This window comes from Candidatus Thiothrix sulfatifontis, from assembly GCA_022828425.1.
Classification (GTDB): domain Bacteria; phylum Pseudomonadota; class Gammaproteobacteria; order Thiotrichales; family Thiotrichaceae; genus Thiothrix; species Thiothrix sulfatifontis.
In genome coordinates this window covers 1-56,666 of record CP094685.1, presented here as the reverse complement: position 1 = coordinate 56,666, position 56,666 = coordinate 1, and the positions used below count along the sequence as shown (strand labels likewise).

Below are 56,666 nucleotides of genomic sequence, written 5' to 3'. Positions count from 1 at the left end.
GCCAATGAGCGGTTCACCATTGACACCGCAACGTGTACGAATGTGCCAACCGTGACATACAGACCAGTCACATACAAACCGTGCGGCGCGTATTTCAGTAAGCGTCTGCCCAATTCCACCACACTGAATTCTGCAAATTTGCCAGAGAAGGCATAGAAGCTACCGCTGGAAATGAATTCCGACACCGCAAAGCCGACCACAACCGCCAATACCAGTTTGCCCAACGTTGCCAGCGTTTCGCCTTGCCAAGCAGAAGCCAACCAACGCCCTGCCACAAATAGCGCACCATAGGCGGGAACGAGCGCCACATACGCCCGCGACACACAGAAATCGCTGACACCAAACTGGGTGATGGCAACGTAATCAATCACCACAGCCACTGCCATGAATACCCCGAACGCCATCAAATTCCGCAAGTAAAATCCCGCAAGGAAAAATACCGCTTTCGACGCATCCAGCAAGTGATCCGTGACATGAGCGCGGGTAACAAGCATTGCCAGCAGCAATACGCCACCGACCAGCCATTGGTTTTTGGTTGAAAGTGTAAACATCGTTCTATCTCCTTAACATTATTTCGGTGCGTATTTAACCGTCACCAGACCATTAACACCGTCTTGATTATAGCCGTTGTTGGTTTGGTAATCTTTGTTCAATACGTTGCTGAGTTTTACCCCGACCGTCCAGCTTTTCGCCAGTTGGTAATCGGCGCGTAAGTCGAGCGTGCCGTAACCCGCCAGCTTTTTACTCTCGGTGTTAGCGGTATCGGTGTAACGCTGGCTTTCGCCACGAACTGTTGCACCCACACGGAATTTGCCAAGGTCACGGTCAATATCGACGCTGGCAAGCCGTTCGGGGCGGAGTGTCAAGTTTTTACCCGCATCTGCACCACTGCGGTTTTCGGGTTTCTGGAGGGTAAGATTGGTATTCACCTCCCAGCCTGCCAATTGCGTCCCCGCACTCAGTTCCATGCCTTGAATCCGTGCTTTTTCGGTTTGGCTGACCTTGTAAGTTGGCGGCGGGTAGCTGATCAAGTTGTCGATGTTATTGCTGAAAGCATTCGCCGACCAACGCACCTTGTCACCGGCGGCTTTGCCGGAAACACCGAGTTCAGTGTTTTGCGATTCTTCCGGTTGCAAGCTGGCATCGCCACTGTTGGGGAAATACAAATTATTGAAGGTGGGGGCTTTAAACGCTGTGCCATACGCCGCCGTTACGCGCATTCCATTGGGTAAATCACGCCCGACCGCCACGCCGCCGGTGGTGTGGTTGCCAAACTGTTCGTTATCATCCTGACGCGCCGATATATCGAGTTGTGTCGCGCCGAGCGTGGTTTGGTAATTGCCAAATAGCCCAGTATTAGCGCGGCTGGCAATGGCGTAGGTCGTGCTGCTATTGACCTTGTCCTGTTGCTGCTCAATGCCGACGGTCAGCGAATCGTTGGCACGCACCGCCACATCAGCTTGCAAGGATACGGTGTCGCGGGTGGTGTTAAAGCGGCTTTTGAATGCGCCATCCTTGAAATTATCGCTCTCATCCTTGGCTTGCCCAAGCTGCGCGGTCAGCACCGCTTTATCACCGATGCTGTGGCGCACTTTGCCACTGAGCGCTTGCTGCACGAACTCGCCTTGATTGCCGAAAGCTCCGTCATAATCATTGTTGCCTTGCGCTTGCAACAAGGCAACGTCTACATCCGTGCCATTGGCAAAGCGATGTCCGGCACGCAGGGAAACGCTGTCGCGGGCGTAACCGTCGGCATCTGGCTCTTTATTATTGGCGGTGGCGTTGAAACCGTCGGTTTTTTCCGTGCCAGCATTCACGTTGTACCAAGTCGTCGTATCACCGCCCGCCAGATTCACGTTGGCTTTTTGGGTATTGTTACTGCCTGCACTGATGCTGATTTCCGGCTGGAAACCTTTACCGCCTTTGCGGGTAAAAATTTGGATGACACCACCAATTGCTTCCGACCCGTACAAGCTGGAACGCGGGCCGCGCACCACTTCGATACGTTCTACCTGATCCAGTGGCAGGTCTTCAAATGCCACCGTACCCGTGGTTGCTGAACCCATTTTAATGCCGTCAATCAGCACCAAGACGTGGCTGGAATTCGTACCACGGATGAATACCGAGGTCGCTTTGCCCACGCCACCGCTGTTGCTCAGGGTAATACCGGGCAAACGCCGCAACACTTCCGGCACACTGGTCGCCTGATATTGCTCAATGTCTTTACGGGTAATAATGCTCACAGGAGCAAGGGTTGCATCCACTGTGCGTGCTTTGCGGTCAGCAGTCACAACGATGTCATCGAGGGGAGTGGCGTCTTCTGCCAACACCAGCGGGGATGTCAATAGGTAAATAGCAGCAGTGCCAAACACGGCGGCAAGAGGGGATAATTTCATGGGGTATGGATTTCCGTAACGCTGCGCCCATCGCGCACGTGTGTGAAGACGACTCGCTAGAGTCGCGCCTTGTCAGGCCGGTGTCGGACTTGTCAGGTTGAGTGAACCTGCTTACCGTTGCGAGGGCAGTGTGGGGCTTGCACCCACTTCCCGTTTAACGTTGTGTTGACCACAATGCACCTGAACAGCGCGGCAATCTACGGGATTATTCCGGCAGAGTCAAATCATGCGTGGTTATGCACGACTGACAACAGACTCATCATGTTCATGAAACATTTCTTGTCTATGCTAATGGATAGCAGTCAGCCCGATTATTCCACGCATAGGAGTGCGTTTCATGAACACAATGACCATCGACATTCCACTACGCATCACCGTTTCTCTCGGTACGCCAACCACACCCGCCGCCCCCGCTGAAGTGACGGTATTACAGCCGCCAGCGCCCGCCCCGCTGGAGACCGCAGCAGAGCTGGAGGTGGAACGCATCACCGACCGTGATTACCGCAATCGCAGCGGGTATTCCCCCGATTTTTTGGAGGCAAATGTCCCCGTGCCGTTGCCGATTCTGACCGATGCGCAACGCAGCAATGCGGCTAAAAACAATCAGACTGCGTCGCAAGCCGACGATACGGTGTTGCCGTATCACCATTTTTCCATCGTTATGAACCGTAGTCGCCAACTGGCTTACTACACCGTGGTGAATATTGATGGTGAACGCATCCGTGATGTGCCGCGTTCACGTGACAAATGGGCGTATGACCCGCGCATTGCCGAATCTGAGCAAATTGGCGAAGATTTGTATGCGCGTAACGCCTTGGATCGCGGGCATTTGGTGCGGCGGCGTGACCCGGTGTGGGGCGCAGAGAGCGAGGCGCGTAATGCCAATGCAGACACCTTTCATTTCACCAATTGTTCGCCGCAACACGAACGCTTTAATCAAAACAGCGAAACTTGGTTGGGCATCGAAGATTACTTATTGAATAGCGCTGTCAGCGAACGTAAGCGCTTGAGTGTGTTTACCGGGCCCGTGTTTGAGGAGGAAGACCCGTTGTACCGTGGGGTGCGTTTGCCGTTGCGCTTTCTGGAAAATCGCGGTACACGTCAAGGCGGATGGGAGTCTTGCGGTATCGGCGTATTTGCTGGAGCAGCAAAGCGTTCTCGGTGATTTGCAAGCGTTGGCGCGTTTCAATGCGCGGGTGTTTCAAGTCACGGTAGAAGAAATTAGCCAACGCACCACGTTAGATTTTTCCTACCTCAGCAGCTTTCAAGTGGATTTGAATACTGGCACGGGCTTGGAACGGGCGGGTGCATTCCCACGGCGGCGCGTGGCTGAGCTTACTGACATCGTGCTGTAAAAGGGTAAAGGGGCTGAACGGAATCAGCCCCTTTACTTCAGCGTGCAAGCTTACCAGCGTTGCGACCAGAAATTCCCATTGTGGAAGTAATGCACGTAATCGCCAATCATCACGCTGCGGTCATTCTGCGGGTACATCCAATATTCCTCGCGCCCGCGTTCAGTAATCAGCGGGGGTAACTGGCGGATTTTCTTGGTCGCCTTGTCCACCTCAAACCGATACAGCCCAGTCTGAGTGTGGTCGTAATAATCGGACGGTTGACCCTGCATCCCTTGCTGCGGGGTGTCATGCAATTTGATCGGCAACGCCACCCGCAAATCCGTACCCACGGGCAATACGCTGACAGCATGGTGATCGTGCAGCGCCGCAGAGTCAGTGCCGCGTTTGCCGAGAATCAGTTTATCCACTTCTTTCATCTCACCGGGTTTGCTGGTGTCGAACAGGGAGAGTTTCATACCCTGATACCATGCGCCCCGGAAATCGCCGTTCGTGTCAGCAAGCGCATCTTTGCCAATGCCCAGCAGCAAGTGTTTGCCGACGGGGTGCAGGTAGTCGGAAAAGCCCGGTATTTGCAATTCGCCCGCGATGTACGGGTCTTGCGGGTTGGTCAAATCCAGCACATACAGCGGGTCGGTGCTGCGGAAGGTGACTAAATACGCCTGATCACCGACAAAGCGGGAGGCGTAAAGCTGTTCTTCGGGTTTGCCAATGTGTTGCGGGCGCTTGCGGTTGGGCAATTGTGATACCAGTTGCAGACCGTCTTTGCCGCCTTCCTTGAGGATGCTGAGGATGCCGGGGGATTTGCCGTAAGGCGCGGTAATCGCCATCGATGGGTCGCTGAATTGGTCGTTTTCGGTAATGACGCGCAGATAGCCATCTTGTTCGCTGAAACGGAATGCGGATTCTTGCCCGCTCAAATGCCCCGGTACGGAGCCGCTGCCACGGTAGGCAATGTCAGTGCCGGTGAAGGCAAATTTGTGGATACCAGTGTTGCTGCGCGAGCCTTGCGCTGGGTTGTATTGGTAGTCAGTGGTGGCAAGGTAAAGCGCTTGCGGCGAGGCGTACAGGGTTTCGGTATTGCCCACGTAGCAACGGCTTTTGAAGCTGAAGTCGGCGGCATTCAAATCCACCGCCACTACGCTGATAATGTTGTTGCTGTAATAGCCGGAATCCGCGTCTGCTGTTTTCGATGGACGGTTGACGTAGCAATTATCGGCAGTGACCAATGGCGCGGTCTTGCCATCTGCGGTGCGATAGGTTGGCAGAAAATCTTGCGCGGTGAGCTTATCCAGCCCGCTATTCATGTTGATTTGTGGGTAACTTTGCAATACCAGATACAGCGTATCACCCACCCGGCGGCTGGCGTTGAGGTCGCCACCCAATTGCACTTTTAGGGTGGACGCGGCTTTTTCAGGCTGGCGCACGTCGATGTAGTTCAATTCGGTTTGTTGCGGGCGCGGCATGATGTAAGGTGGCGGCATCATGGCGGCTGTTCCGGCGGGCATTGGCACGGGAACAGGCATGGCTTGATACGCATTGCCCAGCGTTACCAGAGCGGCGCTGTTTTCCGGCGAGGTAGAGATTTTGCAGGCTGCTGCCTTCGGGTAATGTCAGGCGTTTGACTTCTTGTAGGTTTTTACCGCCGTCGTTAATCTGCATAATGCGCAGGGTGTTGTCTTGGTAGTGCTGGTTATTGGGTGCACCGATGGCGTAGACGTGGCGACCGTCGGTCTTGATGAGATCAGCTTCATCGACCCCGCGTTCTTGCAGATTGGTGGTGGAAAAGGCAGGCGCTCTGGCGGCAACGGATGTGGCAGCCGGTGCAGGCGCTGCCATCGCGACAGGCGCACCCATTGCCGGGGAATATTGCGGTTGTTGATACGATTTAAGCAGGTAATCGCGTAATTCTGCGGCGCTGGTTTTCTTCAGTCCGCCGGTTTCGTTATCAACCGGCGCGTCTAAGGAGGCGCAGGAAACTAGCCAAGGCACACACAGTACGGGTAAAAAGCGGGCGAATGTTAGCGTTTTCATGGAGATTCCCTCGTTTGCATTTTATCTCGCTTATGATCATATTCTAGTCCAACAGTTCCAGTGTGAAGGTGATATACCGCATGACTCCCGTGTTTTGGCGTTGTCCGCTATGTAATGAAGCGCTGACTTTGGTCGAGCGCACTTGGGTGTGTGCCAACCGCCACAGTTTCGATCGTGCGAAAGAAGGTTATGTGAACCTGTTGTTGGTTAACCGCAAGCATTCTGCTGATCCCGGCGACAACAAGGCGATGTTGGACAGCCGTCGCTATTTCTTGCAACAGGGGTTTTACGCGCCGTTGGCAATGGCATTGGGGGCGGCGATTCGTGAACATTTCCCTGATGCTGAGCAAGCGCTGACGCTGTTGGATGCCGGTTGTGGCGAAGGCTATTACCTTAATCAACTGGTGCAAATGCTCGGTGCTAATGTGCAAGGCTATGGCACGGATATTTCGCGGGCGGCAATGCGACTGGCGGCGAAACAGTACCCGGCGTTGTCGTTTGCGGTGGCTTCCAGCTTTGCTGTGCCGTTGCCGGATGCGTCGGTGGATGTGTTGGTGCGCGTGTTTGCGCCTGCCTCTGAATCCGAGATTGTGCGCGTGTTGAAACCGGGCGGGTTGTATTTGTGGGCATACCCTGCCGCCCAGCATTTGTTCGAGTTGCGCCAGTTGATTTATGACGCGCCGCAACCGCATACGGTGGAAGAGTTACCGCCGCTGGATGGGATGCAGGAATGCTCGCCACTAGCGGTGAGTTACCCCGTTACCTTGCCGGATCAGGCAAGTATTGCGGCATTGCTGCACATGACCCCGTATTACTGGTCAGCGAGTGCCGAAAAACAAGCCGATTGCCACCACTTGGCGTCATTGGATTTGACGGTGGATTTTGCAGTGCGGATGATGCGCAAAATGATTAATTGAAGGGATGTAGCCAATGACAGTGATTCACGAGGTGATCGACACCGTAAAACGCCGTAATCCACACGAGCCAGAATTCCATCAGGCGGTGCATGAAGTGCTGACGTCGCTGGAGCCGGTGCTGGATAAGCGCCCGGATTTGCGCGATGCAGGTATTTTGCAACGCATGGTCGAGCCGGAACGCCAAATTTTGTTCCGTGTGCCTTGGGTGGATGATGCGGGGCAGGTGCAGGTGAACCGTGGATTTCGCATTCAATTCAATAGCGCGATTGGTCCGTACAAAGGCGGCTTGCGCATTCACCCTAGCGTGAATGCCAGTATTTTGAAGTTTTTGGGCTTTGAGCAAGTGTTTAAAAATGCGCTGACCACTTTGCCAATGGGCGGGGGCAAAGGCGGCGCGGATTTTGACCCCAAAGGCAAATCGGATGCGGAAGTGATGCGTTTTTGCCAGTCGTTCATGACCGAATTGCAGCGGCATATTGGTGCGGATACCGATGTGCCTGCCGGTGATATTGGCGTGGGGGCGCGTGAAATCGGCTTTTTGTTTGGGCAATACCGCCGGATTCGCAATGAGTTTACCGGCGTATTAACCGGCAAAGGGGTGGGCTGGGGTGGCTCGCTGATTCGCCCGGAAGCCACGGGTTACGGGGTGGTGTATTTTGCCCAAGCCATGCTGCAAACCCGTCATGAGGCGCTAGAAGGCAAGGTGTGTACCGTTTCTGGTTCTGGCAATGTGGCGCAACACGCGGTAGCAAAGCTGCATGAACAAGGCGCGAAAGTGATCAGCTTGTCGGATTCGGATGGCACGATTTATGACCCAGCGGGCATTGATGTGGAAAAGCTGGCGTGGGTGATGGAACTCAAGAATGTACGGCGCGGGCGTATTAGCGAATACGCTGAGCAGTTTTCCGCTGAGTATTTGCCCGGTCAGCGCCCGTGGGGATTGCCGTGTGATTGCGCGTTCCCGTGCGCGACCCAGAATGAAATTACGTCAGCAGATGCACAAACCTTATTGGCAAATGGCTGCACGCTGGTGTGTGAAGGCGCGAATATGCCGAGTACTTTGGAGGCGATAGCACGCTTTCAGGCGGCACGGATTTTGTTTGCACCGAGTAAGGCGGCGAATGCGGGTGGGGTAGCAACGTCGGGGTTGGAGATGAGTCAAAATGCGCTGCGCATGAGTTGGACACGCGGTGAAGTGGATGCCAAATTGCATTCGATTATGTTGAACATTCACCAGCAATGCGTGGATACCGCAGCGGCTTACGGGCAGGCGGGTAATTACGTGGCAGGTGCAAATATTGCGGGTTTTGTGAAAGTAGCCGATGCGATGTTGGCGCAAGGCGTTATTTGATCAGGTTGCGCGGCAAACCTCGTCCTTCAGGGCGGGGAGGATAGCGCGGGTGGCGAAGCCGCCCTATGTTCGGAGTAATTAATGTGGTATTTGCTGCTGCTCGATGTACTGGCGAATGACTGAACTGTACCGCCCCTCCCATTCCGTTTGTCGGCTGAAACCCGCGTTTACGGTAGATTCAGGCACACGAAGTAGGGATTTTAGTCTACCCTTAGCACCATGCAACGACTACAAGCCTTCAAATACGAACTAAAGCCAGACGGTGGACAACAGCGCAATCTGCGCCGTTACGCGGGTTCGTGCCGCTTCGTCTACAACAAAGCATTAGCGTTGCAGCAAGCCAATCATGAAGCGGGTGAAAAGTTCATCGGTTATGTGGCAATGGCAAAACACCTAACGGCATGGCGCAATGGAGAAGAAACGCCGTGGCTGAAAGATGCCCCTGTCCATCCCTTGCAGCACGCGCTAAAGGACTTGGAAAAAGCCTACCAAAACTTCTTTGCTAAGCGTGCCGACCCTGCGGCTACGCTCAGGGCAGGTTTCCCCCGCTTCAAACGCAAAGGCGGCTGCGACAGTTTCCGCTATCCCGACTCCAAACAAATTAAGCTCGATCAGCGCAACAACCGCGTTTTCCTGCCAAAATTGGGTTGGATACGTTACCGCAACAGCCGCGATGTGTTGGGGGAATTGCGCAATGTTACGGTGTCCGGCAAAAACGGCAAGTGGTACATCAGTATCCAAACCCAGCGGGAAGTGGAGCAATCCATATCTGCCACCACCACGAGTATCGGTATCGACTTAGGCATAGCGCGTTTTGCCACGTTCTCGGATAGCAGCTACATCGCCCCGCTCAACAGCTTTAAAATCCAACAAGCCAAGCTCGCCAAATACCAACGGCGCATGGCGCATAAGCAGAAATTCAGTAACAACTGGAAAAAGGCGAAAGCCAAAGTTCAAAAACTCCACACACAAATCGCCAATACCCGCCGCGATTTCCTGCACAAAGCGACGACAACCATCAGCCAAAACCACGCGGTGGTGTTCGTCGAAGATTTGCAGGTAAGCAATATGAGCCTATCAGCGGCAGGCACAGCAGAAAATCCCGGCAAGAACGTGGCGGCAAAGTCTGGCTTAAACAAAGCCATTCTCGACCAAGGTTGGGGTGAATTTCGGCGGCAACTCGACTATAAAATGGCATGGAATGGCGGCATGTTGTTCGCCGTGCCTGCGCATTACACCAGTCAAGAATGCCCCGAATGTCATCACGTATCAGCGGATAACCGCCAAACACAAGCGAAGTTTGTGTGCGTGAAATGTCACTATGAAAATCATGCCGATCATGTCGGCGCGATCAATGTTGAAGAGCGGGGACACCGCTTGTTAGCCTGTGGAGATGCGGCATTAAGTCGCTCGATGAAGCAGGAACTCACCGAAGTAAGTCAGCTATCTAGCTGAATGCAGTAGGAATCCCCTTCCTTCAGGGAGGGGAGGATGTCAACATGCTCCAGAGTTCCATCCCGATCACGATGACCCACAACAGAATGGACACGCCAACCGCTGCGGCGGCGATGTCTTTGATCACTTTGATTTTTTCATTGTGGCGTTCTTCCACAAAGTCACAGAGTGCTTCAATCGCACTGTTGAACAGTTCCGCCATGAGTACCAAGGTGGTTGCCACCAATACCATCAGAAAATCCACCCAGCCTCGGAAGGCGAAGGCCACGATCAATATGATCACTGACAGCACGAGTTTGTAAGTGACACTAAAATCGTATTTGACCGCGTAACTCAGCCCGGATAACACGGTGCGGAATTTCCGCAAGGGGTGATAACCCGCATCCCCGGTACCGAGAAATTTATTCTTCATGCGTAAACCTTTGGCAAAAACACCACACGTAACAACACGGCACAGGCACTCCCTAGCAGTGCGCCGACCAGCACATCACTCGGCCAATGCACTTGCAAATACAGCCTAGACATCATCACCGCGATCACCACACCCGCGAGGACAATGCCCCCGCCGACCCGCAGCGCAGGCGGTAACAAAAACCACAGTGCCACAAAAAACGCGGCGGCTTGTGCCGAATGCGCACTGGGAAATGCTGAATCGACCGGGATCGCGGTCAAGGTTTCAAACAACGCCGGGCGTGGACGTTCAAACCACGCCTTGAGCGTAAAAGCTGCCGCACTTGCCAGCAGCAACGCGGCAGGCAAATACGTGCTGTGTAACGATAGCACGGGGGCATATCCCAAGCGCCATACCACCAAGATACCCAACGCACTCAGGGGTACTAACAACCACAGCGACCCTAACCAGGTAACGGATGCAAAAAAATGATCCAGATACGGGGTGCGCAAACCGTGGAAAATGCCCAAAATCTGGCTATCCAAGACGTTTAGCATGTCATTTTTCCTGCACCATGTCGCGGTAAGCGTGCCAACTCGCATGGGCAATCAAGGGCATTGTGTTGGACGGGGTAACTTTTGAATAATTGTTCGGCGTGAGGAGCACTGGAAACCCCAGCCGATTTACTTGCAATCTGTGCCATGGTAAACCTCCTTATAAGAACACTGTCGTTGTTAATACCCTAATGTTTTACTAGGGATTGGAATCAATGTAGTGTGAAAAATTCTCAACGACAACAAACCCTTATCAAAATACGGAAAATTTATGTCTAAAAAACGCGCTATTCCTGTCTTCGAGCACCCCATCATCGAAACCCATTGCCATCTGGATTATCTGGATGGCGATGCGCTGGATGCTGCCTTGCAAGCTGCTCGTGAGGTGAATGTTGAACGCATTATCACCATTGCGGTTTCCCCCGATAATCTGGAAAAGGTGATGGCACTGGCGCAGCGCTACCCGCAAGTGTGGGGGACGCAGGGCATTCACCCGCACGATGCCAACGATTACAGCGATGCAGTGGATGCGCAGATTCGCGCCAATGCCTTGCACGCGAAAATATTGGCGATTGGCGAGATTGGGCTGGATTACCACTACGATTATTCGGATCGCGCCAAACAGCGTGAGGCGTTTGAGCGGCAGTTACAGATGGCGATTGATCTGAGCTTGCCGATTGTGGTGCATACCCGCGAGGCGGATGAGGATATGGCGGCGATTTTGCGTAATTTCGTGGGGCAAATGCCGCAGCGCGGGGTGATTCATAGCTTCACGTCGGGGCAAGCGTTGGCGGAATATTGCCTTGGCGAAGGTTTCTGTTTGGGCTTTAACGGTATTAGCACGTTTAAAGCGGCGGAAAATGTGCGTGAGATCATCAGCATTACGCCTGTCGAACAGATTTTGTTTGAAACCGATGCGCCTTATTTAACACCGATTCCTTACCGTGGGCATAAAAATGAGCCGAAGTATTTGCCGTTTATTGCCGAACATGTGGCAGCGGTGAAAGGTGTGCCGTTGGAAACGTTGTTGCCGCAGGTGTGGAAGAACAGTGTGGAAGTGTTTTTTGGTGGGGTGTGATACACAGTTTACTGCGCCGATAGCCGTGATATAGATATCTTGGGTTTCCGCGCTCGTGTTGTTAAGCTGAACGAAAGAATCTAACCCAAAGCAGTACTACATGGATTACAAGCAAGAGTTCCGCGCAAAATTAGCCACGTTCGTTAGCAATATCCAGCAGTACGTCAGCACGGAAGATGGGCAGTGGACGGTCAAGGGATTTATCGACGTATTCCAGAATGTCTACACCATTTCATCCGACACCAAGATCGTTTCCAAGATATTGGAAATTCACTTGTTCCCGAAAATCCTCCAGTTTGCGCAGGACAACGGCTATCGCGTGGTGTTGGCTGATCATCAGAACTACTACCCGGATATTTCTTTCGTCAAAGCGGATGATGAAAGCGTCAAATTTGCTGTTGATTTCAAGACAACTTACCGCAATCCCAAAAAGCCGCATTTGTGCAACGGTTTCACATTGGGTTCGCACGGTACATATTTCGAGAACCGCCAAAGCACCAAAAATATCCAGTTTCCCTATGGCTCATACACGGGGCATTTCTGCCTTGGCATCATCTACGACAGGGCAGAAGGAGCAACGATAGACGAAACCCGTTCCCATCGGCTGGATGAATTGCAGTCCATTGCTTCGGTAGTCAAAAATTTCCAGTTTTTCGTGGTGGAAAAATGGCAAATCGCCAGTGACAAGGGCGGCAGCGGCAATACCGCCAACATCGGCAGCATCAACAATATCGACGACATTATTAACGGACGCGGCATGTTTTCCCGTTTGGGAGAAAGTTGGTTCGACGATTATTGGATGAATTTTTGCAAAATCATTGTGCAAGACGAGCAAGGTGTTACCAATAAAATTTCGACACTGAAAGCCTTTGTTGCCTATCGCGGTGGTGATGTTTCATTAGTGGTCGACAAACAGAATAACGGGGAATGATACCAATGAAAGTCAGCGTTCCCCCAATCAAATCTCAAGGCATTAAAACCAAACTTGTGCCGTGGATCAAAAACATTATTCCCGCTAATTTTGATGGGAGATGGGTTGAGCCATTCATGGGGACTGGCGTTGTGGCTTTTAACCTTGCCCCGCAACAGGCATTGCTGTGCGATACCAATCCGCATTTGGTTCACTTTTATTCCTGCCTTGCCAAAGGTGTGATTACGCCTGAAAGTGTCCGCGCTTATTTGAATAGAGAAGGGGCTTTACTGCTGGAAAAGGGTGAAGTGCATTACTACGAAATCCGTGAGCGATTTAATAAATACCATGCACCCTTGGATTTTTTGTTTCTGAACCGCGCCGGATTTAACGGCATGATTCGTTTCAATCGGAAGGGTGGATTTAATATCCCATTTTGTCGTAAACCGCAGCGGTTTGCTCAGGCTTATGTAACCAAAATCGTGAATCAGGTCGATGCCGTCGCAAAAATCCTGCACACCAAGCAGTTTGAGTTTAAATGTCAGGATTTTACCAAAACACTTCAGGAAATTTCGGCGGATGACATTGTGTATTGTGACCCGCCGTATATTGATCGCCATGTGGATTATTACAACGGTTGGGATGAGCTTCAGGAGCATCGTCTTCATGCTGCGCTGGAAAAGTTGGATTGCAAATTCATCCTTTCCACTTGGCATCACAATGATTTTCGGGAAAATACCTACATCAAGTCACTGTGGGGCAAGTTTAACGTGCTGACACGAGAGCATTTCTACCATGTTGGCGCGAGTGAAGATAACCGCAATCCGATGGTTGAGGCACTGGTGACAAACTTCGATCTGTCCGCTGATGAGAAAAAGGTAGAGGCATTCCAGCAATTTGCGTTGTTGGCTTAAACCTTGACGCTCTGCAACCACATCTCCAGCGCTGCCATGTGCCACAGCTTACTCCCCTGAATCCGAGTCAAATGCGCTTCCGGCTGGGCAATCACACTATCCGGCACTAGCCCCCCGCGCAATCTGTTTCAGCACATACTTGCCACCATCGCGTAGTTTCAATTCGGTGGGCATTTGCGCTGCCAGTTCCACCAGCTTGTGATCGAGGAACGGCACTCGTGCTTCCAAGCCCCACGCCATCGTCATATTGTTCATGCGCTTGAACGGATCATCGACGATGAAAGTAGTTACGTCGGCACACAACACGCATCCAGCGCTTCTTCCGCATCCGCTGATTCCGGCAATTTGCGTACCAATTCGCCTGTGTAATCAAGGGGCTAGAGCGGGGTTTGCAGCATTCCGCCATCTCGCGGTGTCACGGTCAAAATAATACGGTGCGAAGATGCCTGTACCTCCTTGTTGGTATGGGGTGGGCTACGGATACATTGAGGGTAACACACCAACCATAGAATTTGCGATCTATCGGGACTTGACAGTTAGTCATTAATGTATATTATTGGTTATAATTCGATCATCTAGGTGGGTTTCTCCACCATTGAAGAAAGAGTTAGGGCTTTATTTTATAACCGAGGTACATCCATGAGCAATATTAATATTTATTTGCGCGATAATTTAAGTTTAGTTTCTAAAAAGAATATTTCTGTAGCACCAAATATTGACGAAAAGAAGCTTAATAACGCCATTAAGTCATTTGGCTATCAAGGAAGTCCTAGTAATATCGTGGCATTGTTTGATACTACCTTGTTTGGCAGTGGTAAAGATGGTTTATTATTTACGGGTGAGCAAGTTATTTATAGAGCCGCTTTTTCAGAGCCAGTCAGTGTTTTTTATGAATCTATTGTCAATGCAGTATATGTAGAAAATTTGGTTGGTGATAAAAAAGATAAACTAGAAGTCTCCATAGAAATTGCCAGAGTAGATAAAAATAATTTGATTTTAAAAAATTTATTGGATTGTGATTATAAAAAGCTTGCAGATATTTTACAAAGTGTTGCTTGTGAATTTGATGATTACAAAGAAGAAAAACAGCTTATTTCAATTGATGAGATGAGTGAGTCATTGAAGATATCATATGTTAAATCAATTATTAATATGGCATATGATAATGATGGCATTATTGATGAAAAAGAGTTTGCCGAAATATTATTATTGATGACTCGACTTGATCTGAGTGCAGATTCTAGATTTGATTTACGTGCTTATATGGCTTCACCAGAAAATATTGTTTCTCTTGAAGTATTGGTTGCTGAAATCAATGCGGAATGTCCAGAGGGGCAAATTAAATCGTTGCATATTTCTTTGGTAAAGGATTTTATTAATTTATATTTTTGTACAGGTGACTCATCTATTGATGAGTTCAGTTATTTGCAAAAGAATCGATACATTTTACAGGTAACTGATGGTGATGTTGAACTTGCTGTAATGGCAATTACAAATGATCATAATAGACATTATCTATAAAAAAACTGAAATATATAGATAATAATTATAAATGGCAAAATGCACATCCAGAGCGTAAATTCCTAACAGTAATAACAGCCTAGAGTAGGGACTAACGGCATGGCGGAGTACAGCTTTAACGCATTGAAATCCAATGAAAAGGCATTTGTTGCCATGACCAGTCTCAACGTCAAGGAGTTTTTGGGTTTGCTCGAACTGTTCAGCGCAGCTTACCAAACTGACCTACACGCACGGGGCAAACGTGTTGATGAGACGCGGGGTCGTTCTGATGGGAAACTGGCATTAATAGAAGACAAACTGTTTTTCATTCTGTTTTACCTGAAGACCTATCCTTTACAAGAAGTGCTGGCGCATTCATTTGATCTTCCCCAAAGTGTGGCAAACCACTGGATACACCGCTTATGCCCGGTATTACAAAGTGCATTGGATAAGATGGGACATAAGCCCATTCGACTATGCTCAGAATTAATGGGACGGCTAGCAGAAGAAGGGCAACAGGAATTGGTTATTGACGGAACAGAGCGGAGAATCCAGCGCCCCGTGGATAATGATGTCCAGCGTGAATACTATAGTGGTAAAAAAAATCCCATACGGTTAAAAACAATGTCATCGTTGGCTGTGCTGACAGACATATCAAATACTTAGGGAATACCCACTCAGGCAAGAAGCATGACAAGAAAATTGCCGATGAGGAGCAGACCCGATTACCGGAGGGTTCTGTGATTTTACGTGATTTAGGCTTCAAGGGGGCTGACATGGGAAAAGGTGTCACCGTCATTGAGCCAAAAAAGAAGCCACGGAATAAATGCCTGACCCCGCAAGAAAAAGAAGAAAACCGTCAAATTTCTGCCCGCAGGGTAGTCGTTGAACATATCATCAGTGGTATTAAACGCTGCCGATGCCTGAAAGATGTGTACCGTAATTTAAAAGATGACTTTGATGACCAGATTATGGAAATTGCTTGCGGACTACACAACCTGAGAAACTCCATGAGAAATCCCATCTATTGAAAGTTTTAAAAACTTTTAGATAAAAATTATTTATAGATAATGTCTAATATGTTAAAAGACGATTTTACTGATGATCAGGTCGTTACCGCATTGAAGGTTTTAACGGCAAAAGCTGCTGCTGTTGGTACACCTCTCGCAGCAGTTTATCTATCTGGTTCAGTTGTTGGTATGTCGGCTGCTGGTCTAACTTCAGGTCTTGCTACTTTGGGTATGGGTGGGGTTTTAGGTTTATCTAGTATGGCTACAGGAATTGGTGTCGCCGTATTAATTGGTGTCGGTACTTATGCGGGAGTTCGTAAGCTTACAGGCGCTAATGAGTTAACACGCTCTAAGCGACGTGAACTTATGTTGAATGAAGTAATCAAACAGACTCAGAATACAATTTCATTACTTATTCAGGATGTGAATTTCATTACTCTGAAGATTAATGAATATATGCTAACTCATACGACACAAGATGCCCAAATCAAAAAACTTATGAGCCTGATGACCCAAATGACCGGAGCGGGTGCAGTCTTAACTAATAAATCCAGTTTGGCTCAGAGTAATGCTACGAAGTTACGTTGTGCTCAGTATTTAGATGAAAATAAACTAAAAATATTGACCCGTGAACCAACCAAGATGGAACTTTTTGATTATATTCATGGTTTTTACGAAGAAAGAGTATTTACTAGTGACAAAGATGGAGTGTCTCAGGAAATAATCAAGTTGGTAGTGAAAAAAGGATTCTCAACGAATGAATTGGAAAATTTGGCAAAAGCATTTGAAGCGATCGGTTATTTTAATGTCAGTGATGTTCTGAAAAGTAATGTGACTGACGCAGCTACTAAAGCTAAAGATAAGCTTGCTGGATTCTTTTCATGAGCAAAGACAAGTTTAAAGATCAGGCGATTAGCTTAGTTGTGCAAAAGCATCAACTTAATACGGCTCAATCTCAGATTACATCTTTAGATAGTATGCTTGAGAAAATTAGTGCGGAGAAACTTCATAATCAAGAATTTTTGGATAATCTTCTGATGGAGGCTGGTTCATTCCTGGAAGATAGTGAAGTTTTTTTTGAAGTTGATGAAGATGATGCAATTTCTAATTGAAAAGACTCTTCATGTCAACGCAAGTGAAGTTCATATTAATTACCAAGAAATTAAGACTATTGATTATATTGAAATTAATGAAAGTACTCAGTGGGATGAGTATCTTGATAGTGTTGAAACCTATGTACAATCTAACCAAGTCAATGTTGGAGTTGATCCATTTGAAGCATTGATGAGTGTAAGCCAGCGTATTGCACTTGAGAAACGTATTAAAGAAGATTTTTCTTTGAAAAACGCTCAATGTGATAAGTATGATTATATGATTGCAGGTACGTGTGGTGTTATTGGTGGCTTAATTGATGTGTTTTTTGTTGGTTTGCCAGGGCAAGGTGAACTGACAAAGCTTACTGATTCTTTTACAGATAATGCCGTTCAGAGGTTTGCTAAATTTAATGGCTGGAATGGTGCTAAAGAAGGGAAAGATCCGACTGCCAGTGCAATTGGTTTTCTAGAGAAAAACTTTAAAGTTAATTATGATCATCGACATGGTGGTGACGTTGATAGGCTTTTTAATATGAGCACCAAAAATCATCATATTAAAAATCTTGCTCATTCTCCAGACTTGGTTGGTCTTTTCTTTTCGATTTTGGATCAGTTCAATAGTACGGCACATTTTGTTGATAATGGACGTATAATTAGCGTCGATACCAAGACGTTTGAATTAAAAGGAACAAATTTTGTTTCTAAGTTTTTTTCTGGTTTTGTTAATTGGTTTGGACATCTTTTTTCAGATGTTGCAGGTTCGAGTGGAGCTGCTGGACGAGGCTCAGGTATTCCTATCCCTTTCTATTCTTTATTGCAATTTGTAAATGTAGGTGAGTTTGGTCAACATAAACAAACTTTTGCAAAGATTTCAGTTCAGGTGTTTGAACAGGGATATGATTTCAGACATGGGATGGCACTTGCTATACCTGTGTTGGTGAGTGAACTACTAACTCGAATTACGTGGGTAATTAAACAGCGGTTCTATCATAAGCAATTGTGGACTGAGTGTATTCCATCAGCGAATAACCCGGAGTTACGCAGAATGTTGTTGGTGGCTCATGGTTCATTATGTCTGATCGATACCACAGATGCAGCTTTGCGTTCAAATGGGAATATGATTCAATTTATGTTGAGAAGTAATCTTATTGCTTGGACTCGTTTCAGTATGCTCGCACTAAAAGAACTTAAAGCTTTTTATCGAGAAGGAAGCATGGATGTTGATTCAGTAGATGATTATTTGGATGCAGAATATAGACGTTTATTGTGATTTTAATTTTAGACAGAAAGAATGCTTATGAATAATTCAGTTGCAAAAGATTTGACAAGAAGTTTGAAAATGGATGGTATTAATCTTGGTGGTGATATTGGTGAGGCTTTTATTGATACTGTGATGAGTGAAGGGGTTTTAAAAGAAGTGCCAATCGTCAAATCACTAATGGCTGTTTATAGTGCGGGAGTTTCTATACAAAAGCGCAGATATATAAAAAATCTGCTTATATTTTTAAGAGAATGTGAAAGTTTCGATCTTCAGAGAAGAAATGAGGCACTAGAGCAATATTTATCTACTGAGGAAAAACGTGAACAGTTTGGTGAAACTATGCTCTTGTTAATAGAGAGGGCAGATGAAAACAGTAAGCCTGAGTTATATGCCAAACTCATTGAACTTTGGATTAGAGGTGAGTGTGATTATGCTGATGCAATTAGATGTTGTAAGATTGTAGATAAAAGTTTTTATGAAGATTTGATGGATTTATCTACTTTTAGTCACTTTGACTCTGATCGTGGATATGTGGTTGATGAGTTGTACAAAAATGGACTTTTAGCTTTTGATGGTATTGATGGTGGTCAGCAGGGAAATAGGTATACTAGCCACCAAAGTTTGAAATATAAGAAAACTAAGTATGGGGAGATAATAAAAAAAGCAATGCAAATATTAAATAATGCTAATTAGCTAGGAGAGAGAAAGAATCTGCGCAACTGTAAGCTTTAAAAATTAGTATTTTGTGTTACACAGATTATTCTAAGTGTCTGAGCATGATTTTTTTGTTTTTTTTAAGTGGCTATCGAATTTCTGATTTAAAAATTTTTGCACAAGAACTTCGCATTAGTTTTTATTCATTTGCAACCACATCTCCAACGCCGCCATGTGCCACAGCTTACTCCCCTGAATCCGTGTCAAATGCGCTTCAGGGGAAGCCAGTACCTTATCGATGTAGCCACGCTGGAACAACCCGCGTTCCCGACACGCTTGCGAATCCAGTAAATCGCGCATCATTTCCAGAAACTCACCGCGCACGAATTTGAGCGCAGGCACGGGAAATACCCCTTGGGGCGGTCAATCACGCTATCCGGCACTAGCCCACGCGCAATCTGTTTCAGCACATACTTGCCGCCGTCGCGCAACTTCAATTCGGTCGGCATTTGCGCCGCCAGTTCCACCAATTCGTGATCGAGGAATGGCACACGCGCTTCCAGCCCCCATGCCATCGTCATATTGTCCACGCGCTTGACCGGATCATCGACGATGAAGGTGGTCACGTCAGCGCGTAATACCGCATCTAGCGTTTCTTCCGCATCCGGTGATTCCAGCAATTCGCGCACTAATTCGCCGGTGTAATCGCGGGTTTGGAACGGGGTTTGCAGCATCTCCGCCATCTCGCTGTGGTCGCGGTCGAAGTAATACGGCGCGAGGCGTTGCAGCCTATCGGGGTTTTTGTCGGCGTGCGCTTGCGGATACCAGAAATAGCCGCCGAAGACTTCATCCGCGCCTTGCCCCGATTGCACCACTTTCACATGCTTGGACACCTGTTCCGAGAGCAGGTAAAAGCCAATCGCATCCTGCCCAAACATCGGTTCTGCCATGTTCGCCACCGCTTCGGGCAGGCGTGACAGGGTGTGTTCGTTGGGGATGTGGAATTTGTGGTGTTTGGGGTTGAAGCGTTCCACCACCGCGTCGGAATATTCGTATTCGCTGCCTTTTTCCTCTGGCTGGTCGTCGAAACCGATGGTGAAAGTGCGGATGTCCCTGATACCGATTTCGGCGAGTAACCCGACCAACAGGCTCGAATCCAAGCCGCCGGAAAGCAATACGCCCACCGGAACGTCGGCGATATTGTTACGGCGGCGCACGGCGGTTTTCAGCGATTCGTGTACCGCGTCAATCCATTCCTGTTCGGAACGCGGCTCGCTTGGGCGACGTGCCACCAGATTCCAGTAGCGTTTCAGCTCTTGCCGCCCGTCAGCGTGGATGGTCAGTGAATGCGCGGGTTGCAGCTTGCGGATGCCGTTCAGCACGGTGCGTGGTGCAGGCACCACCGCGTGCAGCGAAAACAGGTTGTGGATTGCCAGCGGATCGAGGCTGGTATCAATCCCCGGCGTGGTCAGCAAGGCTTGCGTGTTGGAGGCAAAGCGGAAACTTTTACTGTCAGCAGCGTAGTACAGCGGCTTGATGCCCATGCGGTCACGCGCCACGAACAGCGTTTTCTTGCGCATATCCCAGATGGCGAAGGCGAACATGCCGAGCAAGTGCTTGGGTGCGTCTTCGCCCCATTCCGCGTAGGCTTTGAGGATGACTTCGGTATCGCCTTCGGAGAAAAAGTGATGCCCGCGAGCCTTCAATTCTGCCCGCAATTCGGGGTGGTTGTAGATCGTGCCGTTGAACACCAGTGCCAAGCCGGATTCGATGTCGACCATTGGCTGGCTGGATTTGTACGACAGGTCGATGATGGCAAGGCGGCGATGCCCAAACATCAAGCCGCCGTCGGAAAAGCTGCCCGCGTGGTCGGGACCGCGTTTTTCCAGCTTCGCCATCATGCTGTTGAGGTATTTCAATTCGGGGAGTTGCCCGTCGAGGCGTAGTTCACCGCAAATGCCGCACATAGTGGGATTCCTAGTTCAATTGTTTAAATGCTTTTGTAATTCTTCCTGTAACTTTTGCATCAGCATTTCCTCCACAGTTTGTGGGGGGAGCTGTTGCTGCGGGGGCAGTTGCTGCGGCAATTCTTGCGGCACTGGTGCTGCTTGCCCGCTAACACCACGAATGTTGAAGGTGTGGGTAAGCACTTCTCCCGCTGGTACCGTTAAGGATTTGTAGCCCTGAAACCCTTGGTAATCAAAGCTGACCACGAATTCTTGCGCGGGCAGGCTGAGTTCGGTCAGCGACACATTGTTAACTCGTTCAACCACGGAGCCATCCAAACGCGCAATGGTGAAATTGACGGGTATCGGTGTACCGTCATCAGCGGATAACGCAACAACGCGGAGTCTGCCTTGCGCGGCAGAGGGTGCAGGCGTTGGTGCTGGTCTGACGGGTTCAGGTTGGCGGGGTGGCGCTGCAATCGGGGCGGGTGCGGCAGCGACTAGCGTGGGCAGTGGGAAGATTTCATTCACCACCGCGCCATCCGGGACGCTGATCGTGCGTGACAGGCTGGCGTAACCTTCGGCGCGTACCGTGATTTTGTATTTGCCGGGTTTGAGCGTGAACGCGGCTTTGTTGGTGTAGGTGGCGGTATCCAGATTTACGCCATTGGCTTGCTGCACGTAAACATTGGCTTTGATGGGTTTGCCGGTTTCGGTTTGCGCCACAATTTCCAGCGTGCCGGTTTTGCCGACAACGGGAGCTGGCGGTGGTGTGGCGGGCTTTGGTGCTTCTGTCGGTTCCGCGACCACTGGGGCGGTATCGGTGTCTGGCTCATCCGCAAGCGGTTCAGCGGGTTTGGGTGGAGTGCGTGTTGGCGGCGGCTTGGGTGCTTCAACGGTATCGGTATCATCCGGTTCGCCAACCAATTCTACGGTATTGTCTTCGGCTTCTGCTGGGGCGGGTTTATCGTTCAAGGGGCGGGTGAAAATGGCGCTGTCACCGATGGCGTCGGGTGAGGGTAGGTTGGCATTTGGCATGACCAGCGGTTGTTCCCAGCCGGAAGCGCTGGGTGGAGCTTCTGCCGAATTGGGGGCAAACAGGCTTTTGATGCCAATCAGGGCGAAGATGACCAGCACCGCGCCGATGATCCATTTGGTGATTCCGCTCATGTCGAATTCTCGTTAGTCGTATAATAGGGGAAGGATAGCAGAAAGTTTCTGCTTGCCCATTCCATTGATCGGGCGAAAGGTATTTTACCGCCGCTGGGTTTCCGTGTTACACCTGCTTTTTTGACTGACGGATTGTTATTTTGTTACAAGCCAGCCACTTGCATTATGCCTACCCCGAAGCCGGTCGCGAACACACGGTGCTGCGCGATGTCAGCCTGAGCTTGCAAGCGGGCGAACACGTTGCGCTGGTGGGCAGCAGCGGTTCGGGCAAGTCTACGCTGTTGAACCTGTTGGGGGGAATTGATGTTCCCGCCAGCGGGGATATTCAGCTCGCGGGTAAGCCGTTTTCGCGCTTGCGTGAGCCGGAATTGACGCTGTTTCGCCGCCAACACATTGGGTTCATTTACCAGCAGTTCAATCTGATTCCCACCCTGACGGTGGCGGAAAATATTCTGTTGCCGCTGATGTTACTGGGGGTTGCAGCGGCAGAACAGCAACGCCGTTTGCAACATTGGTTAGAAGCGGTGCAATTGCCGACCCGTGGCGCAGCCTTTCCCGACCAATTGTCCGGTGGCGAACAGCAGCGCGTGGCGATTGCGCGTGCCTTGATTCACCAACCGGCGTTGGTGTTGGCGGATGAACCCACCGGCAATCTGGATGCGAAAACTGGCGGCTTGGTGTTGGATTTGCTGTTTTCATTGGCGGATGCGGCGCAACAAACGTTGTTGGTGGTGACACACAGCCGCACGGTGGCGGAGCGGGCTGGGCGTATTTTGGTGATGGCAGATGGTGGCATTAACGAGGGTATTTATGGCGAAATCATTACAACATTCGATTAATTCGCACCGTGCCTTGCTCACGGATTTACTAGGCAACGCGCTCAGCGAGTACGCAGGCAGAATTTTGCCGCACATGGATGAAACCGAGCGGCTGGATGAATGTATGCGGCGGGTATTCAGCGCACTGGATTACTGCAAATACGTGTACGTGCTGGATGCGCACGGGGTGCAACTCAGTTCCACCGTCAACCGTTACGGCGCAGACCCGGAGGCGCGGGGGCGTGACCGCGCCGAACGCCCGTACATGCAGCATATGCACGATGCCAGCATCGACTTTAATTTGTCGGAAGCTTACATCAGCCGCAATAAAAAGCGCCCGTCGATTACTGCTGTGCAGCGTATTCGCAATGCAGCAGGGGAGTCGGTTGGGTTTTTGGGGGTGGATTACGACTTGCGCGAATTGCCGCATTCGGACGTGATTTACGAAGAGCCGAGTCAGTGGCGGCAAATCAAGGGCGACCCGGCAATCCGCAGCGGTTTGTTTGCGCAACAGCGGGTGGAAAGCGTGATGGATCGGCACATTGATGTGGTGCTGTCGGTGCATGAGGCGCTGATTTTGGATCAGGGCGTACACCATTTTCAGGTGCATTTTTCCAGCAGCCGTACCACGATTTGGCATCGGGATGACCCGTTTGTGTACCGCATTCTGACCAATGAGGAATTGATTGACCCGAATGTGTGTTTGGCGTACCCGCGTCGCCCGTATTTTGAGCGGGCAATTGTGCCGCCGGAAATGGTCGGCAAGATTTTGAAGCAATTTAAAGCCTTGCGGTTTGCGGATGAAACCATTTATTTGCGTTCGGCGTCGCTGAATATTGTGAATGGCACGGTGGGGCTGAATTTTTCGTGTGATGGGACGCATTATTTGGGTTACGACCAGTTTTTGGCGCAGGGGCTGGATTTCTGGTTTGGGGCGGATGAGTTTCCGCAAGCGGTTGTCCCGGCTGAGCCGTTGGATAAGCCACGTTTGGATGCGGTGGTGGAGGAGATTGCCGGTACGGGCTGCATTCAAGTGAATAAGTTATTGTATGCCATGGAAAAAGGTGATACGCCAGACAGTGTGGCGAGTTTTTCAACGGGCGAACGCGATTACCTTTACCGCGAACTGAGGGCGGTGATGGATGTGTACGAGGGCGGTGTATGCGGGTTGTAAGGTGAGCAATACCTTGCTGGCGCGTGCCAGTTGGCGCTTTTTCACGCGACATCCCTGGCAGTTGTGGCTGACGCTGTTGAGCATTGCGCTGGGGACGGCGGTGATTATTGCGGTGGATTTGGCGAATCAGAGCGCGGGGCAATCGTTTCGTGCGTCGGTAAATGTGCTGTCGGGGACGATGACGCATGAAATCACCGCCGTGCGCGGCAATGTTCCTGATGAATTTTACCGGCAGTTGCGGGTGGAGTGGGGGTATCGGGAATCTGCGCCCGTGGTGGAAAAGATGCTGGTGCGCGACGGTGTGCAATATACGCTGCTGGGGATTGATCCGTTTGCCGCGCCGTTGCAGCAGGCTGCGGGGGTGGATATTGATGCTGATGAGGTACGGCGCTTGCTGACTGAGCCGGGGGCGCGGGTGCAAGTCAGTGATGAGTTGTGGGTGGCGGATATTGCGACGGTGCAGGGCGACTCGTCCGGTCTTACCAAAATCCAACTCAAGTTAACCGATGCGCAAGCGGCTGCATTGCAAGCGCGGTTGCCGCCTGCGCTCAAGCTCGAATCGTTCGCATCCCGCCAACAAGTGTTCACCCAGATGACGCAAGCGTTTAGCACCAATTTGCTGGCAATGAGTTTGTTGGCGATGTTGGTGGGGGCGTTTCTGGTTTACAACACCATGACGTTTTCGGTGTTGCAGCGGCGGCAAGCGTTTGCGATTGGGCGCATGGTGGGGGTAACGGGTGGGCAGTTATTCCGCCATTTGTTGTTGGAAGCCTTGGTGTTGGGGGTGGTCGGCAGCGTGCTGGGGGTATTTCTCGGCGTGTTGTTGGGGCAGGGGTTGCTGGTGTTGGTGACGCAAACGATCAGCGATTTGTACGTGAGTGTGCGGGCGACGGATTTGTTGTTGACTCCGGTGGTGTTGTTGAAGGGCGTGGGGATTACGTTGTTGGCGGTGTTGGTGGCGACGTTAGCGCCTGCGTGGGAAGCGGCGCAGGTGTCGCCGGTGCAAGTGCAGCGGCAATCGACGTTGGAACAGGGCAATCAGCGCAGAGGGGCTGGTTTGGCGGTGGCTGGTGTGGTGCTGATGTTGGCGAGTGCGGGGTTGATTGGGTATTCCGGTAAGCAGTTGGTGACGGGGTTTTTCGGGCTGTTTTTGCTGATTGTGGGGTATAGCTTGTGCGTGCCGCTGGTATTGCGCTTTGCCTTGCACGGTTTGCAACGGTTGCGGTTGAGTTTATTGCCGCGCATGGCGATACGTGGGGTGCAGGCGAGTTTGAGTCGTACCAGCTTGGCGATTATTGCGCTGACCGTGGCGGTGTCGGCAACGGTGGGCGTGAGCATTATGATCGGCTCGTTTCGGGCGAGTGTGGCGGAATGGCTGGAAATGACGCTTGCCAGCGATTTGTATGTGTCAGCAACGTCGCAGGAAGCGTCGCGGGTGGATGGTTCATTGCATCCCGATTGGTTGCGGCGGGTGCAAGGATTGGCGGGTGTGGCGGCGGTGAGTACGGGGCGCACGGCGCGGTTGACGGTGGAGGATTTCCCGCTGCCTGCGTTGGTGTTGCTGCCGAGTAGTCATAGCGGGCGCGGGTTTGCGTTTTTGGAGGGGGATGCAGCGGCGATTTGGCAGCGGTTTCTGGCGGGCGAAGGGCTGCTGGTGTCTGAGCCGTTTGCGTATCATCGGGGCAAGCGGCGCGGTGATACAGTGCAGGTGACGACGGAATTGGCGGGCAAGGTGAATGTGCCAGTGTTGGGGGTGTTTCGCGATTACAGTGCAACGCAGGGCATGGTGGTATTGCCGAGTGACTTGTACGAACGTTATTGGACGGATCGGGGGATTTCGTCGATTGGGATACAAGCAGCAGCGGGGGCGGATGTGGCGGGGCTGAAGCGGCAGTTACAAATCTGGGCGGGTGAATTGCAGCAGGCGGGGCAGCCGTTGGTGGTGCGTTCTAATCGGGATATTCGCGAATTTTCGTTGCAGGTGTTTGATCGGACGTTTGCGATTACCAATGTGTTGCGGCTGCTGGTGATTATTGTGGCGTTCGTGGGCGTGTTCAGTGCGTTGATGGCGTTGTTTTTGGAAAAGGGGCGTGAGTTTGCGATTTTGCGGGCGACGGGGTTTACACCGCAGCAATTGCAGCGGCTGGTGTTGGGGCAGGCGGCGTTGATTGGGTTGCTGGCGGGTTTATTGTCGTTGCCGTTGGGGTGGTTGCTGTCGGTGGTGTTGATCGAGATTATTAACCAGCGTTCGTTTGGGTGGACGATGCAAACGCATGTGTTCGCGTTGGTGCCGTTGCAAGCGGTTGCGTTGGCGTTGGTGGCGGCGTTGCTGGCAAGTCTTTATCCGGTGCGGCGCATGGGGCGAGCCTCGGTGCGGGAGGGATTGGATGCACGGTAAAGGGTGGTTGATTTTGTTGTTGGTGGTGTTGATGGGGTGTAGCAAAGCGCCAGAGCCGGATGTGTTTGATTTGAATGCGGCATTGGGTGGGGTGGCGGATGCGCGGTTTAGCCGTGCGCTTGCGCCACGCGCCTTTCAGTTTCCGCAAGATCACGCGGCGCATCCCGATTTCCGTAACGAATGGTGGTATGTGACGGGGAATGTGCAAACCGATGACGGGCGGCAATTTGGCTATCAGGTGACGTGGTTTCGGATTGCGTTAACCCCGGATAAGCCCGTGACTGCTTCGCCGTGGGCAAGCAATCAGGTGTGGATGGCGCATGTGGCGTTGACCGATGTGCAAGCGGGTGAGCATTTACATGATCAGCGCTTTGCACGCGGGGCTGCGGGATTGGCGGGGCAATCCGTGCAACCTTTCCGGGTGTGGTTGGAAGATTGGCAGATGGTGGGCGATGGGGCGGGGGAATTTCCGTGGGCGATTGCGGTGAAGGCGCAAGATTTCACGCTGAATTTGCAATTGCGTCCGCAAAAGCCGCCGGTGTTGCAAGGTGATCAGGGGTTGAGCCAGAAAAGCAGTGAGGCGGGCAATGCCTCGTATTATTACTCGCTGACGCGCTTGCAGACTTTGGGGGAAATTTACCGCGATGGGCAGCGTTTTACCGTGACGGGCGAATCGTGGCTGGATCGGGAGTGGAGTACCAGCGCGTTGGGGGCGGATCAGGCGGGGTGGGATTGGTTTTCGCTGCAACTGCGCGATGGGCATGAGCTGATGTTTTACCGTTTGCGCAAAAAGTCGAGGGAAACGGATGCGCATAGTGCGGGGAAGTGGGTGTTGCCGGAGGGTACGGCGCAAACGCTTACCAGTTATGATGTAATGCTGAAACCGTTGCGTTACTGGCAATCGGCAAGCGGGGCGCGGTATCCGGTGGCGTGGGAAATGCGTTTGCCCAAGCAGCAGCGGCATTGGCGGATTGAGGCAGTGGTGGATGATCAGTTGATGGAGACGGGGATTACGTATTGGGAAGGCGCGGTGCGGGTAGTAGATGTGGCGAGTGGCGAGGTGCTGGGGCGGGGGTATTTGGAGATGTCGGGGTATCAATGACACGACGATGACAATCCACTCAGTGAACACGGGCTTATTGCGCCGCACGCCCAAAATGCCCTATCTTACGCCCTGCACATAAATCCTAACCATTAGAGGAGTAACGACACATGGCTCATACCCTGCCAGAACTGCCTTTCGCGAAAGACGCACTTGTTCCACACATGTCGGCTGAAACGCTGGAATTCCACCACGACAAGCACCATAACGCTTACGTGACCAACCTGAACAACCTGATTCCTGGCACTCAGTTTGAAAGCATGAGCTTGGAAGACATCGTGAAATCCGCACCGGCTGGCGGCGTTTACAACAACGCAGCACAAGTTTGGAATCACACCTTCTTCTGGAACTGCCTGTCTCCAAACGGTGGCGGCGCACCGACTGGCGCATTGGCTGCTGCCATTGATGCGAAATGGGGTTCTTTCGACGCATTCAAAACCGCATTCACCGCTTCTGCTGTAGGTAACTTCGGTTCTGCATGGACTTGGTTGGTGAAAAAAGCTGACGGTTCTGTCGACATCGTAAACATGGGCGCGGCTGGCACGCCATTAACCACAGGCGACACTGCCCTGCTGTGCGTAGACGTGTGGGAACATGCGTACTACATCGACTACCGCAACCTGCGCCCTAAATTCGTTGAGACATTCCTCAACAATCTGGCGAACTGGGATTTTGCGGCGAAGAATTTCGCGTAAGCGTTAATCTCGCCTACTCAATACCAACAAAAAAGCCGCACTTGTTGCGGCTTTTTTGTGTTTGGGGCGCGTTATTGCAATTCTTGACGAATGCCCGCTGCCACTGTCGCGGGGGTCATGTCATGCGAGAGGATGGTCACAAACTTACCGGCTTTGCTGATCAAATAGGTGTTTGAGGTGTGATCCACCAAATACCCCATCGCCGAGTTGCTGGACACTTTGGCGTAAAATGCGCCGTATTGCTTTGCCGCTTGCTGCACTTCCGCTGCCGTGCCAGTGATGCCGATGAGGTTGGGGTGAAAGTGTTTTGCGTAGTTCATTAGGGTATCGCCCCCATCGCGCTCAGGGTCAACACTGATGAAGATGGGTTGGACTTGCGCCAATTCTTCTGCCGTTAAGGTTTTCAGCCCAGTGCTGATGATCGCTAAACTGGTGGGGCAAATGTCGGGGCATGTGCTGTAACCGAAATACAGCACCACCACTTTGTCTTGAAAATCGCTTAATTTAACGGGTTTGTCCTGTTGGGTGAGGGTGAAATCACCGCCAAATTTGCCCGCTATTACCGGAACACGGGTGCTGTCGCTTGACGTTGCGGTGGGGGAGGCGTTGGTGGACAGTAAGTATTGCGCAGCAATAATACCGACGACGAAGGCGAGGGCGGCAACGAGCAGGGGTGTCTTTTTCAAGCGGTTATCTCCGAACTTTTGTTCGTTTGAGCATAGCATTGTGTGGGGTGATTAAGCTTGTATTTTTAATGACTTACGCTTTGTCAGGTATTTAAGTGATTCAGGGTAAATTGATCTATAGGTGCGAAGGAGGTGTGTGTTACCCATATCCAGAGGAGGAAGTGTTATGACATCCCTAATAAGTGACCAAGTAGTGACCGATGAACCCATTCCCGCCGTGCGGCGTTTAGACAGCAGTGCGCCGCTGCGTTGGCTCAGCAAGGGCTGGGACGATCTGAAAGTTAGACCCGTTGCCAGCATTACTTACGGCTTAGTGTTTGTTATCGCAGGGATTTTAATGATCGGGTTTGGCCCTGCTAATCCGTTATTTGCGTTGCTGTTGATTTCCAGCTTTATGTTGATCGGCCCGCTGGCGGCGGTGGGTTTGTATGACATGAGTCAGCGGATTGAGGAAGGGCATACGCCGTCGTTGTTACATGCGTTGTCGAATGCGCGGGTGAGTACCGGCAAGCTGATTGCGTTTGGCCTGATTCTGGGAGCGGTGATGCTCGCTTGGCTAGTAGTGACCATAGGGGTTATTAACCTGTTTTTCGGGGAAAGCCCCTTGGTGACGGGGAGTTTGTCGGTGTTGTTGAATGGGCGTGAGTCCTTGCCGTTTTTCGCGGTCTTTATGTTGGGCGGTTTGATCATGGGGCTGTTGGCATCGGCGGTGGCGATTGTGTCGATTCCGTTGGCAAGCCATCGGGTGGCGGATACGCTGACGGCTGGGGTGATTTTGTTGGTGGTGCTGGTGGTGTGGGCGCGGTTGATTGCGATGCTGTTTGGCTTGGTGTTTGATCATTCGGGTTTGGTGAGCGGTGGCTGGGAAACCTTGGTGGGCGACGCGAATTTCTTGCCATTCATTGCGACGTTTGTGGTGTGTGGCGCTGCGTTGGCGGTGGTGGCGTTTGGGGTTAGTGTGGTGACAGTGCCCTTACTGGCGCATCGGCAAGTGGGAGTGATGACGGCGATTGTTACCAGCATCCGGGCGGTTTACAAAAATCCGGTGGTTATGATGCGCTGGGCGGCAACCATTGCGGTGGTAATTCTGGTGGGCATGGCTACGTTTTTCATTGGCTTGGCGGTAACATTGCCGTTGATCGGTCACGCCAGTTGGCACGCTTACCGCGAGACGGTAGGTCAATAATCGTAAGCAAAGGAATCGCATGACAGTTATGCCGTTTATATTACCTGACCCGCAGGGTCACGCCCGTGATTTGGCGGCTAATTGGCTGAAATTGGGGATTTTTGCGTTGCTGGCAGCGGGGATTTTTTCCCTGCTGTTGGTGATGTCACGGACTCCGGCGGTGCAGGAGGTGATTCCTTGGCTGGATTTCTTTCACACTGCACTGGTGGTGCATGTGGTGCTGTCGGTGTTGGTGTGGTTTTTGGCGTTTGCGGGGGTGTTGTGGACAGCGAATAGTGCGATTGCGTCGCCTTGGTGGGATAAGACGATTCTGGCGGTGACGGCATTGGGGGCGGGGTTGATTGTGGTGTCGCCGTTTACGGGGGATGGGCATCCGCTGTTGAATAATTACGTGCCGATTTTGCAGCAGCCGGTGTTTTTGTGGGGGCTGGGGCTGTTTGGTGCGGGGTTTGTTGGGTTGATTATCCGCACGTTGATGGTGGCAGGGTGGGAAACGCCGCCACAAGCGGGCATTTATTTCAGTGTGGTGAGTGCGGCAGTGGCAGTGCTGGCGTTATTGATGACGGGGGTGAATTTGCCCGATCAGTACAGCGGTGAGGCGTTTTACGAGCTGTTGTTTTGGGGGGCGGGGCATACCTTGCAATTTACCCATACGTTTTTGCTGATGGTGGCGTGGTTGTGGTTGGCGCAAGCGACGGGCTTGACGATTTCTATCGCGCCGCGTTTGGCTAAGGGTTTATTGGCGTTGATGGTGTTGCCGGTCTTGTTGGTGCCGGTTATTTACCTGCAATACGAGGTGGCATCGGCGGAACATCGGGCGGCGTTTACGGCTTTGATGAAGTACGGTGGGTTGACTTCGTTGCCGTTGGGCGTGGTGGTGGTGTGGGCAGTGGCGCGGGGAAGTCGCGTGGCTATTGCGGCATTGCGTCCGTTGCGGAATGCGTTGTATGCCTCTATCGCTTTGTTTGCGGCGGGAGGGGTGATTGGTTTTCTGATCCACGGGGTGAATGTGGTGATTCCGGCGCATTACCATGGTTCGATTGTGGGGGTGACGTTGGCGTTCATGGGGCTGACGTATTATTTGCTGCCGCGTTTGGGGTTTCAGTCTGCTACCTCGAAGTGGGCGGTATGGCAACCTTACATTTACGGCGGTGGGCAGTTGATGCACATTCTTGGCTTGGCGTGGTCAGGCGGTTACGGTGTGCAGCGTAAGACGGCAGGGGCGGCACAAGGTTTGGAAAACCTGCCCCAAATCCTCGGTATGGGGATGATGGGGCTGGGTGGTTTGATTGCGATTATTGGCGGGGGGATTTTTGTGGTGGTGGTGTTAAGAGCAATGCTTGCTAAGCCTTACAACCAACCCGCCACATAATGATCCACCAACAGCGCAATAAACAGCGCACTCAAGTAGAAAATCGAATAGCCGAAGGTTTTCATCGCGTGCTGATCACCTTCGCTACGGTACAACACAATAGCGTGATACAAAAATCCCGCCCCCAATACGCTGGCAGCAATCAAGTAAATCACGCCACTCATGTGCGTCAGAAACGGCATCAGCGTCACCGCAATCAACATCAGCGTATACAGCACAATATTGAGTTTGGTGAAGGCAACCCCGTGGGTCACAGGTAACATTGGCACACCTGCTTTGCGATAATCCTCCAAACGCTTAATCGCCAACGGCCAGAAATGCGGTGGCGTCCAAATGAAAATAATCAGAAACAGCAACAGCGCATCGGTATGCAATTCCCCCGTCACGGCTGTCCAGCCCAACACCGGCGGTGCAGCTCCAGCCGCGCCCCCCAGCACAATATTGTGCGGGGTAGAGCGTTTCAAATACATGGTATAAATCACTGCATAGCCCACCATCGACGCCAGCGTCAACACGGCAGTCAGCCAATTGACCATCACGCCTAAGATAAACATCGACAGCACGCCTAATCCCAGCGCAAACACCAAGGCTTGTGCGGTGCTGAGTTGATTTTGCGGCAGCGGGCGGTGTTCGGTGCGCTTCATCACCGCATCAATTTTCTGATCGACAATATGATTAATCGCTGCCCCGCAGGATGCCCCTAAACCAATGCCAAGCAACCCCCAAAATAGCGTGCTTAACGGTACGGCATCAGGGGTAGCCAGCAACATGCCAACCAAAGCGGTGAACACAATCAGACTCACCACTTTGAGCTTGCATAAACACAGGTATGCTTTCCAGTTGATTGCGGTATCCAGGGCGGCAACATTGATCATGGGCAATACTCCGTAGGGTTAGGCTTATTCTTCAGCAATCAAATCACGGTAAGCGTGCCAGCTTGCATGACCGGCAATCGGCAAGGTAATCGCCAAGCCGACGAAGAAGAAAATAAAGCCCAAAAACATCAGCGTTGCCAAAATAAATGCCCAACTCAGCATCACACCGGGGTTTGCCATCACTGCCTTCACACTGATAATCATCGCGGTAATCACATCAACGCGCTTGTCGGTAATCAATGGCACTGAAATTACGCTGATTGAAAACGCTACCGCTGCAACAGCCGCCCCGCTTAACGCCCATACAAATAAGAATGGCACAAACTGCTCGTGTCCAATTAAAGTATCCAGCCAGTTGTCGGTAATGGTCACGCTGTTAAAGAACATGGCAACGGTCACGGATGAAATCACCGCCCAGATTCCCATTAACACGCCTAGCACCATTGCAAAGCTGGCTAAACTCACCCCGTTAAAGCGTAAACCGTCGATACCTTGGCTGAAATGCGGTTTATTACCTTGTTCCAGCGTGCGGCTCATGCAATAAAAGCCGACGGCGACAATCGGCCCTAAAATCAGAAAACCGGTGGCAAGTGAGGTAACGAAAATGGGGTTTGCCCATGATAACCAAGCGAGGATTAGCCCTAACACGACATAAACCATGCCGTAAGTAATGCTCGCAGCGGGAGACGCTTTGAAATCCTTAATACCGGCGTTAAGCCAGCGCATGGAGGCTTCAGAATCGACTTTCCGCACGGTTAGGCGCGGGGTTTCGTTCATTATCGCTTGGTTGGTACTGCTAATTGTGGCCATCACACCTCTCCTCTTTACGTTATTAAAATTCAGCCTTGTGGCTCTCGCTCACCCCACCTGCGACACTTTAAGCAGGCGGCGTAAATCTTTGATAATTAACTCGCCGTTGAAATCGGGTGGATACGACATCATTATATTTCCCAGCGGGTCGATGATGTAAAGACCGTCTTGCGCCGCTGGATTAGGGTTTTGCAACACTGTCTGCAAGTGTTGGATGGCATCGGCTGCGCCTACCGCGATACGCATTCCCGCGTGTTCGGCTAAGCGCGGTTGTAAGGCGGCTAACTGGCTGGTTTCAGTCAATACCAACAAACGCTCGACACGGCGGCGTTCATTACCCATTGCTTGCCGCACTTGGCGCAGGAAATACAGGTTCTTCTGGCAATGTTCGCTGCACGCCGAATCTGCCACTGTCACCAATACCCAACTGCCGCGCAAATCCGCTGTATTGAACGTAGCACCGTTCAAGCTTTCTAGCGGTAATTCACCCACTGCCCGCACGGGGGATATTAACGTGCCGTAATTGGTGGTGGTGGGAAGGGGTAATACATCCCTGTTTTGGTAGTATAACCAACCACCTAGGTAAGGAAAGGCACACACCGCCACCAATATCCACAGGGTACGATTGCTGCGTTTGGGGGATGCGACGGCGGTATCCGTGGCTGACGTCATAGGGTTTCCTTGGAAGTAACGCTAGGGTATTTACGGAGGTTCAGCGACACATAAGCACTCAATACAATCAGCCCAAATGCGCCCCATTGAATGCTATAGCCGATGTGCATCCCCGCCGTATTGCTGTAAGCAGGCCAATCCCGCCGCAAACCATCGGCGGTTTCCGAGGTTTGCAGCAACACATACGGTGCAAGCGAATGCCCCAGTTTGTGTGCGAAATGCGCCATATCCAAATACAACCAGCGTTGATTGCCTTCGGTGTCGGCTGCCATCTCGCCAAACAGAAACACGGGTTTGGAGCGGGGTGATTCCAGTGTCCCCGTCAGGGTTACGCCATCTGTTGGGGTTGGAATGCTGGGTAATACTTGACGATCAGCGCCTACGGCAATCCAACCGCGATTGACCAGCAGATGCTGCCCGTTTGCCAAGCGTAATGGGGTAATGACGTGGTAGCCTGCCTTACCATGTTGCACGCTATTGTCCAACAACACCGTATTAGCCGCCTCCCAGTAACCGCTGACGGTAGCAGGGCGAAAGCGTTGTACAGGCCAGTCCACGCTCGTCTCATTCAGATTGAGCGGCGCTTGGGTGGTTTGTTGCATGACCGCTTGCGCCATTTGGGTTTTGTAGGCGGCGCGTTGGTATTGCCACACGGATAAAGCTGTAAAAATGCCCACCATCACCACCGTCAAGAGCGTAGTAAAAACGCTAGGTTGAAAGCGGTAACGTGCTGTTATACTGGCATTTTCACCCTGCTGTAACAATCCGAGGTTCCTCATGTGGTTTAAAGTACTGATTATCATCAATCTGGCTCTGATCCTGATCAGCCTCGTGTCCGGCGTATTCTTTCTGGCGAAAGATAACGGCAAATCCAATCGGGTTCTGAACTCCTTGACCACGCGGGTCGCGCTCTCGGTATTCCTCATCTGTTTATTGATGATCGGCTATTTCACCGGGCAAATTGTTCCCCACGGTGTGGTGCCGTGAAGAACCCCGCCTTCACAACCAATACACGAAAATAAACAGCGCAATCCACACCACGTCGACGAAGTGCCAATACCACGCAACCGCTTCAAACGCGAAGTGGTTGTGTTCGGTGAAATGGTGGCGTGCGCTGCGTACTGCAATCACGATCAGCATAATCGTCCCGATGGTGACATGCAGCCCGTGAAAGCCGGTTAGCATGTAAAACGTTGAGCCATACACCCCAGAGTTCAGAGTCAAATCCATCGCATGATGCGCGTGCCAGTATTCATAGCCTTGCACGAAAAAGAAGATCGTCCCCAGCGTAATGGTCATGATCAAACCGCGTACCAGTTGCTTATTGTTATTCTTTTTCAAGCCCCAATGCGCCCAGGTCAATGTGACACCGCTGGACAGCAAAATAATGGTGTTCAGCAGCGGCAAACCCCACGGCCCCATCGCTTCTTTGGCAGGGACGTATTTGGTGGTATCCGCATCCGGCAAATTGAGTAACGGCCAGTTATATTGAAAGCCTTCCCAGAGAATGTTGGAGGTGGCTAATTGCCCATCACCGCCCAGCCAGGGCAAGGTAATATTGCGCAAGTAAAACAAGCAGCCAAAAAACGTCACAAAGAACGCCGCTTCGGAGGTGATGAACCAGAACATGCCCTGCCGGAAAGAGCGGTCAACCTGCCCGTTGTATTTGCCACTCAAGTTTTCATCAATGACCGCGCCAAACCAGCCGTGCATCAAATGCGCCAGTACCGCAAAGCCGGTGACCATGATCAGGCTTCCGGCCAAGCCCATCTTATTGATGCTTAACACCAGCCCAAAAAACAGCATGAACATGCCAAACACCGCAATAATCGGCCAGCGGCTGGGTTCGGGGATGTAATACGCTGCGTTATCCGTGTGGGTATCCGCCTGTGTGCTCATGCTGGCTCCTTTAGTCAATGGCTGGTATTCATTGCCGCGTGTTGCGCGGGTGTCAGGGTGTAATCACGCTCAGTATTCATAAAGGTGTAGGACAATGTGACGGTGGCGTATTGCTTATCCACTGCCGGGTCAATGGTGAAATACACCGGCATTTCCTTGGCTTCACCGGGTTGCAATACCTGTTGGGTGAAACAAAAACACTCGATTTTGCTAAAGTGTTGCGTGACCTGCCAAGGGGTAATGCCCGGCACGGCTTGCCCCGTAATCAGCTGATCCGACAGGTTTTTGGCGTAATAGCTCACCGCTACCTTTTCCCCCGGATGCACTTGGATTTGTTTCACCAACGGGCGAAATTCCCATGGCAACCCGGTGTTTACCGTGGCATCCAATTGCACCGTGATCACGCGGCTGGTATCCACCGGCTTAGGGATGTTGGCGGTATCTGCCACGCGCCCTGCGGGTGTGCCAGCTACCCCATTGATTCCCCCAACTTCGCACGCTAAGCGGTAAAGGGGAACCATCGCAAACCCGAACCCGAACATTCCCAACACCACCAAAAACAAGCGGCGTGTCACCGTCTTGTTTTTGGCAGCAGTCAGTTCTGCGCGGATCAGTGGTGCGTCGTTCATGGCACAACCCCACCGCTCAATACTTTGGGCAGGTAGATGAAGGAGTACAGCAGTGCTAACCCCGCGATAATGCCGAGAATAATCGCTACCCGCAGATTTGCTTTACGCAATTTATCGTCTGGTGCTTTCATTATTTAATCACCGGCGCTTCGGTAAAACTGTGGAACGGTGGCGGTGAAGGCAGTGTCCATTCCAATCCCGGTGTACCGATTTGCGACCCTTCCCACGGTTTCGCCGGTGCTTTTGCCCCGCCTCGAATCGTCTGAATAATGATGTACAGGAATAGCAGGTGTGACAGCCCAAACAGGAATCCACCGATGCTCGAAATCATATTGAATTCGGTGTATTGAATGCTGTAATCCACGATGCGCCGAGGCATTCCCGCCAACCCGGAAAAATGTTGCGGGAAGAAGGTCAGGTTGAACGAAATCGTCGTCCACCAAAAGAAAATCTGCCCAAGACGCTCGTTATACATATGCCCCGTCCATTTCGGCAGCCAGTAAAACACGCCCGCATACAAGCCAAACACCGCGCCCGGAATCAAGGCATAGTGGAAATGCGCCACCACGAACATGGTGTCATGGTATTGCATATCAGCAGGCACGACCGCCAACATCACCCCTGTTACCCCCGCAAACGAGAACATGAGGATGATGGCAATGCCAAACAACATGGGCGTTTCAAACGTCATCGAGCCGCGCCACATGGTGAAGATGAAATTCATCAACATCAGCCCGACCGGAATCGAAATCAGGATTGTGCCAATCATGAAGTAATTCGTCGCCACCAAGGACATGCCGATGGTGTACTGGTGATGCGCCCATACCACCATGCCCAGCGCCGCTAACACGCCCATGCCATACACCAGCGCTTTGTAGCCAAACAACGGCTTACGCGCAAACGTCGGAATCACCAAACCCAACACCCCGATAGACGGCAGCAACAATACATACACTTCAGGATGCCCAAAGAACCAGAACAAATGCTGGAACAAAATCGGGTCGCCACCGCCCGCCGCATCAAAGAATGAAGTGCCAAAGTGCCGATCAAACAGCAACATGGTGACAGCACCCGCCAACACCGGCATAACCGCAATCAGCAATAGCGCGGTGAAAAACCATGCCCATACAAACAGCGGCATTTTCATCATGGTCATGCCAGGTGCTCGCATATTCAAAATCGTAGTCACGATATTGATGGAAGCAAGAATGGATGACACCCCTAGGGTATGGATGGCAAAGATGGTGAAATCCATGCCAATCCCGTTTTGCACCGACAGCGGGGGAAGCAACGTCCAGCCGGTATTCACGGGTGTGCCGCCATCAGGAAAAATGTAAGGGGCGACGATGGAGAGCATCAGCAAAATAGCCGCCGCCGGTAACAGCCAAAAACTCAAGTTATTCAAGCGCGGTAACGCCATATCCGGTGCGCCGATCATCATCGGAATCATCCAGTTTGCCATGCCTGCGGCGGCTGGCATGACCATCCCGAATACCATCACCAGTGCGTGGTCTGTCACCATATTGTTGTAAAAGTCAGGGCTGGCAAGTTGCACCCCCGGCATGAACAATTCAGCGCGGATGTACATCGCCATTGCGCCGCCAAAAAACAGCATAAACAAGGCAAAAAACAAATACATCGTGCCAATGTCTTTGTGATTGGTGCTGTACACCCAACGTTGCCAGCCGCGCGGCGGGCCGTGGTGGTCATGATGATGGTCGTGTGTGGTGGCTACACTCATGAAAATTCCTCCTCAGCAATTAGCGTGCTGCTTTTATATCTTTGGGTTGTACCAATTCACCCGCCGTATTGCCCCAAGCATTACGCTCGTAAGTCACCACAGCGGCAATGTCCAGATCGTTTAATTGTGGCCCCCACGCCGCCATTGCCGTGCCAGCTTTGCCTTTCACCACAATCGCGATGTGATCAGCGAGGGCGGCGGTGTTGTTGGCAATTTTGCTGCCTGCTAGTGCGGGGAATACGCCGGGTAAACCTTGTCCATTGGCTTGGTGGCAGGCTAAGCAGTTTTTGGTGTACACCGCTTCACCTTTTGCCATCAATTCGGCTTTGGCCCACACCTTGTCAGCAGAAGCTTCCGCTGCGGATTGTGCTTGCTGGGCTTTGCGGGTGACTTTCCATTGCTCGTATTCGGTCGGGGAAACGGCGCGTACTACCGCAGGCATGAAAGCGTGACCCGTGCCGCAGTTTTCGTAACATTGCCCGCGATACGTGCCTTCTTTGGTGATATTCGTCCAAGTTTCATTGATGTAACCGGGAATATTGATTTTCTTGGGGACAATTTCCGCAATGCCCCAGTTGTGCAAAACATCGCTAGAGGTCAGCAGGAAACGTACCCGCTTGCCGGTGGGCAATACCAGCGGGTCATCGACATCCCGCAGGTAGAGCGGGTCGGTGGGTTCGAGCTTTTTGAGGTTGCTGACGATTTTAATGTCATCGTCCATGTATTCATACGTCCACTTCCACTGCGAGCCAATGACTTTGACGGTGACATCGGCTTTATCGTGGGATTCAACCGAACTGAGGGTGGAAGAGGCGGAACTGGCAATGGTCAAGTCGATACTCAATACAATCACCGGCACGAGTACCCATGCCCAGCGCCCAAACCAACCGTTATGGAATTCCTGATCGGGAATCGCGCCTTTTGCGTGGCGAAAGTTAATCAGTGCGTAAATAATCATGCCCGTCACCAACGCCATAATGATGGTGCCGACAATGGTGGTCAGCATGTGCAGGTCGAAGATTTCTTGGGTGAGTGTCGAGGCGGGCGGGGTGAGATTGTATTCGTAGGCGGCGTGCGCCATGCTGCTGAATAACCAAGCTCCCCCAGTAATGAACAGGGCGGATAAGCATTTATCTCTTCTAGGCAGCATGTTTCCTCCTAACATGAAGCGGGGTGGTCAGTGTGTTGTCTTGCGGCAACTCTCCAAAGCGTTTGTTATGGTGTTTGCGAGCGTTTTGCGGTCGGCATTGGTTAGGCACGCGCCGATTTCAATGCATTCCCCGTGCGAACGTAACAGCAATTTGCTGGGATACCAGTGATGCGGGTCGCGCTGGAGTGCAATATTCACCCAGTACGGCTGCAAGCGGTATTCGCGCAATATGTCTACGCCGCTGCGGGTCGTAATTAAGATGCTGTCAGGGGCTATCTGGATGGTCTCGGAGTAACGCGAGGCACGTTCAAACAGATACAGGCTGACACCTAGCACCGCTATTTCGAGCAGGGCGAATGGCAAGATTACCCACGCACCCAATAATAAGAACCGTACCGTGACGAGTAAGGTAAGCGCCGCCACTGCGAGGAAGAACACAATCATGCCCTCGCGGGACAATGAGCGGTTCGGGCGCACTTCAAAGGTGCGGCATTCCGTGCTGAGGTTGCTGGTTGTCGTTACCAAAACCGTTCCACCCGTCTTGGCTAAGCAATGGAAATGTGTGATTTCACACAGGATGAAAATAATATATCCTAGTTTTTGATATTTATCATTGAAAATTGTAAAACATTCAATATGTTAGTAATTGGTAATAAGCTTAAATACACCGTGGTTTTATGGGGGGCGCTGCTAATAAGTTGCAGTGAGCCAACCGTTACGCCCTTAACATTGCCGCTGTTGAGCGGGGAAAAAGCGCATATCCCTGACTTGCACGGTAAGTTGACGTGGGTGAACGCGTGGTCGACCCGTTGCACTATTTGTGTGAAAGAGCTGCCCGCGTTGGAAGCATTGCAGCGTGAATACGCCGAACGGGTGCAAGTGGTGGCAGTGGCATTGCCAACAGACCCGCCGAATACGATCTTGGATGTGCAAACCCAACTGCACTTGACCTTGCCGGTGGCCTTGGATTTGGATGGGCAAGCGGCGCGGCAATTTGCGCCCGATTTGGTCGTACCCAGCCATCATTTGTTGGATGCCCACGGCGATATTCTGTACCAAACGAAGGGAAAGCTAACGCTGGCTGAAATGCGTACTATGCTTGAGAAACACATTTTCCCCCCATTGAGTCAGCGGTAGTCACTTATGCAAAAAACCTATTCGATCTTGCTGTCGTTGACGTTAGGGCTGGCGTTGGTGGTGATTGTGCTGGGGGCGTATACGCGCTTGTCGGATGCGGGCTTGGGTTGCCCCGATTGGCCGGGCTGTTACGGGCATTTGGGTGTGCCGGAGCAGGTAGATGCGGATCAGTTTGAGCGTCCGCTGGAACACGCGAAGGCATGGAAGGAGATGATTCATCGCTATGCGGCGGGGATGTTGGGCGTGTTGATTTTGGCGCTGTTTGTATTGCGGGTAAGGTTTCGGCGTTATTTTGAGGCGAGTATCTGGATTCCGACGTTGTTGCTGGCGACGGTTATATTTCAGGCGGCGTTGGGAATGTGGACGGTGACACATTTGCTGAGTCCGCCCGTGGTGACGGCGCATTTGCTGGGTGGGTTTACCACTTTGGCGTTGGTGTGGTGGTTATGGTTGCAACGGCATGTGCCACGTTTTTCAACCTTGTATGGCAGTATTGGTGCGGTGCGTGGCTGGGCGTTGGGGGCGCTGCTGCTGTTAATTGCGCAAATTATGTTGGGCGGCTGGACGAGTACGCATTATGCGGCGGTAGCGTGTGGGGTGGATTTCCCCCTGTGTCAGGGGCAATGGTGGCCTGCGAGTGATTTCCGCACGGCATTCAGTTTTGAATGGCAGGCGGGCGTAAATTATGAATTTGGAACGCTGGAGAACCCGGCCCGTACCGCGATCCATTTGACGCACCGTTTGGGCGCATTGCTGGTGTTGCTGTATCTGGGCGGCTTGGCGTTGTGGTTAATACGGCGGCGTTCGGTGGCGTGTGGAATCGTGCCGTATGCCCTGCTGGTGTTGTTGGCGGTCCAAGTGAGCTTGGGAATTAGCAATGTGGTGTTTGCGTTGCCGCTGGTGGTGGCGACCTTGCATACTTTGGGGGCGGCGCTGCTGCTGCTGGCGGTATTGGCGCTGAATCATTGCCTGTATCCGGCGCATTAAGAAAGCGCTTGACAACGCACTAATTTAGTGATTGACAAGTGGAAACGCTTTCCCTATAGTCTTTCGCTTTCTCGCAAAGGCAGCCTGTCTGGGCTGCCTTTCGCATTTATGGCTGTTGTGGCGGATTTTTTGGAGGTTTTGCCGTGACCAATGCAGTGATGCCGACGTATGCACGTATGCCCGTTACTTTCGCAAAAGGCGAAGGTGCGCTTCTGTGGGACACCACCGGTAAACAATACTTGGATGCCTTAAGTGGTATCGCGGTGTGTAACGTAGGTCATGCCCGACGCGAAGTCGCGGATGCCATTTGTGCGCAAGCCCATGAATTGCTGCATACCTCTAACCTCTACCAAATTGAACACCAAGAAGCGTTGGCGGAAAAGCTGTGTGCGCTGTCCGGTTTCGAGAATGTATTTTTTAGCAATTCCGGTGCGGAAGCGAATGAGGCGGCGATTAAGATCGCGCGTTTGTACGGTCACAATAAAGGTGTAGCAATCCCGACCATTATTGTCATGAGCAATGCATTTCACGGGCGCACGATGGCAACTGTTACTGCGACCGGCAACCCCAAAGCGCAACTGGGTTTTGCCCCGTTGGTGGAAGGTTTCGTGCGCGTCGAATACGGTGATGCCGATGCGGTAGCGGCAATGGCAAGCAACCCGAATATTGTCGCGGTGCTGGTTGAACCGGTGCAAGGCGAGGGCGGGATTCGTATTCCTGCCGCTGATTACCTGCCGCGCTTACGCGCTATCTGTGATCAGCACGATTGGTTGCTGATGGTGGATGAAATCCAAGCAGGTATGGCGCGTACTGGCACGTGGTTTGCTTTCCAACACAGTCACATTCAACCCGATGTCATGACGCTGGCAAAGGCGCTCGGCAACGGTGTGCCGATTGGCGCGTGTTTAGCCGCTGGTAAAGCAGTCAATGTGTTTGGTCCTGGCAATCATGGCTCGACGTTTGGCGGTAATCCGCTGGCTTGCCGTGCGGCGCGTGCCGTGATTGAGGTAATGGAACACGATAACCTGACCGCACGCGCGGCAGAGTTGGGTGAATATTTCCTGTCACAATTCCGTGAAAAATTAGCGGGTGTGGTAGGGGTGCGCGATATTCGCGGCAAAGGCTTGATGATTGGGGTGGAACTGGAGCGTGATTGCGGTGAATTGGTGAAACAGGCTCTGGAGAGAGGTCTGCTGATCAATGTTACCGCTGGCAATGTTATCCGCTTGTTACCGCCATTAATCATTACTGATGCGCAAGCGGATCAAATAATAACTATGGTCAGTGAATTGGTGCAGGCATTTTTGCGCCCCGCTGCTGGAGAGAGAGCCTCATGAAACATAAACCTGTCAGACATTTTCTGACCCTTAGTGATTTTACACCGGTTGAGCTGATCGGCTTGATTGGGCGTGCCATTGAACTCAAAGCCATGTGGAAACGTGGTGAGGCGCATGAGCCGCTGCATTTGCGCACGCTGGCAATGATTTTTGAGAAATCGTCCACCCGTACCCGCGTATCGTTTGAAGCGGGTATGACGCAATTGGGCGGGCATTCCATGTTTTTGTCACCGAACGACACCCAATTGGGGCGCGGTGAGCCGATTGAAGATTCCGCCCGTGTCATTTCGCGCATGGTGGATGTGGTGATGATTCGCACCTTCGAGCAGGAAAAAGTGGAGCTGTTCGCGGCGCATTCCCGCGTGCCGGTCATTAATGCGTTGACCGACAAACATCACCCCTGCCAATTGCTGGCGGATATGATGACGTGGATCGAACAGCGCGGCTTACCTAATGGCAAAACGGTGGCGTGGATTGGCGATGGCAATAATATGTGCCATTCGTGGATGGAAGCCGCGAAACTGTTTGGTTTCCACCTGAATGTGGCGTGCCCCGAAGGTTATGACCCCGATGCGGATGTGATCGCGGCAACGGCAGGTTCGGTCACGTTTTTCCGTGAACCCAATGAAGCGGCGAAGGGCGCGGAAGTGGTTGTTACCGATACGTGGGCCAGCATGGGGCAGGAAGCGGAAAAGAAAATTCGCGAAAAAGCCTTTGCTGGCTACCAAGTCACAACCGAGATGATGCAACTGGCAACGCCGGATGCGATTTTCATGCACTGCCTGCCCGCGTATCGTGGGCTGGAAGTGGCGGCTGATGTCATGGATGGCGCACAAAGCGTGGTTTGGGATGAAGCCGAAAATCGCTTGCACGCGCAAAAAGCGCTGCTGGAAGTATTGGTGTGCGGCTTCCCTTCCGGTATGCCGGAGTGACCCCTCACCCCATACGCGCCAACTTAAGCCCCTATCCCCTTGATTAAACACGGCTCAACGCCATTTCTCGGCATTGGTTCAACAGAGCAAAAATGGGGCTGGGTAAACATTGCAACGTCCGCTTTCTGGGGCGTTCGCTCAAACTCTTGATATTGTCATCCGCAAAGCGTGCATCGACAGGAAAACAGGCTTTGATGCCTGCTTTGAGGTCGTCCGCGACGGTTTTCCAAAGTCGCCAATCAGTGAGTTGGCGAGGATTGTCGAGTTTGCGTTTGGCATCGGCAAAGCGACTTTGCGTCATCTTTTCCAGCACGGCTGCGTACAATAATTTGCCGTGTAGATACAGTTCAGCCAGTTTTGAGCCTTTGTGCGCTCGTAGTTCATCGACATTCAGCAAGCTTTTGAGGCGTTTGATCACCAATTCAACCTGCCAGCGGACACGATAGAGTGCAGATGCGGTGGTGGTACACAGCACTTCAGGCGGTAATGACGTGAAAATCAGTACCCATTCGCTCAGGCAAAGGGCTTCCGTGCTGGGGTTACGTCCTTTGTCTTTGGCGCGTTGTCTGGCTTTGCGCCGGGCTTCAGCAGCCTTTTCTTCGGGTAAGGGGATGGCATGAAGGTAGCCCTGAATGCGTTTGTTGCCATGACATAACCAAACCGGCACACAACTGGGGCGTTTACCCAGCTTACGTAAGCGCGTGTACCAGTCGATTTTGACTAGGTGTCCGGTATCATCCCCTTTGCCATCTTCATACAGGTTCATGCTGTGGGCGTTGTAGCGTAATACCACATCACCGCCTCGGTCGATGAAAGGGACAAGCGTTTTGGGTTGGTTATAACCCCGGTCAATCAGCACCACATCGCCTGCTTCCAAGGTGTAATGGTCGAGGTTTTCGCCTTCTTTATCGGTGGTGACTTCCACTTGATGCAGGCTGAGGTTGATCAAATCAATCGCGATATGCAGGCGGTACGTTGTGGCAGTTGCACCCGGTTCTTGCACGGTCGAGCCGTCAATGACGATAAAGCGCAGTTTGCCGCTATCGACCACCTCGCTTAGCCCAAATACGCCTGCCAGCAGGGATTTTACCCACGGAACACAGGCTTCCAGTCTTTTTTTACCGCCGTGTCACTGAGGTAGCCCTGCCTCTGGGCGACCTCCCCGGCGCAACTGCGTAGCGACAAGTCCAAACCGCAGTACGCCATCACTAACTGGAGCAATTGCAGCGGGCTTTTGATCTTGCGGGGACGGGCGAAGGCTTTGAAGGCATACGCTTGTTCCTGATAATCGGCTGGCAGCACTTGCAGGAATTGGGCAAAACGGGTATCTAATAATGGTGGCAACTTCATGGGAACTTTCACTTTGGTCGGTAAAAGCATCTGTGTGGGGTTGCCACATCTTGTTTGCAAGAGGAAACAAGGGGTTAGGGGCTTAAGTTGGCGCGTATGACCCCTCACCCCCAGCCCCTCTCCCTCAAGGGGCGAGGGGGAGCAAGAGTTTCTTTTCTTAGCCCCTCGCCCCTTGAGGGAGAGGGGTTGGGGTGAGGGGTTCTTATGCGCATAATCTCCGCTAACACCAACGGCATCCGTTCTGCTGCGAAAAAAGGCTTCTTCGCGTGGATGAAGCAGCAGCAGGCGGATGTCGTGTGCATTCAAGAAACCAAGGCGCAAATCCACCAGTTGGAAGAGGATCGCGCTTTGTTTTTTCCCGAAGGCTATCACTGCTACTACCACGACGCCGAAAAAAAGGGCTATAGTGGGGTGGCAATCTATGCCCGTACTGAGCCGGATGCGGTGATTAGGGGAATGGGATGCGCTGAATTTGATGCGGAAGGGCGTTATATTGAAGCGCGTTTCGGCAATCTGAGCGTGATTTCCTTGTATTTGCCGTCAGGTTCATCAGGGGAAGAGCGTCAGCAGGCGAAGTATCGGTGCATGGATTATTTTCTGCCGTTGCTGGTACAAATGAAGGCTGACGGGCGCGATGTGGTGATTTGCGGTGATTGGAACATTGCGCATCAGAACATCGACATTAAAAACTGGAAGGGCAACCTGAAAAACTCCGGTTTTTTGCCGGAAGAACGGGCTTGGTTGGACAAGCTGTTCAATGAATTGGGTTTTGTAGACGGCTTCCGTGAGGTGAATCAGGAAGCCGAACAGTATACGTGGTGGTCGAATCGTGGGCAGGCGTGGGCAAAAAACGTTGGCTGGCGGATTGATTACCAGATTCTTACGCCATCACTGAAGGGTAAAGTGAGCGCAGCGGCGATTTACAAGGACGAACGCTTCTCCGATCACGCTCCCCTGAGTTTGGATTATGCTTATGAAATTCCTTGTCGCACTGTTCTTGGTGCTGAGTCTTACACAGGCTAACGCAGCCGAAACGCCAGCAGCGCCCCAAAATCGGCCTAGTCCTCGGCGGTGGCGGCGCGGCGGGTGTTTCCCACGTCGGTGTCCTCAAAGTGCTCGAAGCCAACCATATTCCCATCGACGTGATTGCAGGCAACAGCATGGGCGCGATTGTCGGCAGTTTGTACGCCTCCGGCATGAGTGCCGCCCAAATCGAAACCGTGGTGAATGAGTTGGATTGGCTCAGCTTGTTCCGCGATGATGCTTCCCACCAAAACAAGTCTTACCAACAAAAGCAGCAAAGCGCGGACTTTTTCAGTGCGTTCAGCGTCGGCGTGTCCAAGGAACGGGTGAAATTGCCCAGCGGTTTGATTGACGGGCAACGCTTGATGTTTGAATTGCGGCGCTTGCTGAAGCCAGTGGAGCGGGTGAGTGATTTTGACCGCTTGCCGATTCCGTTCCGGGCGGTGGCAACTGACATTCGCACGGGTGAAACCGTGGTGTTGAAACAGTGGCAATTTGGCGACGGCAGTGCGAGCGAGTATGTCGATTCCGGGGCTGTTTGCGCCGGTGACGATCGACAAGCGTTTGCTGGTGGACGGTTTGGTGTCGAATAATTTGCCCGTGGATATTGCCAAGCAAATGGGTGCGGACATTGTGATTGTTTCCAGCATTCCCTCAGAAACCAACCGCAAGCTGGATTCGGCGCTGGATATTAGCTTGCAGTCGATGGATTTGCTGATGCGCAAAAGCAGCGCCAGCCAACTCAAGCTGATTCGCAAGGGTGTTGATATTTTGATTGAGCCGCCGGTGGGGGAGATTGGCAATCTGGCCTTTGATCGGGTGAAAGAAACCATTCCGCTGGGGATGCAGGGGGCGCAAGCGCAATTGCCCGCCTTGCAGCAATTGGCAGCACTTACGGGGGCAACGCCTAGGCGGGCAGTGGCACAACAAAACAACCAAGACGCGCCGATTCGGGTGGCAGCCGTTCAGCTTGAAAATGAATCATCGTTGAGTGATAAGTTGGTGCGGCAAAAACTGGGTATCCAGCCCGGTGAGGTGTTGGATGATCAGCGCTTGCAAGCCGGGTTGGAGCGCGTATACGGCTTGGGGTATTTCAGTTTGGTGGATTATCACCTGACGCAACGCCCGGATGGTGATTACGACCTGAAGGTCATGGCGCGTAAGGCGGATCAAGGTGAGCAACGAGTCAGCACGGGGTTTGCGTTGAGTGATAATTTCAACGGTGATACCGGGTATCAGGCCGGTGTGAAATACGTGCGTCAAGGGCTGACTGCGCAAGGCACTGAGTTGCGGCTTGCAAGGCGTGATTCGGTGAAGCGGATGCTGGCTTCTGCCAGAATTGCACCATCCGCTGCAAGATCACAATGCCACGTTTGTTGCGCCGCGTGCTTGGTATCAGGAACGGGATGCCAGTATTTTGGATGGGGCGCAACAAGTGGCGGAATTACGCGCGGCTGAAGCAGGCGTTCAAGTGGATGTCGGGCGAGCGCTGAACAATAGTGCGGAAGCGCGTGCCGGAATATTCTTCCAGCGTATTGAACCGGAAGTGAAAACCGGCACCTTAACCTTGCCGGGTGATTCGTTGACCGAGGCGGGGCTGAAATTGCAATATCGGGCGGATACGCTGGATTCGGTGAATTTTCCGACGAAAGGCGGGCGCATGAGTGCAACGTATACCCACGGCATCAAAGCCTTGGGCAGTGACACGGATGTTTCCCGCATTGAGTTGGAACGTGAACAGGTGTGGAGCAAAGATAAGCATCGCGTGATTGCCAGTGGGCGGTTGGAGGCGAATGCCAATAACGAAGAAGGTTTGTTATATAGCACGGGCGAGGCATTGCAAACCGGGCGCTTGGCGTTTACCGATAATGATCAGTTGATTGGTAATTACACGCTGGATGGTTCACTTGACGTACATGCGCGAGCTGGCGGAAGTGCCGCAGATTGCCAAAGTGCACGTGGGCGCGTCAGTGGGGGCGCGGCAGGCTTGGCAGGAGGCGGAGGATGTGGCCTTGGGCGATTTGCGCGGTACGGGTTCGGTCTTTTTGGGCGGGGAAACACCTGTCTGGCCTGCATTTATTGGGGTGCGCAAAACTCAGGGCTTGGATCAGGAAGCGTATTTTAATTTTGGACGGGATTTTTAAAGACCCCGTCGTTAGTTAAAGAGGGCGACCAGCCGGTCGCCCCTACATGCACCCTCTGCGTAGGGGCGACCGGCTGGTCGCCCTCTTCATGTTTCTGGTCGCCCCTACATGTTTCAATCGGCGTTATTTCTTCACGCCTTCAATCGACAAAATCATCTCGACTTCTTTAGACGCGGGTCCCAAATCTTTTTCAATGCCGAAATCCGCCAGCGCAAATTGGGTGCTGCCCTCAAACCCACGGCGGAAACCGCCCCACGGGTCAGCACCCGCGCCGATTTCTTTCACGTCGATCGTGATCGGTTTGGTAACACCATGCAGGGTTAAGTTGCCTTCCAGCTTGCCACCGCTGTACTTAGTGCTGACGAATTTGGCTTCCGGGAATTTGGCAACGTCCAGAAAATCTTCACCGCTCAAGTGCTTGTCGCGTTCCGCATGGTTGCTGTTGACGCTGGTGGTGTCGATAGTCACTTCCACTTTAGCCGCGTCTGGTGTTTTTTCATCGTAGCTGAAATTGCCGCTGAATTTGTCAAAACGCCCGTACAGCCAGCTATAACCTAAGTGTTGGATGCGGAACTGGATGAAAGCGTGCATCCCTTCGGTGTCGATGGTGTAATCATCCGCGTGTGCTACCGAGCCTGCGAACAAACCCAGTGCTAACAGTGAGGTGGCGAGTACTTTTTTCATGTGAATCTCCTTTGTGTGTCATTAACCCTTGCCCAACATACGGGTCAAGGTGTTGTCTTTCCAATAAAAATGGTGAATGAAAGCAGCCAGCGCGTGTACGCCGACCAGTAAAATAAACAGAGTTCCGGCAATTTCGTGAATCTCACCCGCGAATTCGCCGCGTTCCTTGCTTTGCGGCAACAGGGCAGGCACTTCAAACCAATCAAACACGTTAATGCCATGCCCTTTTGCTGTCGAAATCAAATAGCCGCTGATTAGCATCACGATCAGCAAACCGTACAACGCAATGTGTCCCAATTTGCCAAGCGTGTGGGTAAACGCGGGTGCATTGCCCACTATCTGCGGGCGTGGCTGTGCAATCGCCCACGTCACACGCACCAGCAATAACGCGCCCAACAGCACACCAACCTCCTTATGCAATCCCGGCAGCGTGTGGTACAAACGGTCGTAATACTCCAGTTCCACCATGTAATCGCCGACGAAATACATGCCGATCAGTGCCACTGCCATTAACCAGTGCAGCGCAATCGACACCACACCATACGTTTTTGCTGAATTTCCAATCTGCATAAATCACCTTCTACGGCAAATCAAACACCAAAAATTCTGCCGAATCCGCCGTACCAAACAGCAATTCCGTTTCCTCGCGAATTTGCAGTGCATCGCCTGCCTGTAACGCCATCCCATTTACGAGCAAACTGCCGCGTGCGACATGCACATAAACCGCGCGATTTTCCGGGCGCAGATACGTTACCTGTTCGCCCGCCGCCAAAATGCTGGCGTATAAATTCGCATCGGTATTCATCTGCAACGACCCGTCATGCCCATCTGCCGACACCAGCAATTGCAGTTTGCCGCGCCGTTGTTCCAGCGGAAAATGTTCCTGTGCATACCCCGGTTGAATCCCCGTAAACGTGGGTAACAACCAGATTTGCAGCAAATGCACCGCTTCGGTTTCCGAATGATTGAATTCCGAATGCAAAATTCCACGCCCTGCACTCATGCGCTGCACATCGCCGGGGCGAATTGTGCTGCCATTGCCGAGGCTATCCTTGTGCGATAACGCGCCTTCCATCACATAAGTGACGATTTCCATATCACGATGCCCGTGCATCGGGAAGCCGCCTTTCGCCGCTACCCAGTCCTCATTGATCACCCGCAGGGATGAAAAAGACATGCGCTCGGCATCATAATAATCGCCAAACGAAAAGCTGTGGCGGCTATCCAACCAGTCGTTGGTGAATGCCCCGCGTGAATCTGCACGAATAAGTTCCATAACCTGCTCCTTGAAACTGTCTTTACCTGAGTAAAAGAATAAGATTTAATGGGTTTTTGATAAAGACACAAAAACTACATTAACTCTCAACAGGAAGTTAACAATGAGTCGCTTGGATTACATGGCTAATTTTGTTGCTGTCGTCGATAAGGGAAGCATCACTGCTGCTGCCGATCAATTAGAACTCACGGTTGCTGCCGTCAGCAAGCGTTTGAAAATGTTGGAAACTGAGTTGGGTGTGCGCTTGTTGACCCGCAATACGCGCCAACTGTCCTTGACCGAAGCAGGGCATTATTACTACCAACATTGCCGCGAAATTCAGGAAGAAGTGAACCGCGTTGATCAGCACTTGCTGGCGATGCAGGGCAAACTCAGTGGCGAATTACGCATCAATATGCCGATGACTTACGGCAAAGTGCGCCTTACGAAGCTGCTGATTCGCTTTTTGCAGCAACACCCCGATATTCACCTGCACCGCACATTTGGACGATGCTTACACCGACGCGGCGAGTGGTGATTACGATGTGGTCATCCGTATCGGCGTGTTGGACGATTCGCGTCTGGTGGCTCGCAAGCTGGAAAATGCTTATTTACTGCCCGTTGCCGCGCCAGCCTATTTGCAAACCCACGGCACACCGCAAACGCCCGCCGAATTAGCCCAACACCAATGCCTGCATTACACCAACGTCAGTCACCGCGAAGGCTGGACGCTTTATGATCAAGCCGGACACGCCAGCAATGTGCAAATACGCGGGCAATTATGCGCCAATAACGGTGAAGTGCTGAAACAAGCCGCGATTGCAGGCATGGGTGTTGCGCTGCTGCCTGACTTTGAATTGATCGCGGCGTTGGAAAAAGGCGAGTTAGTGCGGATTTTACCGGAGTATTCCGCGCAAACCGTCTCGGTCTACGCGGTTTATCCCAGTCGGCAGTTTTTGCCTGAAAACGACGCGTGAGTCTGCACGAATAAGTTCCATAAACCGCTCCTTATACTGCTTAGGCGGTGCGGCGTTTCTGCCAGACGTAATAACCGCCAATGATTAAAGCCACAAAACCTAACGTTCCTAATACAATCAGCCCTTTATTTTCGGCAATCACTTCCTGACTGCCACCGATGAAGTAACCGAACAGTGCCAGCACAATCGACCACAAGCCCGCACCGACGGTGGTGTAAAAGGCAAATGAGGCAAAATTCATCCCCACTAACCCGGCGGGTAGCGAAATCAAGTGACGAATCCCCGGAATCAAACGCCCGGTAAAGGTTGAAATGGCTCCGTGTTGGGTGAAGAACACATCGGTCTTGTGCAACAGCGAGGGGCGCACAAAGAAATACTTGCCGTATTTTTCCAGAAACGGTCGTCCCACCCACATCGCAAACACATAGTTAAGGGTTGCGCCCAGCAAACTACCGAGCGTTGAAGCCATAATGACCCCGAACAGGCTCATTTTGCCTTGATAAGCCAACATTCCTGCGGGAATGACCACCAATTCACTGGGCACCGGCAATACCGTTGATTCCATCGCCATCGCAATGAAAATGCCCCAATAACCCCAAGCTTCAACCGTGGCTAACACCCAGTTGACGAAATCATGCAACATAGCAAACCCTTTCGTTGTTTCAGTATTTTATAAATGTTCAGACGCGTAATCTGCCAAGCGCGAACGTTCCCCGCGTTGCAGCGTGACGTGTCCGCCGTGTTCCCAGCCTTTGAATCGATCCACCACATACGTTAAGCCTGATGAGGTTTCGGTCAGATAAGGCGTGTCAATCTGCGCAATATTGCCCAAACACACCACTTTCGTGCCCGGCCCGGCGCGAGTAATCAGGGTTTTCATCTGTTTGGGGGTGAGATTTTGCGCTTCATCAATGATGATATACCGATTCAGGAAGGTTCGACCACGCATAAAATTCAGCGATTTGATCTTGATTTTGCTCATCAGAAATTCATCGGTAGCGCTACGTCCCCACTTGCCGCCGTTGGTCGGTTGGGTCAGCACTTCAAGATTATCCATTAATGCGCCCATCCACGGTGCCATTTTTTCTTCCTCCGTGCCCGGCAAAAAGCCGATGTCTTCACCGACGGGTACGGTGACGCGGGTCATAATGATTTCTTTGTACAATTGCTCATCCAACAATTGCGCTAAACCAGCGGCGAGTGTCAGCAAGGTTTTGCCCGTACCTGCCGCGCCTAACATGGTGACGAAATCAATATCGGGATCCATTAACAAATTCAAGGCGAAATTTTGCTCGCGGTTGCGGGCGGTAATCCCCCAAACGGCGTGGCGTGGCTCGGTGAAATCGCGGATAGTTTCAATAATGACATGATCAAACGTTTTTTTACGCACAATCGCTTGAAACGGTTGGTCGCCCGGTAAAGCTAAGAAATGCCCCGGTAGCCATTCTTGGGTCAGCGGGCCAAACAATTTGTAAAACGTGTGCCCCCGCTCTTTCCAAGATTCCATTTCTTTATTGTGGGCTTCCCAGAAATCGGTGGGCAATTCGTGGAAACCCGTGGGCAACAAATCGGCATCATCCAACACTTGGTCGTTGAAATAATCTTCCGCTTTCAAGCCCACAATCGTGGCTTTAATGCGCAGGTTGATGTCTTTCGAGACCAAAATCACGTCACGTTCGGGGTATTTATCCCGCAAGCTCAAGGCAACGGTGAGAATGGTATTGTCCGGTGAATCCCCCGGCAAACCCGTTGGTGCGGGATAATCCAGCGCCTCGGTTTGAAACAGCAATTTGCCACTGGGCGCTTTGCCATTGCCAAACATCGGGTTGCTGGACAGCGGCACGCCGGAATGAATGGCATCGGCACCGGCGGCGGAAATCAGATCATCCATGAAGCGGCTGACTTGACGCACATTACGCGCCACTTCCGACACACCTTTTTTGCTGTGATCCAGCTCTTCCAGCACCACCATGGGCAGGAAAATATCGTGTTCTTGGAAGCGGAACAGGGCGGTGGGGTCGTGCATCAGCACGTTAGTATCGAGAACAAATAAACGATTTGCGTGGGTATGGGGGGCGTGTGCTGGACTCATGATTCTCCTAAATGTCATATGATAAGCGTGTGTTCAAACCAGCGCTTGCACCGCTGTCAATACTGCCGCAACGTGTGCTTTTACCGACACTTTGCGCCATTCGTGCCGCAACACCCCCCGTTTGTCTATCAGAAACGTGCTGCGTTCAATGCCGAGTACCTGTTTGCCATACATATTTTTCAATTTGATGACATCGAACAGTTTGCAGGCGATTTCATCCACGTCCGCCAGCAGTTCAAAGGGGAACGCTTGTTTCGCTTTGAAATTTTCGTGCGACTTTAGGCTATCCCGCGAAATACCAAACACCACGGTATCGGCGGCTTGGAATTCTGCGTAGGCATCGCGGAAATCCTGCCCTTCGGTGGTGCAGCCGGGCGTGCTGTCCTTAGGGTAAAAATAGAGGACAACGTTGGCTTTTTCCTGAAAATCGGATAGGCGGAAGGTCGTGTCAGAGGTGGCGGCTAGAGTGAAGTCAGGTACTGGCGTACCGAGGTTTAAAGTCGTCATCAGGTTCTCCTTTCGTGTAACACTTGTGTTTCATTACCTGCCTCAGTAGTATGCTGTCAAACTATTTTTTGGAGATTCGCATGTTTCGCGGCAGTATGGTGGCACTCATTACCCCAATGACAGCTAATGGGGACGTTGATGAGGCGGCGTTGGAAGCTCTGGTAGCCTTCCATCTGGAAAACGGCACCGACGCTATTGTGGCAGTCGGCACAACCGGCGAGTCGGCAACCCTGAATTATAAGGAACACCGGCATGTCATGAAACGTGTGATTGATTTGGTGGCGGGTAAAATTCCGGTCATCGCAGGCACTGGCTCGAATAGCACCGCCGAAGCGATTGAAATGACCGAAATCGCCATGCAAGACGGTGCAGATGCGTGCTTATTGGTGACGCCTTACTACAACAAGCCGACGCAAGAAGGTTTGTATCAGCATTATAGGCTGATCGCAGAACGGGTAGCGATTCCCCAAATTCTTTACAATGTACCAGGGCGGACAGTGTGTGACTTGTTGCCTGAAACGGTTGAGCGTTTGGCGGTGATTCCTAATATCGTCGGCATTAAAGAAGCGACCGGCAACCTGGAACGCGCCGCTGACATTTTACAACGTTGCGGCGACCGCATCGACTTGTACAGTGGCGATGACGCGACCGCCATGGAATTGATTCTGATGGGCGGCAAGGGTGATATTTCTGTCACAGCCAACGTTGCGCCTAAAGCAATGCATGAGATGTGCGCTGCCGCTTTAGCCGGTGATCGGGAAACGGCGAGCCGTATCAATGCTACACTTGCAGCATTGCATACCGATTTGTTCCTTGAACCCAATCCAATGCCGGTAAAATGGGCATTGGCGAAAATGGGTTTTGGGGATGAGCGCGGCATACGTTTACCGCTTGTCCCGTGTTCTGAGGCTATTAAGCCCCAAGTGCTGGCAGCCATGCGTCAAGCCGGTATTGAGTGTTAGTTTTCTAAACGGAATAGACAATGAGTCCCATGAATATACTTCCCCTGTCACGTTTAGCAGTGGTTATCGGTTCGGCGCTGATGCTGTCTGCTTGTTCCGGTATGAACATTGATTCAGTCGGTGATCGAGTGGATTATAAAAACAACAAAAGCGTTAATGCGTTGGAAGTGCCTCCCGATCTCAATGCTCCCGACTATGACCCAACGTATGCCACCATTCCCGGTGGTTCAGTGAGTGCGGCAGCATTGGCGCGTGGTGAGGCACAAAATGGCACTGCGGTTGTATTGCCAACCAATTCTGCTATCCAACTGATGCGTGAAGGCAATGTGCGTTGGTTGCAAGTGAATGCTCCAGCGGAAGCGGTGTGGCCAAAATTGCATGAGTTCTGGCGGGCGATGGGCGTCGCGGTCAAGCGTGATGAGCCGCGTGTGGGCATTATGGAAACGGACTGGGCAGAGAATAAAGCTGAAATTCCACTGGATTTTATTCGTAAAACCATCGGTAAAGCGTTTGAAGGCATGTACGACGCGGGCAGTCGTGACCGTTTCAAAGTGCGTTTGGAACGTCCTGCGGCGCAAGCGACCAATATCTATCTTAGCCACGAGCGTGCGGAAGAATCCGTCAGTGGCACCGGCGTAAAATGGCAATACGCGCCAGCAAGACCTGAATTGGAAGCAGAAATGCTGAACCGCTTGATGATTTTCTTGCAAGGCGGTGATGCGACGGCTAACGCCCAACCCGTGGCTGAATCGACCTTAACGGCGGTGCCAGTGGCGCTAACACAATTGGAAGGCGGGCAACCCGCTCTCGTTGTAGGGGGCGCGGCCAACGATGTTTGGATTCGTACAGGGGTTATGCTGGGGCGGATTGGCATGAGCATCGAGGATCAGCAACGCGCCAATGGTATTTACCTTGTTACTTACGACGGTGACAGCAAAGACGGCAAGCAGGGCTTCTTCAGCCGTTTGTTGAAGTCAGACAAAAATACGTTGAAAGTGGGTAGCAAATATCAGGTGCAAATTTCCGATGCAGGCAACAGTAGCCTCATTGCGGTCGGTGATGCCGACGGCAGCCCCCTGAAACCGGCAGTCGCCACTGCATTGCTGGAACGTCTCAAGTCTGAATTCGAGCGCTAATGCTGCGATTTGCCTCCCTCGGCAGCGGTAGCAAAGGCAACGGTACACTCATTGAGTCCGGCAAAACCCGCATTTTGCTGGACTGCGGTTTTACGTTGGGCGAAACCGAGCGGCGTTTACACCGTCTCGGTTGCCCGCCGCAATCGCTGACTGCCATCCTCATTACCCATGAACACGGTGATCACGCTGCGGGTGTGGGACGGCTGTCACGCCGTTACAACATTCCTGTGTGGCTTACTGTGGGCACTTATCACGCGATGCGTGACATTCATTTTGCTCAAACGCATTACATTAATGTCCACCATCCGCTGGAAATTCAAGATTTACAGGTCACACCTTTCCCTGTTCCACACGACGCTCGCGAGCCGTGTCAATTTGTGTTCAGCAATGGCAACCACAAACTAGGCATTTTGACCGATGTTGGCAGCCACACCCCGCTAATCTTGCAAATGCTTCAGCGCTTGGATGCACTTATGCTGGAATGCAATTACGACGCTGTGATGTTGGCGAACGGTGCTTACCCACCATCGCTCAAAGCACGGGTTGCTGGGCGTTACGGTCATTTGGATAACAAACAGTCTACGCATTTGCTGGAGCAACTGGATCTTAGCCAGTTGCAACACCTTGTTGGAATGCATTTAAGCGAGAATAACAATTTACCGGATTACGCCTACCAAGCACTGTGTGCCGGAGCGGGATGTGAGCAAGGCTGGATTCAGCTTGCAAATCAAGCGGATGGAGTTGACTGGCTTGATATCCATTAAAAACTTTCAGAAAAGTGTCACAAACGGCTTGACGCCCTCAGAGTGGTCTGTATAATGCGCATCTCACTCAGGGCGGAAACGCTCTGAAACAAAAGCAGAATCAATGACTTAGGTAATTATTGTGTTTTTGGAATCGAAAAAGAGTTTTGAAAAAGTGCTTGACACGACAATCGAAACGCTTTAAG

At 51.8% G+C, this 56,666-nt stretch carries 58 protein-coding genes, 4 pseudogenes and 1 riboswitch (1 of these 63 running past the window's edge); of the genes and pseudogenes, 36 read left to right on the top strand and 26 right to left on the bottom strand.

Annotation, left to right across the window (positions count from 1 at the left end):
• Positions 1–551 carry the 5' portion of a hypothetical protein gene (locus tag L3K52_00310; protein ID UOG92192.1) on the bottom strand. 13 nt of this gene lie to the left of the window's left edge, so 551 of the gene's 564 nt are visible here — the first part of the coding sequence; it begins with the start codon at positions 549–551; its stop codon lies beyond the left edge, outside the window.
• 18 nt (positions 552–569) lie between these two features.
• Positions 570–2,396, bottom strand: coding sequence for a TonB-dependent vitamin B12 receptor (btuB, locus tag L3K52_00305; GenBank protein UOG92191.1), 1,827 nt, complete (start codon positions 2,394–2,396; stop codon positions 570–572).
• A gap of 57 nt (positions 2,397–2,453) precedes the next feature.
• Positions 2,454–2,595, bottom strand: a riboswitch (cobalamin riboswitch).
• A gap of 138 nt (positions 2,596–2,733) precedes the next feature.
• Between btuB and L3K52_00300 the strand changes: the two genes are divergently transcribed.
• Together L3K52_00300 and L3K52_00295 are read left to right on the top strand one after the other, a co-directional pair.
• Positions 2,734–3,561, top strand: coding sequence for a DNA/RNA non-specific endonuclease (locus tag L3K52_00300; protein ID UOG92190.1), 828 nt, complete (start codon positions 2,734–2,736; stop codon positions 3,559–3,561).
• On the top strand, positions 3,533–3,751 hold the full coding sequence (locus L3K52_00295) for a hypothetical protein (GenBank protein UOG92189.1): 219 nt from the start codon (positions 3,533–3,535) through the stop codon (positions 3,749–3,751). The genes L3K52_00300 and L3K52_00295 overlap by 29 nt, the downstream gene beginning before the upstream one ends.
• Before the next feature lie 50 nt (positions 3,752–3,801).
• Here L3K52_00295 and L3K52_00290 read toward each other — a convergent pair.
• A pseudogene (locus L3K52_00290) lies at positions 3,802–5,587 on the bottom strand (beta-propeller domain-containing protein).
• Between the two features lie 275 nt (positions 5,588–5,862).
• On the opposite strand from L3K52_00290, the gene L3K52_00285 reads away from it, so the two are divergent.
• The 3 genes from L3K52_00285 (at position 5,863) to L3K52_00275 (ending at position 9,505) form a co-directional block, all read left to right on the top strand.
• Entirely contained in the window at positions 5,863–6,699 is an 837-nt protein-coding gene (locus L3K52_00285) for a methyltransferase domain-containing protein (GenBank protein ID UOG92188.1), read from the top strand.
• Between the two features lie 13 nt (positions 6,700–6,712).
• Complete coding sequence (gene gdhA, locus L3K52_00280; GenBank protein UOG92187.1) at positions 6,713–8,050, top strand: NADP-specific glutamate dehydrogenase; 1,338 nt, start codon at positions 6,713–6,715, stop codon at positions 8,048–8,050.
• Between the two features lie 219 nt (positions 8,051–8,269).
• Positions 8,270–9,505, top strand: coding sequence for a transposase (locus L3K52_00275; protein ID UOG92186.1), 1,236 nt, complete (start codon positions 8,270–8,272; stop codon positions 9,503–9,505).
• 22 nt (positions 9,506–9,527) lie between these two features.
• Here the strand turns inward: L3K52_00275 and L3K52_00270 are convergent, their stop codons facing one another.
• Positions 9,528–9,917, bottom strand: a complete 390-nt coding sequence (locus L3K52_00270; GenBank protein ID UOG92185.1) for a diacylglycerol kinase — start codon at positions 9,915–9,917, stop codon at positions 9,528–9,530.
• Positions 9,914–10,453, bottom strand: coding sequence for a phosphatase PAP2 family protein (locus tag L3K52_00265; GenBank protein ID UOG92184.1), 540 nt, complete (start codon positions 10,451–10,453; stop codon positions 9,914–9,916). Before L3K52_00265 ends, L3K52_00270 begins: the two co-directional genes overlap by 4 nt.
• A gap of 268 nt (positions 10,454–10,721) precedes the next feature.
• Here L3K52_00265 and L3K52_00260 point away from each other — a divergent pair, with 268 nt between their 5' ends.
• The 3 genes from L3K52_00260 (at position 10,722) to L3K52_00250 (ending at position 13,352) form a co-directional block, all read left to right on the top strand.
• Positions 10,722–11,528: a TatD family hydrolase gene (locus L3K52_00260; protein UOG92183.1), complete on the top strand. Its 807-nt coding sequence runs from the start codon at positions 10,722–10,724 to the stop codon at positions 11,526–11,528.
• A gap of 100 nt (positions 11,529–11,628) precedes the next feature.
• On the top strand, positions 11,629–12,459 hold the full coding sequence (locus L3K52_00255; protein UOG92182.1) for an EcoRV family type II restriction endonuclease: 831 nt from the start codon (positions 11,629–11,631) through the stop codon (positions 12,457–12,459).
• Positions 12,460–12,464: 5 nt separating this feature from the next.
• Positions 12,465–13,352, top strand: coding sequence for a Dam family site-specific DNA-(adenine-N6)-methyltransferase (locus L3K52_00250; protein ID UOG92181.1), 888 nt, complete (start codon positions 12,465–12,467; stop codon positions 13,350–13,352).
• Here L3K52_00250 and L3K52_00245 read toward each other — a convergent pair.
• Positions 13,349–13,658, bottom strand: a pseudogene (locus L3K52_00245) (asparagine synthase-related protein). The gene L3K52_00250 and the pseudogene L3K52_00245 overlap by 4 nt on opposite strands.
• A 333-nt stretch (positions 13,659–13,991) precedes the next feature.
• Between L3K52_00245 and L3K52_00240 the strand changes: the two are divergent.
• From L3K52_00240 to L3K52_00210, 7 genes are all read left to right on the top strand, one after another.
• Positions 13,992–14,873 (top strand): hypothetical protein, encoded by an 882-nt coding sequence (locus L3K52_00240; protein ID UOG92180.1) that lies wholly within the window; start codon positions 13,992–13,994, stop codon positions 14,871–14,873.
• A gap of 99 nt (positions 14,874–14,972) precedes the next feature.
• Positions 14,973–15,518 (top strand): transposase, encoded by a 546-nt coding sequence (locus L3K52_00235; GenBank protein UOG92179.1) that lies wholly within the window; start codon positions 14,973–14,975, stop codon positions 15,516–15,518.
• Entirely contained in the window at positions 15,506–15,883 is a 378-nt protein-coding gene (locus tag L3K52_00230) for a transposase family protein (GenBank protein UOG94039.1), read from the top strand. Before L3K52_00235 ends, L3K52_00230 begins: the two co-directional genes overlap by 13 nt.
• Before the next feature lie 48 nt (positions 15,884–15,931).
• Entirely contained in the window at positions 15,932–16,747 is an 816-nt protein-coding gene (locus L3K52_00225; GenBank protein ID UOG92178.1) for a hypothetical protein, read from the top strand.
• Positions 16,744–16,974 carry a hypothetical protein gene (locus L3K52_00220; protein UOG92177.1) on the top strand — a complete coding sequence of 77 codons (231 nt, stop codon included), beginning with the start codon at positions 16,744–16,746 and terminating at the stop codon, positions 16,972–16,974. Before L3K52_00225 ends, L3K52_00220 begins: the two co-directional genes overlap by 4 nt.
• Positions 16,955–18,226, top strand: a complete 1,272-nt coding sequence (locus L3K52_00215; protein UOG92176.1) for a hypothetical protein — start codon at positions 16,955–16,957, stop codon at positions 18,224–18,226. Before L3K52_00220 ends, L3K52_00215 begins: the two co-directional genes overlap by 20 nt.
• A 27-nt stretch (positions 18,227–18,253) precedes the next feature.
• Entirely contained in the window at positions 18,254–18,910 is a 657-nt protein-coding gene (locus tag L3K52_00210) for a hypothetical protein (protein UOG92175.1), read from the top strand.
• Between the two features lie 153 nt (positions 18,911–19,063).
• Here L3K52_00210 and L3K52_00205 read toward each other — a convergent pair.
• Together L3K52_00205 and L3K52_00200 are read right to left on the bottom strand one after the other, a co-directional pair.
• A pseudogene (locus L3K52_00205) lies at positions 19,064–20,838 on the bottom strand (N-acetylglutaminylglutamine amidotransferase).
• A 15-nt stretch (positions 20,839–20,853) separates the two neighbouring features.
• Positions 20,854–21,987 (bottom strand): PEGA domain-containing protein, encoded by a 1,134-nt coding sequence (locus L3K52_00200; protein ID UOG92174.1) that lies wholly within the window; start codon positions 21,985–21,987, stop codon positions 20,854–20,856.
• 140 nt (positions 21,988–22,127) lie between these two features.
• Between L3K52_00200 and L3K52_00195 the strand changes: the two genes are divergently transcribed.
• The 5 genes from L3K52_00195 to L3K52_00175 all read left to right on the top strand — a co-directional run bounded on the left by L3K52_00195 (position 22,128) and on the right by L3K52_00175 (position 28,174).
• The gene (locus tag L3K52_00195) at positions 22,128–22,826 is read left to right on the top strand and encodes an ABC transporter ATP-binding protein (GenBank protein UOG92173.1); all 699 of its coding nucleotides are present in this window, start codon (positions 22,128–22,130) and stop codon (positions 22,824–22,826) included.
• Positions 22,798–23,979, top strand: a complete 1,182-nt coding sequence (locus L3K52_00190) for a hypothetical protein (GenBank protein UOG92172.1) — start codon at positions 22,798–22,800, stop codon at positions 23,977–23,979. Before L3K52_00195 ends, L3K52_00190 begins: the two co-directional genes overlap by 29 nt.
• Complete coding sequence (locus tag L3K52_00185; GenBank protein ID UOG92171.1) at positions 23,948–26,377, top strand: FtsX-like permease family protein; 2,430 nt, start codon at positions 23,948–23,950, stop codon at positions 26,375–26,377. The genes L3K52_00190 and L3K52_00185 overlap by 32 nt, the downstream gene beginning before the upstream one ends.
• Positions 26,367–27,479: a carotenoid 1,2-hydratase gene (locus tag L3K52_00180; GenBank protein UOG92170.1), complete on the top strand. Its 1,113-nt coding sequence runs from the start codon at positions 26,367–26,369 to the stop codon at positions 27,477–27,479. Before L3K52_00185 ends, L3K52_00180 begins: the two co-directional genes overlap by 11 nt.
• 110 nt (positions 27,480–27,589) lie before the next feature.
• Positions 27,590–28,174 (top strand): superoxide dismutase [Fe], encoded by a 585-nt coding sequence (locus tag L3K52_00175; GenBank protein ID UOG92169.1) that lies wholly within the window; start codon positions 27,590–27,592, stop codon positions 28,172–28,174.
• A 71-nt stretch (positions 28,175–28,245) separates the two neighbouring features.
• Here L3K52_00175 and L3K52_00170 read toward each other — a convergent pair whose 3' ends face one another.
• Positions 28,246–28,860, bottom strand: coding sequence for an SCO family protein (locus tag L3K52_00170; protein ID UOG92168.1), 615 nt, complete (start codon positions 28,858–28,860; stop codon positions 28,246–28,248).
• A gap of 166 nt (positions 28,861–29,026) precedes the next feature.
• Between L3K52_00170 and L3K52_00165 the strand changes: the two genes are divergently transcribed.
• Entirely contained in the window at positions 29,027–30,046 is a 1,020-nt protein-coding gene (locus L3K52_00165; GenBank protein ID UOG92167.1) for a DUF2189 domain-containing protein, read from the top strand.
• A 28-nt stretch (positions 30,047–30,074) separates the two neighbouring features.
• A complete protein-coding gene (locus L3K52_00160; GenBank protein UOG92166.1) occupies positions 30,075–31,418 on the top strand; it encodes a cbb3-type cytochrome c oxidase subunit I in 1,344 nt (447 codons plus the stop codon).
• Here L3K52_00160 and cyoE read toward each other — a convergent pair.
• From cyoE to L3K52_00140, 4 genes are read right to left on the bottom strand one after another with little or no spacing between them, the layout of a single operon-like run.
• Positions 31,397–32,293, bottom strand: coding sequence for a heme o synthase (gene cyoE / locus L3K52_00155; GenBank protein ID UOG92165.1), 897 nt, complete (start codon positions 32,291–32,293; stop codon positions 31,397–31,399). The two genes, L3K52_00160 and cyoE, sit on opposite strands and share 22 nt — an antisense overlap.
• A 24-nt stretch (positions 32,294–32,317) precedes the next feature.
• Positions 32,318–33,103 carry a DUF2189 domain-containing protein gene (locus L3K52_00150; protein UOG92164.1) on the bottom strand — a complete coding sequence of 262 codons (786 nt, stop codon included), beginning with the start codon at positions 33,101–33,103 and terminating at the stop codon, positions 32,318–32,320.
• Between the two features lie 48 nt (positions 33,104–33,151).
• The gene (locus L3K52_00145) at positions 33,152–33,775 is read right to left on the bottom strand and encodes a hypothetical protein (protein UOG92163.1); all 624 of its coding nucleotides are present in this window, start codon (positions 33,773–33,775) and stop codon (positions 33,152–33,154) included.
• Positions 33,772–34,554: an SURF1 family protein gene (locus L3K52_00140; GenBank protein ID UOG92162.1), complete on the bottom strand. Its 783-nt coding sequence runs from the start codon at positions 34,552–34,554 to the stop codon at positions 33,772–33,774. The genes L3K52_00145 and L3K52_00140 overlap by 4 nt, the downstream gene beginning before the upstream one ends.
• On the opposite strand from L3K52_00140, the gene L3K52_00135 reads away from it, so the two are divergent.
• A complete protein-coding gene (locus L3K52_00135; GenBank protein ID UOG92161.1) occupies positions 34,553–34,762 on the top strand; it encodes a twin transmembrane helix small protein in 210 nt (69 codons plus the stop codon). The two genes, L3K52_00140 and L3K52_00135, sit on opposite strands and share 2 nt — an antisense overlap.
• A 12-nt stretch (positions 34,763–34,774) precedes the next feature.
• Here the strand turns inward: L3K52_00135 and L3K52_00130 are convergent, their stop codons facing one another.
• The 5 genes from L3K52_00130 to L3K52_00110 form a co-directional block, all read right to left on the bottom strand.
• A complete protein-coding gene (locus L3K52_00130) occupies positions 34,775–35,674 on the bottom strand; it encodes a cytochrome c oxidase subunit 3 (protein UOG92160.1) in 900 nt (299 codons plus the stop codon).
• A 14-nt stretch (positions 35,675–35,688) separates the two neighbouring features.
• The gene (locus L3K52_00125; GenBank protein UOG92159.1) at positions 35,689–36,303 is read right to left on the bottom strand and encodes a cytochrome c oxidase assembly protein; all 615 of its coding nucleotides are present in this window, start codon (positions 36,301–36,303) and stop codon (positions 35,689–35,691) included.
• Positions 36,304–36,433: 130 nt separating this feature from the next.
• Entirely contained in the window at positions 36,434–38,044 is a 1,611-nt protein-coding gene (locus tag L3K52_00120) for a cytochrome c oxidase subunit 1 (GenBank protein UOG92158.1), read from the bottom strand.
• A 19-nt stretch (positions 38,045–38,063) separates the two neighbouring features.
• Positions 38,064–39,194: a cytochrome c oxidase subunit II gene (gene coxB, locus L3K52_00115; protein ID UOG92157.1), complete on the bottom strand. Its 1,131-nt coding sequence runs from the start codon at positions 39,192–39,194 to the stop codon at positions 38,064–38,066.
• Between the two features lie 27 nt (positions 39,195–39,221).
• Complete coding sequence (locus L3K52_00110; GenBank protein UOG92156.1) at positions 39,222–39,719, bottom strand: DUF2244 domain-containing protein; 498 nt, start codon at positions 39,717–39,719, stop codon at positions 39,222–39,224.
• 111 nt (positions 39,720–39,830) lie between these two features.
• Between L3K52_00110 and L3K52_00105 the strand changes: the two genes are divergently transcribed.
• The 4 genes from L3K52_00105 to argF all read left to right on the top strand — a co-directional run bounded on the left by L3K52_00105 (position 39,831) and on the right by argF (position 43,587).
• Positions 39,831–40,331, top strand: a complete 501-nt coding sequence (locus L3K52_00105; GenBank protein ID UOG92155.1) for a TlpA family protein disulfide reductase — start codon at positions 39,831–39,833, stop codon at positions 40,329–40,331.
• A gap of 6 nt (positions 40,332–40,337) precedes the next feature.
• Entirely contained in the window at positions 40,338–41,318 is a 981-nt protein-coding gene (locus L3K52_00100) for a COX15/CtaA family protein (GenBank protein ID UOG92154.1), read from the top strand.
• A gap of 143 nt (positions 41,319–41,461) precedes the next feature.
• Positions 41,462–42,655, top strand: coding sequence for an aspartate aminotransferase family protein (locus L3K52_00095; GenBank protein ID UOG92153.1), 1,194 nt, complete (start codon positions 41,462–41,464; stop codon positions 42,653–42,655).
• Positions 42,652–43,587 (top strand): ornithine carbamoyltransferase, encoded by a 936-nt coding sequence (gene argF, locus L3K52_00090; protein ID UOG92152.1) that lies wholly within the window; start codon positions 42,652–42,654, stop codon positions 43,585–43,587. The genes L3K52_00095 and argF overlap by 4 nt, the downstream gene beginning before the upstream one ends.
• A gap of 43 nt (positions 43,588–43,630) precedes the next feature.
• Here the strand turns inward: argF and L3K52_00085 are convergent, their stop codons facing one another.
• Both L3K52_00085 and L3K52_00080 read right to left on the bottom strand, forming a co-directional pair.
• Positions 43,631–44,638, bottom strand: a complete 1,008-nt coding sequence (locus tag L3K52_00085; GenBank protein ID UOG92151.1) for a transposase — start codon at positions 44,636–44,638, stop codon at positions 43,631–43,633.
• 35 nt (positions 44,639–44,673) lie between these two features.
• A complete protein-coding gene (locus L3K52_00080; GenBank protein UOG92150.1) occupies positions 44,674–44,937 on the bottom strand; it encodes a hypothetical protein in 264 nt (87 codons plus the stop codon).
• 204 nt (positions 44,938–45,141) lie between these two features.
• Here L3K52_00080 and L3K52_00075 point away from each other — a divergent pair, with 204 nt between their 5' ends.
• The 4 genes and pseudogenes from L3K52_00075 (at position 45,142) to L3K52_00060 (ending at position 48,085) form a co-directional block, all read left to right on the top strand.
• A complete protein-coding gene (locus L3K52_00075; protein UOG92149.1) occupies positions 45,142–45,960 on the top strand; it encodes an exodeoxyribonuclease III in 819 nt (272 codons plus the stop codon).
• Positions 45,961–46,049: 89 nt separating this feature from the next.
• Positions 46,050–46,512: pseudogene (locus L3K52_00070) on the top strand (patatin-like phospholipase family protein).
• 291 nt (positions 46,513–46,803) lie between these two features.
• Entirely contained in the window at positions 46,804–47,418 is a 615-nt protein-coding gene (locus L3K52_00065) for a hypothetical protein (protein ID UOG94038.1), read from the top strand.
• The gene (locus L3K52_00060) at positions 47,396–48,085 is read left to right on the top strand and encodes a BamA/TamA family outer membrane protein (protein UOG92148.1); all 690 of its coding nucleotides are present in this window, start codon (positions 47,396–47,398) and stop codon (positions 48,083–48,085) included. Before L3K52_00065 ends, L3K52_00060 begins: the two co-directional genes overlap by 23 nt.
• 142 nt (positions 48,086–48,227) lie before the next feature.
• Here L3K52_00060 and L3K52_00055 read toward each other — a convergent pair whose 3' ends face one another.
• Genes L3K52_00055 through L3K52_00045 form a run of 3 tightly spaced genes read right to left on the bottom strand, consistent with a single transcriptional unit; the run spans position 48,228 to position 50,064 of the window.
• Entirely contained in the window at positions 48,228–48,788 is a 561-nt protein-coding gene (locus L3K52_00055; GenBank protein UOG92147.1) for a YceI family protein, read from the bottom strand.
• Between the two features lie 21 nt (positions 48,789–48,809).
• Positions 48,810–49,358, bottom strand: coding sequence for a cytochrome b (locus tag L3K52_00050; protein UOG92146.1), 549 nt, complete (start codon positions 49,356–49,358; stop codon positions 48,810–48,812).
• A gap of 10 nt (positions 49,359–49,368) precedes the next feature.
• A complete protein-coding gene (locus L3K52_00045; GenBank protein ID UOG92145.1) occupies positions 49,369–50,064 on the bottom strand; it encodes a pirin family protein in 696 nt (231 codons plus the stop codon).
• A 103-nt stretch (positions 50,065–50,167) separates the two neighbouring features.
• Here L3K52_00045 and L3K52_00040 point away from each other — a divergent pair, with 103 nt between their 5' ends.
• Both L3K52_00040 and L3K52_00035 read left to right on the top strand, forming a co-directional pair.
• Complete coding sequence (locus L3K52_00040) at positions 50,168–50,581, top strand: LysR family transcriptional regulator (protein ID UOG92144.1); 414 nt, start codon at positions 50,168–50,170, stop codon at positions 50,579–50,581.
• Positions 50,547–51,020 carry a substrate binding domain-containing protein gene (locus L3K52_00035; GenBank protein UOG92143.1) on the top strand — a complete coding sequence of 158 codons (474 nt, stop codon included), beginning with the start codon at positions 50,547–50,549 and terminating at the stop codon, positions 51,018–51,020. The genes L3K52_00040 and L3K52_00035 overlap by 35 nt, the downstream gene beginning before the upstream one ends.
• 40 nt (positions 51,021–51,060) lie before the next feature.
• Here the strand turns inward: L3K52_00035 and L3K52_00030 are convergent, their stop codons facing one another.
• The 3 genes from L3K52_00030 to L3K52_00020 are packed head-to-tail and all read right to left on the bottom strand — an operon-like array spanning position 51,061 to position 53,619.
• Entirely contained in the window at positions 51,061–51,663 is a 603-nt protein-coding gene (locus L3K52_00030) for a DedA family protein (GenBank protein ID UOG92142.1), read from the bottom strand.
• A gap of 27 nt (positions 51,664–51,690) precedes the next feature.
• On the bottom strand, positions 51,691–53,112 hold the full coding sequence (locus tag L3K52_00025) for a PhoH family protein (GenBank protein UOG92141.1): 1,422 nt from the start codon (positions 53,110–53,112) through the stop codon (positions 51,691–51,693).
• Between the two features lie 33 nt (positions 53,113–53,145).
• On the bottom strand, positions 53,146–53,619 hold the full coding sequence (locus L3K52_00020) for a peroxiredoxin (protein UOG92140.1): 474 nt from the start codon (positions 53,617–53,619) through the stop codon (positions 53,146–53,148).
• Positions 53,620–53,699: 80 nt separating this feature from the next.
• Here L3K52_00020 and dapA point away from each other — a divergent pair, with 80 nt between their 5' ends.
• The 3 genes from dapA to L3K52_00005 are packed head-to-tail and all read left to right on the top strand — an operon-like array spanning position 53,700 to position 56,481.
• Positions 53,700–54,581, top strand: a complete 882-nt coding sequence (dapA, locus tag L3K52_00015) for a 4-hydroxy-tetrahydrodipicolinate synthase (GenBank protein ID UOG92139.1) — start codon at positions 53,700–53,702, stop codon at positions 54,579–54,581.
• 29 nt (positions 54,582–54,610) lie between these two features.
• On the top strand, positions 54,611–55,717 hold the full coding sequence (gene bamC / locus L3K52_00010) for an outer membrane protein assembly factor BamC (GenBank protein ID UOG92138.1): 1,107 nt from the start codon (positions 54,611–54,613) through the stop codon (positions 55,715–55,717).
• Positions 55,717–56,481, top strand: coding sequence for an MBL fold metallo-hydrolase (locus L3K52_00005; protein UOG92137.1), 765 nt, complete (start codon positions 55,717–55,719; stop codon positions 56,479–56,481). The genes bamC and L3K52_00005 overlap by 1 nt, the downstream gene beginning before the upstream one ends.
• Positions 56,482–56,666: the final 185 nt, after the last annotated feature.

Bases quoted from the DNA above. Each gene is read 5' to 3' on its own strand.
- L3K52_00285 (UOG92188.1), top strand. From the start codon at position 5,863: ATGACTCCCGTGTTTTGGCGTTGTCCGCTATGTAATGAAGCGCTGACT.
- L3K52_00225 (UOG92178.1), top strand. From the start codon at position 15,932: ATGTTAAAAGACGATTTTACTGATGATCAGGTCGTTACCGCATTGAAG.
- L3K52_00105 (UOG92155.1), top strand. From the start codon at position 39,831: ATGTTAGTAATTGGTAATAAGCTTAAATACACCGTGGTTTTATGGGGG.
- L3K52_00125 (UOG92159.1), bottom strand. From the start codon at position 36,303: ATGAACGACGCACCACTGATCCGCGCAGAACTGACTGCTGCCAAAAAC.
- L3K52_00180 (UOG92170.1), top strand. From the start codon at position 26,367: ATGCACGGTAAAGGGTGGTTGATTTTGTTGTTGGTGGTGTTGATGGGG.
- L3K52_00135 (UOG92161.1), top strand. From the start codon at position 34,553: ATGTGGTTTAAAGTACTGATTATCATCAATCTGGCTCTGATCCTGATC.
- L3K52_00150 (UOG92164.1), bottom strand. From the start codon at position 33,103: ATGGCCACAATTAGCAGTACCAACCAAGCGATAATGAACGAAACCCCG.
- L3K52_00160 (UOG92166.1), top strand. From the start codon at position 30,075: ATGCCGTTTATATTACCTGACCCGCAGGGTCACGCCCGTGATTTGGCG.
- L3K52_00005 (UOG92137.1), top strand. From the start codon at position 55,717: ATGCTGCGATTTGCCTCCCTCGGCAGCGGTAGCAAAGGCAACGGTACA.
- cyoE (UOG92165.1), bottom strand. From the start codon at position 32,293: ATGATCAATGTTGCCGCCCTGGATACCGCAATCAACTGGAAAGCATAC.
- L3K52_00080 (UOG92150.1), bottom strand. From the start codon at position 44,937: ATGAAGTTGCCACCATTATTAGATACCCGTTTTGCCCAATTCCTGCAA.
- L3K52_00255 (UOG92182.1), top strand. From the start codon at position 11,629: ATGGATTACAAGCAAGAGTTCCGCGCAAAATTAGCCACGTTCGTTAGC.
- gdhA (UOG92187.1), top strand. From the start codon at position 6,713: ATGACAGTGATTCACGAGGTGATCGACACCGTAAAACGCCGTAATCCA.
- L3K52_00030 (UOG92142.1), bottom strand. From the start codon at position 51,663: ATGTTGCATGATTTCGTCAACTGGGTGTTAGCCACGGTTGAAGCTTGG.
- L3K52_00235 (UOG92179.1), top strand. From the start codon at position 14,973: ATGGCGGAGTACAGCTTTAACGCATTGAAATCCAATGAAAAGGCATTT.
- L3K52_00100 (UOG92154.1), top strand. From the start codon at position 40,338: ATGCAAAAAACCTATTCGATCTTGCTGTCGTTGACGTTAGGGCTGGCG.
- coxB (UOG92157.1), bottom strand. From the start codon at position 39,194: ATGCTGCCTAGAAGAGATAAATGCTTATCCGCCCTGTTCATTACTGGG.
- L3K52_00210 (UOG92175.1), top strand. From the start codon at position 18,254: ATGAATAATTCAGTTGCAAAAGATTTGACAAGAAGTTTGAAAATGGAT.
- argF (UOG92152.1), top strand. From the start codon at position 42,652: ATGAAACATAAACCTGTCAGACATTTTCTGACCCTTAGTGATTTTACA.
- L3K52_00175 (UOG92169.1), top strand. From the start codon at position 27,590: ATGGCTCATACCCTGCCAGAACTGCCTTTCGCGAAAGACGCACTTGTT.
- L3K52_00270 (UOG92185.1), bottom strand. From the start codon at position 9,917: ATGAAGAATAAATTTCTCGGTACCGGGGATGCGGGTTATCACCCCTTG.
- L3K52_00300 (UOG92190.1), top strand. From the start codon at position 2,734: ATGAACACAATGACCATCGACATTCCACTACGCATCACCGTTTCTCTC.
- L3K52_00220 (UOG92177.1), top strand. From the start codon at position 16,744: ATGAGCAAAGACAAGTTTAAAGATCAGGCGATTAGCTTAGTTGTGCAA.
- L3K52_00215 (UOG92176.1), top strand. From the start codon at position 16,955: ATGATGCAATTTCTAATTGAAAAGACTCTTCATGTCAACGCAAGTGAA.
- L3K52_00020 (UOG92140.1), bottom strand. From the start codon at position 53,619: ATGACGACTTTAAACCTCGGTACGCCAGTACCTGACTTCACTCTAGCC.
- L3K52_00075 (UOG92149.1), top strand. From the start codon at position 45,142: ATGCGCATAATCTCCGCTAACACCAACGGCATCCGTTCTGCTGCGAAA.
- L3K52_00275 (UOG92186.1), top strand. From the start codon at position 8,270: ATGCAACGACTACAAGCCTTCAAATACGAACTAAAGCCAGACGGTGGA.
- dapA (UOG92139.1), top strand. From the start codon at position 53,700: ATGTTTCGCGGCAGTATGGTGGCACTCATTACCCCAATGACAGCTAAT.
- L3K52_00050 (UOG92146.1), bottom strand. From the start codon at position 49,358: ATGCAGATTGGAAATTCAGCAAAAACGTATGGTGTGGTGTCGATTGCG.
- L3K52_00140 (UOG92162.1), bottom strand. From the start codon at position 34,554: ATGAGGAACCTCGGATTGTTACAGCAGGGTGAAAATGCCAGTATAACA.
- L3K52_00040 (UOG92144.1), top strand. From the start codon at position 50,168: ATGAGTCGCTTGGATTACATGGCTAATTTTGTTGCTGTCGTCGATAAG.
- L3K52_00145 (UOG92163.1), bottom strand. From the start codon at position 33,775: ATGACGTCAGCCACGGATACCGCCGTCGCATCCCCCAAACGCAGCAAT.
- L3K52_00260 (UOG92183.1), top strand. From the start codon at position 10,722: ATGTCTAAAAAACGCGCTATTCCTGTCTTCGAGCACCCCATCATCGAA.
- L3K52_00185 (UOG92171.1), top strand. From the start codon at position 23,948: ATGTGTACGAGGGCGGTGTATGCGGGTTGTAAGGTGAGCAATACCTTG.
- L3K52_00065 (UOG94038.1), top strand. From the start codon at position 46,804: ATGCAGGGGGCGCAAGCGCAATTGCCCGCCTTGCAGCAATTGGCAGCA.
- L3K52_00240 (UOG92180.1), top strand. From the start codon at position 13,992: ATGAGCAATATTAATATTTATTTGCGCGATAATTTAAGTTTAGTTTCT.
- btuB (UOG92191.1), bottom strand. From the start codon at position 2,396: ATGAAATTATCCCCTCTTGCCGCCGTGTTTGGCACTGCTGCTATTTAC.
- L3K52_00200 (UOG92174.1), bottom strand. From the start codon at position 21,987: ATGAGCGGAATCACCAAATGGATCATCGGCGCGGTGCTGGTCATCTTC.
- L3K52_00190 (UOG92172.1), top strand. From the start codon at position 22,798: ATGGCGAAATCATTACAACATTCGATTAATTCGCACCGTGCCTTGCTC.
- L3K52_00265 (UOG92184.1), bottom strand. From the start codon at position 10,453: ATGCTAAACGTCTTGGATAGCCAGATTTTGGGCATTTTCCACGGTTTG.
- L3K52_00250 (UOG92181.1), top strand. From the start codon at position 12,465: ATGAAAGTCAGCGTTCCCCCAATCAAATCTCAAGGCATTAAAACCAAA.
- L3K52_00055 (UOG92147.1), bottom strand. From the start codon at position 48,788: ATGAAAAAAGTACTCGCCACCTCACTGTTAGCACTGGGTTTGTTCGCA.
- L3K52_00120 (UOG92158.1), bottom strand. From the start codon at position 38,044: ATGAGTGTAGCCACCACACACGACCATCATCATGACCACCACGGCCCG.
- L3K52_00025 (UOG92141.1), bottom strand. From the start codon at position 53,112: ATGAGTCCAGCACACGCCCCCCATACCCACGCAAATCGTTTATTTGTT.
- L3K52_00130 (UOG92160.1), bottom strand. From the start codon at position 35,674: ATGAGCACACAGGCGGATACCCACACGGATAACGCAGCGTATTACATC.
- L3K52_00045 (UOG92145.1), bottom strand. From the start codon at position 50,064: ATGGAACTTATTCGTGCAGATTCACGCGGGGCATTCACCAACGACTGG.
- bamC (UOG92138.1), top strand. From the start codon at position 54,611: ATGAATATACTTCCCCTGTCACGTTTAGCAGTGGTTATCGGTTCGGCG.
- L3K52_00165 (UOG92167.1), top strand. From the start codon at position 29,027: ATGACATCCCTAATAAGTGACCAAGTAGTGACCGATGAACCCATTCCC.